This window comes from Phytohabitans maris (genome assembly GCF_031085175.1).
Classification (GTDB): domain Bacteria; phylum Actinomycetota; class Actinomycetes; order Mycobacteriales; family Micromonosporaceae; genus Phytohabitans; species Phytohabitans maris.
The window spans coordinates 230,687-288,357 of sequence record NZ_JAVHUY010000004.1 but is presented as its reverse complement, the minus strand read 5'-3'; the positions used below and the strand labels follow the sequence as shown (position 1 = coordinate 288,357).

Annotated in this window: 44 protein-coding genes (2 of these 44 running past the window's edge); 24 read left to right on the top strand and 20 right to left on the bottom strand. The window is 74.0% G+C overall.

The window, feature by feature from the left end:
- The 4 genes from RB614_RS06180 to ku form a co-directional block, all read right to left on the bottom strand.
- On the bottom strand, positions 1–148 hold the 5' end (the start) of the coding sequence (locus RB614_RS06180; protein WP_308711383.1) for an LPXTG cell wall anchor domain-containing protein. 1,391 nt of this gene lie to the left of the window's left edge; only the first 148 of its 1,539 coding nucleotides appear in the window; the start codon lies at positions 146–148; the stop codon falls past the left edge of the window.
- 116 nt (positions 149–264) lie between these two features.
- Positions 265–666, bottom strand: coding sequence for a PLD nuclease N-terminal domain-containing protein (locus RB614_RS06175; RefSeq protein WP_308711382.1), 402 nt, complete (start codon positions 664–666; stop codon positions 265–267).
- A 225-nt stretch (positions 667–891) separates the two neighbouring features.
- The gene (locus RB614_RS06170) at positions 892–1,269 is read right to left on the bottom strand and encodes an SH3 domain-containing protein (protein ID WP_308711381.1); all 378 of its coding nucleotides are present in this window, start codon (positions 1,267–1,269) and stop codon (positions 892–894) included.
- A 315-nt stretch (positions 1,270–1,584) separates the two neighbouring features.
- The gene (gene ku, locus RB614_RS06165; protein ID WP_308711380.1) at positions 1,585–2,589 is read right to left on the bottom strand and encodes a non-homologous end joining protein Ku; all 1,005 of its coding nucleotides are present in this window, start codon (positions 2,587–2,589) and stop codon (positions 1,585–1,587) included.
- 148 nt (positions 2,590–2,737) lie between these two features.
- On the opposite strand from ku, the gene RB614_RS06160 reads away from it, so the two are divergent.
- The 8 genes from RB614_RS06160 to RB614_RS06125 all read left to right on the top strand — a co-directional run bounded on the left by RB614_RS06160 (position 2,738) and on the right by RB614_RS06125 (position 13,926).
- The gene (locus tag RB614_RS06160) at positions 2,738–3,346 is read left to right on the top strand and encodes a hypothetical protein (RefSeq protein WP_308711379.1); all 609 of its coding nucleotides are present in this window, start codon (positions 2,738–2,740) and stop codon (positions 3,344–3,346) included.
- The gene (locus RB614_RS06155) at positions 3,346–4,542 is read left to right on the top strand and encodes an ABC transporter substrate-binding protein (RefSeq protein ID WP_308711378.1); all 1,197 of its coding nucleotides are present in this window, start codon (positions 3,346–3,348) and stop codon (positions 4,540–4,542) included. The genes RB614_RS06160 and RB614_RS06155 overlap by 1 nt, the downstream gene beginning before the upstream one ends.
- Positions 4,539–5,603, top strand: coding sequence for an ABC transporter ATP-binding protein (locus tag RB614_RS06150; protein WP_308711377.1), 1,065 nt, complete (start codon positions 4,539–4,541; stop codon positions 5,601–5,603). The genes RB614_RS06155 and RB614_RS06150 overlap by 4 nt, the downstream gene beginning before the upstream one ends.
- Positions 5,600–6,469, top strand: coding sequence for an ABC transporter permease (locus tag RB614_RS06145; protein WP_308711376.1), 870 nt, complete (start codon positions 5,600–5,602; stop codon positions 6,467–6,469). Before RB614_RS06150 ends, RB614_RS06145 begins: the two co-directional genes overlap by 4 nt.
- The gene (locus tag RB614_RS06140; RefSeq protein ID WP_308711375.1) at positions 6,466–7,305 is read left to right on the top strand and encodes an ABC transporter permease; all 840 of its coding nucleotides are present in this window, start codon (positions 6,466–6,468) and stop codon (positions 7,303–7,305) included. The genes RB614_RS06145 and RB614_RS06140 overlap by 4 nt, the downstream gene beginning before the upstream one ends.
- Positions 7,306–8,848: 1,543 nt before the next feature.
- On the top strand, positions 8,849–11,386 hold the full coding sequence (locus RB614_RS06135; RefSeq protein ID WP_308711374.1) for an alpha-L-arabinofuranosidase C-terminal domain-containing protein: 2,538 nt from the start codon (positions 8,849–8,851) through the stop codon (positions 11,384–11,386).
- Between the two features lie 11 nt (positions 11,387–11,397).
- Positions 11,398–12,831: a family 43 glycosylhydrolase gene (locus RB614_RS06130; protein WP_308711373.1), complete on the top strand. Its 1,434-nt coding sequence runs from the start codon at positions 11,398–11,400 to the stop codon at positions 12,829–12,831.
- Between the two features lie 108 nt (positions 12,832–12,939).
- Complete coding sequence (locus RB614_RS06125; RefSeq protein WP_308711372.1) at positions 12,940–13,926, top strand: hypothetical protein; 987 nt, start codon at positions 12,940–12,942, stop codon at positions 13,924–13,926.
- 3 nt (positions 13,927–13,929) lie between these two features.
- Here the strand turns inward: RB614_RS06125 and RB614_RS06120 are convergent, their stop codons facing one another.
- Together RB614_RS06120 and RB614_RS06115 are read right to left on the bottom strand one after the other, a co-directional pair.
- Complete coding sequence (locus tag RB614_RS06120; RefSeq protein ID WP_308711371.1) at positions 13,930–15,141, bottom strand: hypothetical protein; 1,212 nt, start codon at positions 15,139–15,141, stop codon at positions 13,930–13,932.
- A 21-nt stretch (positions 15,142–15,162) separates the two neighbouring features.
- On the bottom strand, positions 15,163–15,678 hold the full coding sequence (locus RB614_RS06115; RefSeq protein WP_308711370.1) for a SigE family RNA polymerase sigma factor: 516 nt from the start codon (positions 15,676–15,678) through the stop codon (positions 15,163–15,165).
- Positions 15,679–15,838: 160 nt separating this feature from the next.
- Here RB614_RS06115 and RB614_RS06110 point away from each other — a divergent pair, with 160 nt between their 5' ends.
- Both RB614_RS06110 and RB614_RS06105 read left to right on the top strand, forming a co-directional pair.
- Complete coding sequence (locus RB614_RS06110; protein WP_308711369.1) at positions 15,839–16,402, top strand: dihydrofolate reductase family protein; 564 nt, start codon at positions 15,839–15,841, stop codon at positions 16,400–16,402.
- Positions 16,403–16,436: 34 nt separating this feature from the next.
- Complete coding sequence (locus tag RB614_RS06105) at positions 16,437–17,438, top strand: magnesium transporter CorA family protein (protein WP_308711368.1); 1,002 nt, start codon at positions 16,437–16,439, stop codon at positions 17,436–17,438.
- A 116-nt stretch (positions 17,439–17,554) separates the two neighbouring features.
- On the opposite strand, the gene RB614_RS06100 is transcribed toward RB614_RS06105, so the two are convergent.
- The 6 genes from RB614_RS06100 to RB614_RS06075 form a co-directional block, all read right to left on the bottom strand.
- On the bottom strand, positions 17,555–18,361 hold the full coding sequence (locus RB614_RS06100; protein ID WP_308711367.1) for a bifunctional nuclease domain-containing protein: 807 nt from the start codon (positions 18,359–18,361) through the stop codon (positions 17,555–17,557).
- Between the two features lie 258 nt (positions 18,362–18,619).
- Positions 18,620–19,927 carry a M20/M25/M40 family metallo-hydrolase gene (locus RB614_RS06095; protein WP_308711366.1) on the bottom strand — a complete coding sequence of 436 codons (1,308 nt, stop codon included), beginning with the start codon at positions 19,925–19,927 and terminating at the stop codon, positions 18,620–18,622.
- A gap of 119 nt (positions 19,928–20,046) precedes the next feature.
- A complete protein-coding gene (locus tag RB614_RS06090; RefSeq protein WP_308711365.1) occupies positions 20,047–20,895 on the bottom strand; it encodes an ABC transporter permease in 849 nt (282 codons plus the stop codon).
- Positions 20,892–21,869, bottom strand: a complete 978-nt coding sequence (locus RB614_RS06085; protein ID WP_308711364.1) for an ABC transporter ATP-binding protein — start codon at positions 21,867–21,869, stop codon at positions 20,892–20,894. Before RB614_RS06085 ends, RB614_RS06090 begins: the two co-directional genes overlap by 4 nt.
- Positions 21,866–22,954: a hypothetical protein gene (locus RB614_RS06080; protein WP_308711363.1), complete on the bottom strand. Its 1,089-nt coding sequence runs from the start codon at positions 22,952–22,954 to the stop codon at positions 21,866–21,868. The genes RB614_RS06085 and RB614_RS06080 overlap by 4 nt, the downstream gene beginning before the upstream one ends.
- Positions 22,938–23,582 (bottom strand): sigma-70 family RNA polymerase sigma factor, encoded by a 645-nt coding sequence (locus tag RB614_RS06075; protein WP_308711362.1) that lies wholly within the window; start codon positions 23,580–23,582, stop codon positions 22,938–22,940. Before RB614_RS06075 ends, RB614_RS06080 begins: the two co-directional genes overlap by 17 nt.
- 59 nt (positions 23,583–23,641) lie before the next feature.
- Between RB614_RS06075 and RB614_RS06070 the strand changes: the two genes are divergently transcribed.
- A complete protein-coding gene (locus tag RB614_RS06070) occupies positions 23,642–23,998 on the top strand; it encodes a YciI family protein (protein WP_308711361.1) in 357 nt (118 codons plus the stop codon).
- Between the two features lie 4 nt (positions 23,999–24,002).
- Here RB614_RS06070 and RB614_RS06065 read toward each other — a convergent pair whose 3' ends face one another.
- The 4 genes from RB614_RS06065 to RB614_RS06050 form a co-directional block, all read right to left on the bottom strand.
- On the bottom strand, positions 24,003–25,457 hold the full coding sequence (locus RB614_RS06065) for a glycoside hydrolase family 43 protein (RefSeq protein WP_308711360.1): 1,455 nt from the start codon (positions 25,455–25,457) through the stop codon (positions 24,003–24,005).
- 12 nt (positions 25,458–25,469) lie between these two features.
- Entirely contained in the window at positions 25,470–26,867 is a 1,398-nt protein-coding gene (locus RB614_RS06060; protein ID WP_308711359.1) for a family 43 glycosylhydrolase, read from the bottom strand.
- A 656-nt stretch (positions 26,868–27,523) separates the two neighbouring features.
- Positions 27,524–28,705: a substrate-binding domain-containing protein gene (locus RB614_RS06055; protein ID WP_308711358.1), complete on the bottom strand. Its 1,182-nt coding sequence runs from the start codon at positions 28,703–28,705 to the stop codon at positions 27,524–27,526.
- Positions 28,702–30,630 (bottom strand): heparinase II/III domain-containing protein, encoded by a 1,929-nt coding sequence (locus tag RB614_RS06050; protein ID WP_308711357.1) that lies wholly within the window; start codon positions 30,628–30,630, stop codon positions 28,702–28,704. Before RB614_RS06050 ends, RB614_RS06055 begins: the two co-directional genes overlap by 4 nt.
- Positions 30,631–30,850: 220 nt before the next feature.
- On the opposite strand from RB614_RS06050, the gene RB614_RS06045 reads away from it, so the two are divergent.
- The 13 genes from RB614_RS06045 (at position 30,851) to RB614_RS05985 (ending at position 47,025) form a co-directional block, all read left to right on the top strand.
- The gene (locus tag RB614_RS06045) at positions 30,851–32,827 is read left to right on the top strand and encodes a DUF2264 domain-containing protein (RefSeq protein WP_308711356.1); all 1,977 of its coding nucleotides are present in this window, start codon (positions 30,851–30,853) and stop codon (positions 32,825–32,827) included.
- A gap of 44 nt (positions 32,828–32,871) precedes the next feature.
- The gene (locus RB614_RS06040) at positions 32,872–34,173 is read left to right on the top strand and encodes an ABC transporter substrate-binding protein (RefSeq protein ID WP_308711355.1); all 1,302 of its coding nucleotides are present in this window, start codon (positions 32,872–32,874) and stop codon (positions 34,171–34,173) included.
- 107 nt (positions 34,174–34,280) lie between these two features.
- A complete protein-coding gene (locus tag RB614_RS06035) occupies positions 34,281–35,144 on the top strand; it encodes a carbohydrate ABC transporter permease (RefSeq protein ID WP_308711354.1) in 864 nt (287 codons plus the stop codon).
- The gene (locus tag RB614_RS06030; RefSeq protein ID WP_308711353.1) at positions 35,141–36,043 is read left to right on the top strand and encodes a carbohydrate ABC transporter permease; all 903 of its coding nucleotides are present in this window, start codon (positions 35,141–35,143) and stop codon (positions 36,041–36,043) included. Before RB614_RS06035 ends, RB614_RS06030 begins: the two co-directional genes overlap by 4 nt.
- Positions 36,044–36,046: 3 nt before the next feature.
- Positions 36,047–36,745, top strand: coding sequence for a hypothetical protein (locus RB614_RS06025; RefSeq protein ID WP_308711352.1), 699 nt, complete (start codon positions 36,047–36,049; stop codon positions 36,743–36,745).
- A 58-nt stretch (positions 36,746–36,803) separates the two neighbouring features.
- Entirely contained in the window at positions 36,804–37,982 is a 1,179-nt protein-coding gene (locus RB614_RS06020) for a glycoside hydrolase family 88 protein (RefSeq protein ID WP_308711351.1), read from the top strand.
- Positions 37,979–38,824, top strand: coding sequence for a 5-deoxy-glucuronate isomerase (gene iolB / locus RB614_RS06015; protein WP_308711350.1), 846 nt, complete (start codon positions 37,979–37,981; stop codon positions 38,822–38,824). The genes RB614_RS06020 and iolB overlap by 4 nt, the downstream gene beginning before the upstream one ends.
- A 3-nt stretch (positions 38,825–38,827) precedes the next feature.
- Positions 38,828–39,592: an SDR family oxidoreductase gene (locus tag RB614_RS06010; RefSeq protein WP_308711349.1), complete on the top strand. Its 765-nt coding sequence runs from the start codon at positions 38,828–38,830 to the stop codon at positions 39,590–39,592.
- Between the two features lie 11 nt (positions 39,593–39,603).
- Positions 39,604–40,656 carry a LacI family DNA-binding transcriptional regulator gene (locus RB614_RS06005; RefSeq protein WP_308711348.1) on the top strand — a complete coding sequence of 351 codons (1,053 nt, stop codon included), beginning with the start codon at positions 39,604–39,606 and terminating at the stop codon, positions 40,654–40,656.
- Between the two features lie 414 nt (positions 40,657–41,070).
- Entirely contained in the window at positions 41,071–42,510 is a 1,440-nt protein-coding gene (locus tag RB614_RS06000) for an RICIN domain-containing protein (protein ID WP_308711347.1), read from the top strand.
- Complete coding sequence (locus RB614_RS05995) at positions 42,507–43,373, top strand: family 43 glycosylhydrolase (protein ID WP_308711346.1); 867 nt, start codon at positions 42,507–42,509, stop codon at positions 43,371–43,373. The genes RB614_RS06000 and RB614_RS05995 overlap by 4 nt, the downstream gene beginning before the upstream one ends.
- A 139-nt stretch (positions 43,374–43,512) precedes the next feature.
- A complete protein-coding gene (locus tag RB614_RS05990) occupies positions 43,513–45,741 on the top strand; it encodes a GH92 family glycosyl hydrolase (protein ID WP_308711411.1) in 2,229 nt (742 codons plus the stop codon).
- Positions 45,742–45,750: 9 nt separating this feature from the next.
- Positions 45,751–47,025 carry a glycosyltransferase gene (locus tag RB614_RS05985; protein ID WP_308711345.1) on the top strand — a complete coding sequence of 425 codons (1,275 nt, stop codon included), beginning with the start codon at positions 45,751–45,753 and terminating at the stop codon, positions 47,023–47,025.
- Positions 47,026–47,183: 158 nt separating this feature from the next.
- Here RB614_RS05985 and RB614_RS05980 read toward each other — a convergent pair whose 3' ends face one another.
- The 4 genes from RB614_RS05980 to RB614_RS05965 form a co-directional block, all read right to left on the bottom strand.
- A complete protein-coding gene (locus tag RB614_RS05980; RefSeq protein WP_308711344.1) occupies positions 47,184–48,509 on the bottom strand; it encodes a M1 family metallopeptidase in 1,326 nt (441 codons plus the stop codon).
- Positions 48,506–52,348, bottom strand: a complete 3,843-nt coding sequence (locus tag RB614_RS05975; protein WP_308711343.1) for a Pls/PosA family non-ribosomal peptide synthetase — start codon at positions 52,346–52,348, stop codon at positions 48,506–48,508. The genes RB614_RS05980 and RB614_RS05975 overlap by 4 nt, the downstream gene beginning before the upstream one ends.
- Positions 52,349–52,467: 119 nt before the next feature.
- The gene (locus RB614_RS05970) at positions 52,468–55,233 is read right to left on the bottom strand and encodes an FtsX-like permease family protein (RefSeq protein ID WP_308711342.1); all 2,766 of its coding nucleotides are present in this window, start codon (positions 55,231–55,233) and stop codon (positions 52,468–52,470) included.
- On the bottom strand, positions 55,230–57,671 hold the 3' portion of the coding sequence (locus tag RB614_RS05965) for an FtsX-like permease family protein (protein WP_308711341.1). Its footprint extends 729 nt past the window's final position; 2,442 of the gene's 3,171 nt are visible here — the last part of the coding sequence; the start codon falls outside the window, past its right edge — the gene reads right to left on this strand; the stop codon is at positions 55,230–55,232. Before RB614_RS05965 ends, RB614_RS05970 begins: the two co-directional genes overlap by 4 nt.

Genomic DNA, 57,671 nt, shown 5'->3' with positions numbered 1-57,671 from the left:
CCGGCCCGCCGATCGCGACGGTGGTGTCGGCGACGTAGACGGCGAGTTCGGCGGGGGCCGCCGCGCCGGCCGGTATGGCGGTGGCGGCGACCCAGGCGCCGGCCACACCGAGCCCCGCGAGCCAGCGCAGGGCGTTCTTGACGTGCATGGGGGGTTCCTCCGTGGGATGGGGTGAAGCTGGCGGATCTTAAGGTCCGCGCAGCCGGTACCGCCACCCCGTTCGGCGATTGGTCCGGCTTGCCGGACCGGGAAGCGCCGGAGCGGTCAGGACGGGGCGTCCTCGCCGTCGCGGCGGCGCAGCTCCGCTTCCCGGCGGCGCAGGTCCGCCTCCCACTTGCGCAGCAGCTCCTCGTCCTCCCGGCGCTCGCGGGTCTTGCTACGCAGGAACTCCGGGTCGTCGTCCGGGGCGAGCGGGCGGGGGCGCTCGTACTCGGGGAAGCCACTGCCCGGCCGCCACGCGCCGGCCCGGCCGACCCGCCGGCTCTGCGGCCGGCCGGCGACGAACCAGACGATCGGCCCGATCGGCGGGAACAGCAGGATGATGAAGACCCAGGCCACCTTCGGCAGGTTGCGTACCGCGAACTCCTCGCTGGAGAGGCAGTCGATCAGCGCGATGACGACCAGCACGAGGTCGACCAGGAACAACAGACCATAGAGACGGATCACGGCGGACATCATGCCGTGCCGACGGCGAACCGTGTGCCCCGTCCAGCCTGTGCCAGGGGGGTGGCCGCGGCGACCGGGCTCACCAGGGCGGCATCCGGCAGATCGAGCGGGCCCGGCCGGCCGCGATCCTGCTCGGCGAGGGGCGCGCGCCGGTCGAGGTGGTCGACCGGCTCGGGTACTAGCGGTTCGCCGGACGGCGGCCTCGGCCGCCGTCCGGCGTCCACATCAGACGTCGCGGAAGCAGGCCTGGACCGCGAAACCGTAGTACTCGACCGGATTCCCGAACGGGATCACGAGCCATCCGTTGCCGTTGCTGACCCCGCACGCCGTGTAACGATCCCCCAGCGCGTAGCCGATGCAGTTGTACTGGCCGCCACTGCGCCCCTGGGTCAGGACCGGCGCGTCGACCCGCGGGGCGACGCGGATGTTCACCGACGTGGCGGTCACCGCCACGCGGCCGGTGTCGCAGTAGGAGATGAGCGGCGACGCCGCCCCGCCGGCCGGCGCGGCTCGGGCGGGCGTGGCCACCAAGCCGGCACCGGCCACCGAAACGCCCACTGCCGCGACGACGGCCAACGACCAGCGTTTGACAGAACTGATCACGTGATCCTCCCCATTTGATCCGCGAACGGCGGTCTGCCTCCATCGTCGGCCCGCTGGACTCTCGGGACGGATGTCATTCGGCCGGCGCCGAATGACCCAGGTCGGCGGCGAGTCAGCTGCGCGCGCCGGTGGCCTCCCCACCGTCTCGCGGGCAGGTCGGGTGCCCCGTTCGTGCGTGCAGCTCCAGAGCTCCGCGCACGCGCGTCTCGGTCCGGGCGGCGGCGCGCGGAAACCCGCGCGGAGCCGGCAGCGGGGCCCCCGGCGCGAACGGTCCGCCACTGATGCGGGCCGGGGCAAATCAGATTGGAATACCGCTCAGGCGGCCTTCTTCGCCGCGCCAGCCTTCTTCGCCGCGCCAGCCTTCTTCGCCGTGCCAGCCTTCTTCGCCGTGCCAGCCTTCTTCGCCGGACCAGCCTTCTTGGCCGCACCAGCCGCACCGGCTTTCTTGGCCGGAGCCACCTTCTTCTTGGCCGGAGCGGAGGCCGCCTTCTTCGCTGCGGCGGCCTTCTCGCGGCCGCCCTTACGGGCCTCGCCCCGCGAGCTCTTCGCCGCGTCGACGCTGCGGCGCAGGACGTCCATCAGGTCGGTCACGTTCGTGGCCTCGGGGGCCCGCTCGGCCAGCGTGACCTCGGCGCCCTGCTTCTTCGCCTCGATCAGCTCCCCGACCCGGTCGGTGTACGTGTCGCGGTAGTCGGCCGGCTGCCACGCGGTGCTCATCGAGTCGATCAGCTGGCCGGCCATGCGCAGCTCCTGCGGGCTCAGCTTGACCTTGCCGGGCAGCGAGTCGAGCTGGTCGTGGGGGTCGCGGACCTCGTCGGCGAAGTGCATCGTCTGGAGCACCAGCAGGCCGTCCTGCGGGCGGATCGCGGCCAGGTACTCCTTGCTCCGCATGACCAGCGTGCCGATCGCGGCCCGGTTGGCCTCGGCCATCGCGTCGCGGAGCAGGGCGTAGGTCTTGGCGGTCTCGTCGCCGCCCGGCGCCAGGTAGTACGTGCGCTGGTAGTAGACCGGGTCGATGTCGTCCAGGGCGACGAACGCGTGTACCTCCAGCGACCGCGAACGCCCGGGCGCTACCGCGTCGAGGTCGTCCGGGTCGAGCATCACGTACTCGCCGCCGCCCACGTCGGCGCCCTTGACGATGTCGGCGAACTCGACCTCGTCGCCGGTGCGCTCGTTCACCCGGCGGTAGCGGATCCGGTCGCTGGTCCCCTTCTCGAACTGGTGGAAGGACACCTCGTGCTCCTGTGTGGCCGAGTACAGCCGCACCGGCACGGACACCAGCCCGAAGCTGATCACACCACTCCAGATCGGCCGCGCCACGCCGTCTCCTCTCCCTCTCCTGACGGGACAACTACCCACCGCCGCCGGAGACAATCCCGCGCGGCAGATGATCGAGAGCCTTGACTGTCCGGCGGGCGGCAGGCTAGCTTCGGAGTTCTTCCGGAAGAATTCCGAAAGCGAGCGCGACATGCGTAGCTCGACCCCCACGATCCTGCTGATCGCCGCCCTCGTGACGACCTCCGCCCCACTGCCCGCCGCCGCCCGGGGCTTCGTCGAGGCGAACGGGTACGTCTCGATCGAGGCGGACCACTACAGCGGGGCGGTCGGCGGCTGGCGGGTGATCCCCCACATCGGACGGACCGGCAACGGGGTCACGCCGGTGCCGGTCGCCGCGCCGAGCCAGGTCCCGGGCGGCGGCAGCCCGCGCCTGGAGTACACGATGACGCTCACCACCAGCGGCCCGGTCACGGTCACCGCGTACCTCTCGCCGCGCAACAACGTCCTGCCGACCGAGGGCCTGCGGTACGCGGTCTCGATCGACGGCGAAGCGCCCCAGGTCGTCAACGTCACGGCGGCCACCGGCGCGAACGACACCACCATGAACCGCCAGTGGGAACGCAACACCTCCGACAACGTCAACCGGACCACGACCACGCACACGGTCGACCGCCCCGGCGTACACACGCTGAAGCTGTGGATGGTCGACCCGACCGTGGTCGTACAGAAGCTGGTGGTGGCCACCGCGCCGCTGCCGTACAGCTACTTCGGTCCGCCCGAGAGTGTGAGGGTCCGATGATGCGCCGCCACCTCGCCGCGTTCGCGGCCGTTGCCCTGCTCGCCGCGTGCGGCGCGCCCGACTCCAGTGGCTCGGCCACCCAGACCGGCGGCGCCGTGCCGCAGAAGCCCGCCTCGGCGGTCAACCTCAACATCCTCGACGTCGCCGGCAACCTGCAGCTGACCCAGGGAATGATCGACGAGTTCGTGGAGCGGAACAAGGACGTCGTCGCGAAGGTGACCTACTCCAAGGCGCCCTCGCCGGAGCTCGTCGGCAAGATCAAGGCGCAGCAGGGCGCCAACCGGGTCGACATCGACCTGGTGCTGACCGGCGTCGACGGGCTGGCCTCCGGCATCGACCAGGGGCTCTGGATCGACCTGCTGCCCACGTACGCCGACCGGGTGCCCGGCATGACCGGCTACTCCGAGGGCGCGGCGGCGATGCAGAAGCTGGCCGGCAACGCGGGCGTCACCATCACCTACTACCCGTCCGGCCCGCTGATCGAGTACCTGCCGAAGAACGTGCCGAACCCGCCCACCACCGCCCAGGCGCTGCTCGACTACGCCAAGGCCAACCCGGGCGCCGTGCAGTACGCCCGCCCCTCCAACTCCGGACCGGGGCGCACGTTCCTGATGGGGCTCCCCTACCTGCTCGGCGACACCGACCCGAAGGACCCGGTGAACGGCTGGGCCAAGACCTGGGCGTACCTGAAGGAGCTGGACAAGTACGTCACGCTCTACCCCTCCGGCACCGGCGAGACGATGAAGAACCTCGCCAACGGCTCCGCGAAGATCATCGTCTCGACCACCGGCTGGGACATCAACCCGCGGGTGCTCGGCACCGTACCCAAGGAGGCGAAGATCGGTACGCTCCAGGGCTTCCACTGGGTCACCGACGCGCACTACGCGGTCGTGCCGAAGGGCGTCTCCACCGACAAGCAGGCCGCCGTGCTCACCCTGCTGGCCTGGATGCTCACCGCCGAGCAGCAGGCCAAGGCGTACGACAAGGGCTACTTCTACCCCGGCCCGGCGGTCAAGGACGTACCGCTGTCGATGGCGCCGCAGGAGAGCCGGGCGGCCATCGAGGAGTTCGGCCGCCCCGAGTACGAGAGCCTCATCGCCGGCAACCCGCTCGAGGTCCCGCTGGACGCCAAGGCGCTCGTCGAGGCGTTCGGCAAGTGGGACCGCGAGATCGGCGGCGGCAAGGTGGCGAAATGACCGAAGGCTTCGCGGAGCTGCGGCTCGACGGGGTGAGCCGCAGCTTCGGTGGGCACGAAGCCCTCGCCGACCTGACCCTCACCATCCGGCGCGGCGAGTTCATCGCTCTGCTCGGCCCCTCCGGCTGCGGCAAGTCGACCGCGCTCAACTGCCTCGCCGGCCTGCTCCCGCTCACCCGCGGCGGCATCTGGCTGGACGACCGGCGGCTCGACACGCTGCCGCCGGAGCGGCGCGGCTTCGGCATGGTGTTCCAGAACTACGCGCTCTTCCCGCACATGTCCGTCCGGGGCAACGTGGCGTTCGGCCTCCAGATGCGCCACCTGTCCCGCGCCGAGGTGCGGCGCCGCACCGACGAGGCCATCCGCCTGGTACGGCTGGAGGAGCACGCCGCCAAGCTCCCCGGCCAGCTCTCCGGCGGCCAGCAGCAGCGGGTCGCGATCGCCCGCGCGGTCGTGCTGGAGCCCTCCCTGGTGCTGATGGACGAGCCACTGTCCAACCTGGACGCCAAGCTGCGGCTGGAGATGCGGACCGAGATCCGGCGGCTGCACCAGTCGCTCGGCCTCACCACCGTGTACGTGACGCACGACCAGGAGGAGGCCCTCTCCCTCGCCGACCGGCTGGTGCTGCTGCGCGACGGCCGCACCCAGCAGGTCGGTACGCCGGAGGAGCTGCACGGCCGCCCGGCCAACTGGCACGTCGCCGACTTCATGGGCTACCGCAACCTGCTGCGCCTGCGGGCCGCCACGGTCACCGGCGCGGAGGCGGGCGTGGAGGGCGACGGCCTGCGCCTGACGGGTACGCCGGTCGGCGTGATCCAGCCGGGCGACCCGGTCGTCGCCGCCGTGCGCCCCGAGGACGTACGGATCGCCGAGGGCGCCGGCGTGCCCGCCACGGTGGAGGTGGTCGAGTACCACGGCCGCGAGGTGGCGGTCGAGGCCCGCACCGCCGAGGGCGTGCGGCTGTACCTGCGCGACGCGGCCGCCACCCGCCCCGCGCCCGGCGACAAGGTACAGTTCACTGTGGACCCGGCGCGGCTCCTCGTCTTCCCGGCGTCCACATGAGACACTCCACCGCCCTCCGGCACCGCCTCGCCGAGCGCGGCATCGACCGCCAGCTCCTGCTCCTCGTGCCGGCGGCCGCGTTCGTCGTGCTGCTCTTCGTCTACCCGTTCCTCTACGGCGTCGGCCTCTCCTTCCAGCCCGAGCGGGGCGGGCCGTTCTCGGCCTACCGGGAGTTCTTCGCCGACGCGTACCAGCGCGACACGATCCTCACCACGCTCCGCCTCGCGCTCCCCGCCGCGCTGCTCAACGTCGTGGCGTCGGTGCCGATCGCCTACCGGATGCGCGGCAGGTTCCGCGGCAAGCGGCTGCTCACCACCCTGCTCGTCGTACCGGTCACGCTCGGCACCGTGCTCACCGCGCAGGGACTGCTCAACTTCCTCGGCCCGACCGGCTGGTTCAACCGGATCCTGCCCGGCGACCCGGTACGGCTGACGAACAACTACTGGGGCGTGTTCTTCTCGCTCGTCATCACCGGCTTCCCGTTCGCGTTCCTGCTCGTCCTCTCGTACCTGTCCGGCATCGACCCCACCCTCGAACGGGCCGCCGCCACCCTCGGCGCCGGCAGCTGGCAACGCTTCCGCCGGATCACGCTGCCGCTGCTCGCACCCGGGCTGGCGACCACGTTCTGCCTGACGTTCGTGCTGGCGTTCAGCGTCTTCCCGTCGGCCGTGCTGGTCGGCGACCCCGCCGGCTCCACCCGGGTCATCTCGATCGCCGCCTACGAGGAGGCGTACGTGCGCTACGACTACCCGATGGCCGCCACGATCGCGGTCATCATGGGCGCGGTCGAGCTGCTGGTGATCGCCGCCGTACTCGGCTGGCGCTCGCTGCTCTACACCGGCTCGACCGCGGGAGGCAAGGGATGAGGCCACGGCGCTCCATAGTGGCCAGACCGGCCGCCTGGCTGGTGTGGGGGCTCGTCGCGTTCTTCTTCGTCAACCTGGCCGGCGTCATCGGCTCGGTGGTGGTCAGCTCGTTCGGCACCCGCTGGTTCGACACCTGGCTGCCGGAGGGCTGGACCGCCGACTGGTACTCCGCCGCCTGGGACGAGTTCGACCTGCTGCACGTGCTGCTGGTGACTGTCGAGGTCTCCGCGCTCGTGGTCGGCATCTCCGTCCTCATCGGAGTCCCCGCCGCGTACGTGCTGGCCCGCCGCTCCTTCCTCGGCCGCCGCGTGCTCTACCTGCTCTTCCTGCTGCCGATCCTGATGCCCCCGATCACCTACGGCATCCCGCTCGCCACGGTCCTCTACAAGTACGGCTTCGCCGGCCACCTCTCCGGTGTCGTGCTCGCCAACCTGGTCCCCTCGGTGCCGTTCGTCATCCTCACCATGACCCCGTTCATCGAGCAGATCGACCCCGCCATCGAACGCGCCGCCCGCATGTGCGGCGCCCGCACCCGCCACGTGTTCCTGCGCATCCTCGCCCCGCTGCTCGTGCCCGGCATCCTCGCCGCCTCGATCCTGGTGCTGGTCCGCACGGTCGGCATGTTCGAGCTGACGTTCCTCACCGCCGGCCCGGACTCGCAAACCCTCGTCGTCGCCCTCTACTACTCGATGTCCGCCGCCGGCATCCGCGCCCAGCAGTCCGTCGACGCGATGGCGGTCATCTACACGTCGATGATGCTCGTGCTCGTCGTGGTCGCCCTCCGCTTCGTCAACCCCACCCAGCTCGTCGCCCGCGTCAAGGAGGACGTCGACTGAAAGAATCGGGCTACCGCGACGCCCGCCGTGGTCCAGACCGTCGCTCCCGCGGCCTCACCCTCCGCACCCGGTCGCGGCCACCCACTCATCCCCGCCACCCACCACCGCGCCGCCCCAGGCCGACGCGTGCGTGCGGGAGGCTCTCAGGCTCCCCCGCCTACGCATGCGGCGCGACAGCCTCTCGCCCATCGGCGCTGGTCCCACTCACGTGAGTTCGATCAAGGCCGTGAACTGGACACGCCAAGGACCGCTTGGCCGCCACCCGGCCCCCGGACGGCGATCACCGGGCGGTCGTCGAGATCGTGGTACGCAGGTGCCCCCGGGCGGGCGGATCCGTACCACGATCTGCTGGGACGGTCCGCCGTTGAGCCGTGCGTCCCTCGATCAGGCCGATCTCGCAGCGCCGATCAAGGCAAGAATGCGGTCGGCTCGGGCGGGCCGGTGATCGTTCGCCCGCAATCGGCGCCATGCGGTGCGCGAAGCGCCATATCGCGGTCCCGCATGCATGCGACTCCGGGGGGTGCTGCGCCGAGATCGGCGTGCGCGTGTCTGAACTGTCGATCGAGGAGACGCCCGCCCGGCCGTCCATGGTGCGCACCGACGACACCCACCCACCCACCGCGCCGCGCCAGACCGATGCCTGTGCGCGGGAGGCTCTCAAGCTGCCCCGCCTGTGCGTGCGGTGCGACAGCCTTCGCACGCACACGCCACGCATGCCGCACCGGTTCCAACCGCGCGTGCAGCTCCGCGCGGACACGCCAGGCATTTCGCGCAAACCTTCGCCCGTCGGCGCGTGCGGCGCGAGAACCTCCGTCGCACGTGCTGCGCATCCCGGCTCACAAGGCTCACCCCGCCCTGCGCGTGCCGGCCCCAGAGCTCCCGCCCGCTCACACCCACGCATCCCGTGCAGGGGTTGCCCCGTCCGCGCGTGCAGCTCCAGAGCTCCCGCCCACACACACCCACGCCTCCCGTTCACGGGTTGCCCCGTCCACGCGTGCAGTTCGAGAGGTCCGCGCACACATACCCCCGCGCACATACCCCCCGCGGATGCCGCACAGCCCCGTCCGTGCGTGCAGATCGAGAGGTCCGCGCACGGACACCCGGCGGATGCGGTCGCAGGGTCGTGCGTGCCGCACCGACGGGACCCGGCGGGCCCCGAAACCCCGGCAGGCACCGAACTCCAGCGGACACCAAACTCCGGCGGGGCGGGGCGGCGGCGAAGGACCGCGACGTGGCGGTGGAGCGCGGCCGTGGCGGTGTGCGTGTGGAGTGCGGGGCTTGGCGCGCGGACCTGGCAGTGGAGGCCGGGGCAGTCGGCGAGCGCTGCGAGCCGCCGGCCGGAGCGGTGCCCGCGGGAGCGTGCGGTCCGCGGCTGGCGCGGACCGGGGCGAAATCGCTTGGGGAAGGGTCGGGGCGGGGCCGGCGGCTATCGGATTTCGGCCCTTGACCTTTCGTAACGCGCGGGAAATACTGCGGGGGTTGTTAGCGCTCACATTGATCTATGTGCGTGGTGCGATGTTATCGCTCACATAGGGAGGGACGCATGCTTCGACGACGCGGGCTTCTCGGGCTGGCCACCGCCGCGCTGATGGGTGTCTCGGTCGGGTCGGCGGCGCCGACCGTGGCGGCGCCGGCCGCGGTGCCGGAGTACCAGATCAAGGTCGACCCGGCCGGGCGGGGTGTCGAGATCAGCGACCGGATGTACGGCATCTTCATCGAAGACATCAACTTCGCCGCGGACGGCGGCCTCTACGCCGAGCTCGTGCGCAACCGCTCCTTCGAGTTTCTCCCGGCCGACAACCAGTCGTACACCGGGATGACCGCGTGGACGGCCGGCGGTGCGGGTGGCGGTGCCGGCGCCGCGGCGACCGTGGACGACGCCGGCCGGCTCGACGAGCGCAACCGCACGTATCTGCGGCTCGATCTGTCCAATCCGGACGGTGGCCGCTTCGGTGTGACGAACGCCGGCTACAACACCGGGTTCGCTCTCGGCGCCGGCGAACGATACGACTTCTCGGTCTGGGCGCGCACCGACGCGCCCGGCGGCACGCCGGTGACGGTCACGCTGCACGACGCGGACGGCGCGGCCCTCGCGGCGCCGCTCGCGCTGAGCGTGCGCGGCGACGGCTGGGCGAAGTACACGGGCACGCTGCGCGCCACCCGCACCACCGACCGGGGCCGGCTCTCGGTGCGCGCCGCGGGCACCGGCACGCTGCGGCTGGACATGGTCTCGCTCTTCCCCCGCGACACCTACAAGGGGCGGCCGAACGGGCTGCGTCGCGACCTCGCCGAGAAGATCGCCGCGCTCCGGCCCGGCTTCATCCGGCTGCCCGGCGGCTGCCTCGTCAACACCGGCAGCATGTACGGCTACGACGCCGCGTCCGGCTTTCCGCGCGCCCGCTCGTACCAGTGGAAGGATACCGTCGGCGCGGTCGAGACCCGGGCGACCAACGCCAACTTCTGGGGCTACAACCAGTCCTACGGGCTCGGCTACTTCGAGTACTTCCAGTTCGCCGAGGACATCGGGGCGATGCCGCTGCCGGTGGTGCCGGCGCTCGTGACCGGCTGCGGGCAAAACCGCGCCACCGACGACGAAGCCCTGCTGCGGCGCCACATCCAGGACACGCTCGACCTGGTCGAGTTCGCCAACGGGCCGGTCACCTCGACCTGGGGCGGGCTGCGCGCGCGCATGGGCCACCCGAAGCCGTTCGGGCTCACCCACGTCGCGGTCGGCAACGAGGAGAACCTGCCGGACCAGTTCTTCGCGAACTTCCAGCGGTTCCGGTCGGCCATCGAGGCCCGCTACCCGGACATCACCGTGGTCAGCAACTCGGGGCCGGACGACGCGGGCGGCACGTTCGACCGGCTGTGGGAGCTCAACCGGGCCTCCGATGTGGACATGGTCGACGAGCACTATTACAACAGCCCCACCTGGTTCCTGCAGAACAACGCCCGCTACGACGCCTACGACCGCGCGGGACCGCAGGTCTTCCTCGGCGAGTACGCGTCGCAGGACAACAAGCTGCTCAACTCGCTCGCCGAGGCGGCGTACATGACCGGGCTGGAGCGCAACGCCGACATCGTGAAGATGGCGTCGTACGCGCCGCTGCTGGCGAACATCGACCACGTGCAGTGGCGGCCGGACCTCATCTGGTTCGACAACGACGAGTCGTGGGGCTCGACCAGCTACCAGGTGCAGAAGCTCTTCATGAACAACGTCGGCGACCGTACCGTGCCGACGACGATGACCGGGCCGGGCAGCCAGCCGCAGCCGATCACCGGCCGCATTGGACTGTCCACATGGGCCACCTCCGCCACGTACGACGACGTGAAGGTGACCGCACCGGACGGGACGGTGCTGTTCGGCGACGACTTCTCGACCGGGGCGGGCGCGTGGACGCCGGTCGCCAACCGCGGCACCTGGGCGGTGGTCGACGGGGCGTACACCCAGTCGGACACCGCGGCGCAGGACACGATGGTGGCGGCCGCCGACATCACGGCCACCGACTACGACTACAGCGTCAAGGCGACGAAGAACGCCGGCGCCGAGGGCTTTCTCGTCGGCTTCGGCGTCAAGGACTCCGGCAACTTCTACTGGTGGAACCTGGGCGGCTGGAACAACACCCAGGGCGCGGTCGAGAAGGCGACCAACGGCGGCAAGGAGATCATGGTCGCCAAGCCGAACTCGGTGACCACCGGCACCACCTACGACATCCGGATCCAGGTGCGCGGCACGAAGGTCACGCTCTTCCTCGACGGGCAGGAGTGGGGCGGCTTCACCGACGACCGGGTGACCCAGCCGTTCGCCCAGGTCGTCACCCGCGACGACGCCAGCGGCGAGCTGATCGTCAAGGTGGTCAACGCCCAGGAGAAGGCCGCCGTCACCCGCGTCGACCTGGGCCGCCTCCGGGTGCGCGACAAGGCCCGGATGACCGTGATCACCGGCGACCCGGGCGAGCAGAACACCCGTACCGCCGAGCCGATCCAGCCGGTGACGACCACAGTGGACGGTATTCGCTCGGCGTTCACCTGGACGTTCGCGCCGTACTCCGTCACGTTCCTGCGGATCAAGACCAGGTGAGGTGGGACACGATGGCAACCCTCGACCGGCGCGCCCTGCTCAAGGGCGCCGCGGCCACCGGCATCGTGGCCGGGCTCGCCACGTCGACGCTCGCCCGCTCCGCCGTGGCCGGTGACCCGGACCGCTCGGACGCGGAGATCTACGGCGTGCCGACCGCCGACCCGCTGATCGAGCAGCGCGCCGACCCGTTCATCACCCGGCGTACCGGCGGCATGTACTACTTCACCGGCTCGGTGCCGGAGTACGACCGGCTCGTCGTGCGCGGCGCGCCGACCATCGCCGGCCTGGCCGCGGCGGCGGAGACGGTGGTGTGGCGGCGGCCGGCGAGCGGGAAGATGGGCGGCCACATCTGGGCGCCGGAGCTGCACCGGATCGACGGCCGCTGGTACATCTACTTCGCGGCCGGCGACTCCGACGACGTGTTCCGGATCCGGATGTACGTGCTGGAGTCGCCGCTGCCCGACCCGCGCGACCCGGCCGGCTGGACGCTGCGCGGGCAGATCGCCACCGAGTGGGACAGCTTCTCGCTGGACGCCACCACGTTCGCGCACCGGGGGCGGCGGTACCTGGTGTGGGCGCAGAGCGAGCCGGAGATCGCGGTCAACTCCAGCCTCTACATCGCCCGGATGGACACGCCGTGGTCGATCGCCACGAAGCCGGTACGCCTCACCACGCCGACGCGGAGCTGGGAGATCCAGGGGTTTCGGGTCAACGAGGGGCCGGCGGCGATCGTCCGCAATGGACGGGTGTTCCTCACGTTCTCGGCGAGCGCCACCGACGCCCGGTACTGCATGGGTCTGCTCACCGCGGACGCCGGCGCGGACCTGCTCGACCGCGCCTGCTGGGCCAAGACGCCCGACCCGGTCTTCGTGACCGACGAGCGGACCCGGCGGTACGGCCCGGGACACAACACGTTCACGGTCGCGGAGGACGGCGTCACGGACGTGCTCGTCTACCACGCCCGGGACTACCGGGACATCACCGGCGACCCGCTCTACGACCCGAACCGGCACACCCGCGTGCAGAAGCTCTACTGGCACCGCGACGGCACGCCGCTGTTCGGGGTGCCGGTGGGCGAGGGCGGACCGATCGTGCGACTCTCCCCTGTGGACGCGCGCGACGCGTACGTGCGGCACGAGGAGGGCGCGCTGCGGGTCCAGCGTGACGTGCGGGAGCTGGCGAGCAGCCAGTTCCGGTTCGTCGCCGCGGCCGCCGGCGACGGCACCGAGACCATCCAGTCGGTCGACCTCCCCGACCGGTACGTCGCGGTGGTGGGCGGCACGGTCCGGCTCGACCCGGTCGAGACCGCCTTCCACCGGGTACGCGGCGCCGGCGGCGTGGCGCTGCGGCTGGCGGCGGACCCCGAGCGGTACCTGCTGCACGACCAGGGCCGGCTGACCGTGGGATCGCCGGGCGGCGCGCGCGGCCGCTTCCTGCTCAGCTGAGCCGCCGCCGCCCGCCCCACGCCCGTGATCGAAGCTCCCGTCAAGTCGTTCTAGCGACGTGAAGGGAGCTTCGATCACGTGGAGGGGTGCTCTGGCAGAATCGGGCGGGTGTACGAGCCCGTCGTCGAGGCGCTGCTCGCGTCGGCGGAGCCCGCGATCCGGTGGAAGGTCCGGGCGCGGGTCCTGGGCGAGCCGGCCGACTCCCCCGCGATGGCGGCGTTGCGCGAGGAGGTGCGCGGCTCGGCCGTGGTCCGGCGGCTGCTGGCACCGCTCGGCGGGGCGGGGCGGCCCGGGGTCTACGCCAAGTGGCAGGGGGCGCACTGGGCGCTCAGCGCGCTCGCCGACCTCGGCTACCCGCCCGGCGACGAGACCCTGCACCCGTTGCGCGAGCAGGTGCTCGACGAGTGGCTGCACGAGTCGTACCAGCGGGATGTGGAAATCGCGACCAAGTCGGCGGCCTACGGGCGGGCTGGCGTGCCGGTCGTGCGGGGCCGGCACCGCGCGCACGCCTCGCAGCAGGGGAACGCGCTCTGGTCTCTGACCAGGCTCGGCCTGGCCGATGGGCGCTGCGACCGGCTGGCCGGGCTGCTGCTGCACTGGCAGTGGCCCGACGGCGGCTGGAACTGCGACCGCGACCCCGCGGCCGACACCTCGTCGTTCTTTGAGACGCTGCTGCCGATGCGCGGGCTGTGGGCGCACGGGACGCCGGAGGCCCGGAGCGCCGCGCGGGCGGCGGCCGAGGTGTTCCTGGTGCGGCGGCTGGCGTACCGGGTGAGCAGCGGGGCGCTCATCCGGGCCGAGTTCGCCAAGCTGCACTACCCGCTGTACTGGCACTACGACATCCTCGGCGGGCTCAAGGCGATGGCCGAGCTCGGCCTGCTCGGCGACCCGCGCTGCGCCGACGCGCTGGACCTGCTGGAGTCGACGCGGCTGGCGGACGGCTGGCCGGCCCAGGCGCGCTTCTACCGGACCTCCGGCGACATCGCACCGCACAACGACTGCGTCGACTGGGGCGGGACCAGCGCGCGGCGGGCCAACCCGTGGGTGACCGCCGACGCGCTGGCCGTGCTGCGGGCCGCGGGCCGCCTCGACTGACCGCTACCGGCAGCGCCAGACCACCGCCTGGATGGTGCCGGACGCGTCGTCGGACTGGCCACCGATCGTACGGCCGTCGTCGCTGAGCGTGCTGGCGATGGTGGAGAGGCCGTCCGGTGCGCGGTCCGCCAGGTCGGGCAGGACCACCGTGCGGTCGCCGGCGACCAGCACCGCGCGGCCCTGACCGTCCGCGCCGACCTGCCAGCCGTGTGCGTTCGTCGCGTCCACGTGCTCGAGGCCGTCGAGGACGCGGACCTCGCCGGTACGGACGTTCCAGCGCACGGCGGCGGTCTTGACGCCCTTGGCGCCGTCGCCCTTGCGGCCGATGCCGTTGGTGGCCATGCCGGTCGCCCAGCCGTCGCGGACGCTGTCGACGGTGGCGGTCGCGGCCGGCTCGCCGTCGATGGCCGGCATCGGAAGCTGGCGGTGGGTGCCGTCGGGCAGCCAGACGTACGCCCGCTCGTAGTCGAGCGTGCCGACGACCGTGCCGTCCTCGTCGATGTCGCTGGCCCGCGCCTCGGACGTGCCGGCGGGCACCGGCAGCCGGGTCGGCGGCGCCGTCGCCGACCGCCAGAGCAGCGCGTGGCCGCTCTCGTCGGCACCGGCGATCGCGCCGGCGTCGTTCACGGCGTACGCGGAGCCGCGGGCCACGCCGGGCAGCTTCGACACCGTGCCGTCGCGGTAGACGTACGGGACCGGTCCGGCGTCGCCCTCGCCGCCGGTGTAGCTCCAGCCGACCGCGGTGCCGGCCGAGTTGACGTCGGTCAGCGACTCCTCCAGGTCGCCGGGGAGCAGCACCTTCGTGGCCGTGCCGCCGTGCCAGACCACCGCCTGGTACTGGCCGGGCCGCGGGTACGAGCGTCCCACGAGGTACCGGCCGGTCGGGTCGGCGCCGGTGACCAGGGCCATCGGCGCGCCGTCCGGGGCGGGCAGCCGTTCGAGGGCGCAGCTTGCCGGCGGGGCCGCCGCCGGGGTGGTGGCGGTCGGCGGCCCGGCGATCGCCCCGGCCCGCGGTGCGGTGTCGCGGACCAGCCCGGCCGCCACGACCGACGCGCCGGCGACGGCGAGGACGGTCACCGCGGCGGCCCCCGTGTACCCGACCGCGCGGCGGGCCCGGCGCCGGCGCCCGTCGGCGACCGCCCGCCGGACGTCCACGGTGGACGGTGTGCGCGGCTCGTCGTCCAGCGACCGCAGCAGCTCGATCTCGGTTGGCATCTATCGGCTCCTCAGTGTGGTTCAGTTCGCGGTGGAGTGGCCGGCCAGCTCCCGGTCCCCGAGCAGGCGCCGCAGGGTGGCCAGGCCCCGGGCGGTCTGGCTCTTGACGGTTCCGGTCGAGCAGCCCAGCGCGGCGGCCACCTCCTCGACCGGCAGGTCGTAGAAGAAGCGCAGGATCAGTACGGCCTGCTGGCGGCGGGGTACCTGGCGCAGCGCCGCCCGGAGGACCTGGCGGTCCTCGACCCCGTCGTTCTGGTACGCCGGGGGTGGCTCCGGCGTCTCGCGAAACAGCCGGACCCTGGCCCACCCCAGCCGCCGCTCGTCCACGTACGTGCGGACCAGCATCGTCCGGACGTACCCGTCGAGGTTGTCGGCGGCCCGCGCGTGCCGCCACTTCACGTACAGCCGGGTGATGGTCTGCTGGACCAGGTCGTCGGCCCGGTGCTCGTCGCCGGCCAGGAGGAACGCCAGCCGCCGCAGCGCGGGGATCCGCGCCGTGACGTAGTCGACGTACTCCTGTTCCGAACCGTCCCGCATCGTCCCGCCCTTCCGCCGCCCATGTCATCCCTGAGACGGGCGCGGCTGATCACCCGGTTGTCACGGAGCGCAAAAAACCGGCCCGAAAGCGTGTCGAGAAAGCCCACCCCGCTCCGACCCAGCTCTGAAAGGCAACCGGAACGAGCCGAAGGAGCGGGTCATGCGAAAGATCATCTACTGGGTGCACACGTCGGTGGACGGGTACGTCGACGGGCCGAACGGGGAGTTCGACTGGCCGATGATGGGGCCGGAGCTGTCGGCGTACTCGGACGGTCTGGATCGCCGGGTCGACACGCTGCTGTTCGGGCGGCCGGTGTGGGAGATGATGGTGAACTTCTGGCCGCGGGCCGAGTCGCTCTCCGACGATCCGCACGTGGCGTCCTTCGCCCCGTTCTGGCGGGCCACCCCGAAGATCGTCTTCTCCCGCGCGTACCCCGGCGACGACTGGACCAGCCGCGTCATCGGCGGCGACCTGGCCGGCGAGGTCGCCGCGCTCAAGGCGGGGCCGGGCCGCGACCTGCTCCTGACCGGCGGCGCCGCGCTCGCCGCGACGCTGAGCGGGCTGGGGCTGATCGACGAGTACCACGTCGCCGTCCACCCGGTCGCCCTCGGCGGCGGCCGCCGGCTCTTCGCGGAGTCCGGGCACCGGCAGGGCCTGCGCCTCGTCGACTCGCGCACCCTCGACGGCCGGGTGGTCGTGGCGCACTACCAGCCGACCCCCTGAAACACCCGCCGGTGGGCAAGAGCATGGTTATGGGGTGAACCCACCGTCCTGCCCCACCCAGACCCGCCTCTACGAGGACGGCACGGTGATCGCCGAGGGCTTCCCCGCCGGCCAGGCCGCGCGGAAGCTGGCGGCGCATCCCCGCGCCGTCCTCTGGCTGGACCTCGACGACCCGGAGATGGCCGACCTGGCGGCGATCGCCGAGCCGTTCCACCTGCACCCGCTCGCGATCGAGGACGCGGCGCAGGACCACGAGGCGCCCAAGCTGCAGCGGTACCCGGGGCATCTGTTCCTCAACGTCTACGCCCTCGACATCGCCGCGGACGGTGACCGGTTGCGGCTGACCAAGCACGAGATCAGCGCGTTCGTCACCGACCGGGCGCTGATCACCGTGCGCAAGTCGTCCATCGACACCGCGCCCCTGGTCCAGCGCTGGGACGCGGACGCCGCCCTCACCGCCGCCGGCGGCGTCTCCTTCCTGCTGTACGGGCTGCTCGCGGTCGTCGTGGAGGGCCAGTTCGCGGCCGCGCTGCGCCTGGACTCGGCGATGGACGCGGTCGAGGACGCGCTGCTGGAGGAGGGCGCGGCGCCCCGGCCGGTGCGGATGCGCGGCGTCGCGCTGCGCAAGCTGGTGGCCGCCGTCCGCCGGCCGGTCGCGCCGATGCCCGACCTGGTCAGCCAGGCGATGCGCACCGACGAGGGGCACCTCATCGACGAACGCCTCCAGCCGTACTACCGCGACGTCGAGGAGCACGCCCGGCACACCGTCGACGAGGTGGAGCACCTGCGCGACCGGATCGAGGGCGTGCTGCAGGCCGACCTCGCCGAGCAGGGCAACGTCCTCAACGACACCACCCGCAAGCTCGCCGCCTGGGCCGCGGTCATCGCGGTGCCGACCGCGCTGACCGGCTTCTTCGGCCAGAACCTCCCCTACCCCGGCTACATGACCGCCTGGGGCTTCGTCCTGAGCACGGCGGTGATCGCGGCCTCCGCCGCCGGCCTCTACGTCTACCTCAGAAAACGCGGCTGGCTTTAGAAGATTCGAGCTACCGCGACGTCCGCGGTGGTCCGGACCGTTGCGCGGGGCCCCCGGGGAAACGTGGAGCGCAGCGGAGCGTTTCTTGGGCCCGCCGGCCCGCCCGGGCGGGCCGGTCAGCCGGCGGCGAAGGTCAGCAGGTACCGGCCGATGCGGATCTCGTCGCCGGCCGCCAGCGCGGCGGTCTTGACCCGCTCGCCGTTGACGTACGTGCCGTTGAGGCTGTCGAGGTCGGCGACCGTGTACCCCGCGCCCTGGCGGTGGAAGTCGGCGTGCTTGCGGGACACCGTGGCGCCGTCGAGCGCGATCTCGTTGTTGCCGTCGCGGCCGCAGCTGACCACGTCGCCGTCGAGCACGAAGACCGCGCCGGCCCCCGGACCCTGGCGGATCTGCAGGATCGCGCCGCCGGCCGGCGGGTGGGCCACCGGGGCGTCCCGGCCACCGGCGTCACGCGGCTGGATGATCTCCATCTGGGTCGTGGCGTCGAGGTCGAGCACCCGGTACGCGGATGTCGGTGCCGGGTCGGCGACGTTCCACCGCAGGCCGGCGGTGTCCGCCTCCCCGGCGGCCACGCCGTCGGCGGCGAGCACGGCGTCGGTGCAGCGGATCGGCACCCCCGCCTCCTGCGCGAGCGCGACGGCCTCCAGCGGCGCCGCCTGCACCCGTACCCCGTCGCCCAGGACCAGGACGGCGCGGTCGGTGGCCGCGCCGATCTCCACGTGGCGGGCCGGTGCCCCCACGGCCGCCAGCAGGTCCCGGACCAGGCTCGGGCTCACGCCGGCGGCCGCCCGGGAGCGGGCCGAGGCGGGCTTGGCGCTGGCGGTGATCGGCAGGTAGCGGTCGGCCACCGGATCCCTCAGCAGCACCATCGCCGGCTCGCGCCAGGACTCCGCCCGCACGCCCACCACGATCAGCTCCGGCATGTGTGTCCTCCAAACCCCAGGTCTCGTCCGGACATGACGAGGGTAGGGCCGGGCCCGCGCGGACGCACAACCGCCCTCGATCGGTGCTGGTCACGGGTGTGCCCGCGCGTTCGGAACGCGGAGGGTGACGTGGCGGGAACGCACCCCAGGAAAACGCTCCGCCGCGCTCCACGTTCCCCGGGGGCCCCGCGCAACGGTCCGGACCACCGCGGACGTCGCGGTAGCCCAAATTCTCGTCCTTGAAAGCGGTCCCGGGGGTCAGCTCGTGCGCAGCAGGCGGTCCAGGACGCGGGTGCCGAAGCGCAGGGCGTCCACCGGGACGCGCTCGTCGACGCCGTGGAAGAGGGCGGTGAAGTCGAGGTCGGGCGGGAGCCGCAGCGGGGCGAAGCCGAAGTGTCGGATGCGCAGGCGGGCGAAGGACTTGGCGTCGGTGGCGCCGGAGAGCATGTACGGCAGGAGCGGCGCGCCCGGGTCCTCGGCGGCGATCGCCGCGGCCATCGCGTCGACCAGGGCGCCGTCGAACGTCGTGGCGACCGGCGGCAGGGTGTCCCACTCGCGCTCGACCTCGGGGCCGAGCACCTCGGCGAGCTCCGCCTCGAACGCGGCCTCCCGGCCGGGCAGCATCCGGCCGTCCACAGTGGCCCGCGCGACCGACGGGACCACGTTGGCCTTGTAGCCGGCCTCGAACCTCGTCACGTTCGCGGTGTCGCGGAGGGTGGCGCCGATCATCCGGGACAGGTGCCCGAGCCGGGCCACCGCCGCCTCCGGGTCGTCGGGGTCGAAGGGTACGCCGGTGATCTCGGCGACGCCGGCGAGGAAGTCGCGTACCGGGTCGGTGAGCACCACCGGGAAGCGGTGCGCCTGGAGCCGGGCGACGGCGGCGGCGAGGGTGGCGATCGCGTTGTCGTCGTTGACCATCGAGCCGTGGCCGGCGGTCCCGCTGACCTTCAGCCGCAGCCACATCGCACCCTTCTCGGCGGTCTCCACCAGGTACGCGCGGACGCCGCCGGCGAGCGTGACCGAGAAGCCGCCCACCTCGCCGATCGCCTCGGTGGCCCCCTCGAAGAGGTCGGGGCGGTGGTCGACCAGCCAGCGGGCGCCGGCGAAGCCGCCCGCCTCCTCGTCCGCCACGAACGCGAAGACGAGGTCGCGCGGCGGCACCACACCGTCCATCTTGAACCGCCGGGCGGTGGCCAGCGCCATCGCGACCATGCCCTTCATGTCGACGGCGCCGCGCCCCCACACGTACCCGTCGCGCACCTCGCCGGAGAACGGGTGCACCGACCACTGCGCCGGGTCGGCGGGCACCACGTCGAGGTGGCCGTGGACGAGCAGCGCGCCGCGCCCCGGGTCGGCGCCTTCGAGCCGGGCCACCACGTTTCCCTTGCCGGGCGCGCCGGACTCCACATAGGTCGGTGCGTACCCGGCGTCGGCGAGCTTGGCCGCCACGTACTCGGCGGCCACCCGCTCGCGGCCGGGGGCGGCGGTGTCGGCGCCGTTGGTCGTGTCGAGGGCGATCAGCTCGCTGGTCAGCTCGACGGCCTCGTCGGCCGGGTCGGCAGGCACAGCCGAACCGTACCCGCGGGCGCGCGGCCCTGCCGCCCTTCCGTGATCGAAGCTCCCGTCAAGTCGCTAGAACGGCTTGACGGGAGCTTCGATCACGGGCGGGGAGCGGCTCGTGCGGCTCACAGGTCGCGGCGCTGGAAGGCCAGCGCGGCCAGGCCGAAGACGAGGGCGACCCAGAGCGCGGCCCAGCCGACGTAGGCGGGCGTGAGCCCGGTCTCGCTCAGGAACGGGTGCCCCTCGAACGCGACCCCGAACTGGGCCAGCACGCTCGGATCCTGGAACGCGTTCATGGCGCCGCGCCACAGCCCGTCGGTCGGCAGCAGCATCCGGGAGACCGTGCCGACCCGGGCGACGCCGCTGTTGCCCAGGGCGTCGCCGACCGCGCCGACCACACCCGCGATCCAGGTGGCGCCGAAGAGGCCGACCGGGACCACGCCCGACGCCATCGGCGAGACGACGGTGGACAGCAGCAGGCCGAGCGTGAGCAGCACGGCGGTCTGCGCGGCGAGCAACGCCAGGCCGGTCACCGGCCGCGGCGGCCAGTAACCCATGGTGACCCGGACGATGAGGAGCTGGGCGAGGCCGGCCAGCACGACGTAGCCGCTGCCGAACGTCACCAGCCCCAGCCACTTGCCCAGCAGCACCGCCGAGCGGCGTACCGGGCGGGCCAGCATCGCCAGCGCGATCCCGGACTCGGTCTCACCGGCCAGGGTGGGTCCGGCCAGGAACGCCGTACCGAGCGCGGCGATCAGGCTCAGGCCGAACATCACCAGGTTGAGGACCGCGGAGGCGGCCAGCCGGGCCTCGCCGCTGGTGAGGCCCCCGAACTCGGCGTCCAGCCGGGTGAACCCCCAGGCGCTCAGGCCGAGCAGCGCGAACGTGAGCAGGGCGAGGGAACGCAGCACCTTCCGGCGGGCGGCCTCCTGGAGGGTGAGCGCGGCGATCGTGAGTACGGTGCGGGCGGTCATGAGCGCTCCTCGCTCGGGCCGGTGCGGAGGATGTCGAGCAGCCGCTCCTCGAGGCTGATCCGCCCCGGCTCCACGGCGTGTACCCGCACCCCGAGCCCGACCAGGTCGGCCACGAGGTCCGGTACGGCGGCGTCGTCGAGCTCGGCGGGGAGCGTCACCGTGTACGCGTCGCCGCCGCGGGTCAGCCGACCGGCCGCCGCCAGCCGGGCCCGCGCCTCCGGGCCCACCCGGTCGAGCCGCAGCCGCAGCTCCCGCTGGCCGAGCAGCTCGGGCAGCGTACCGGCGGCGGCGACCCGGCCCTTGTCGAGGATGACCACCCGGTCGCAGACCCGCTCCACCTCGCCGATCAGGTGCGAGTTGAGCAGTACCGCGACGCCGCGGGCCTTGAGCGAGAGCAGCAGGTCCCGTACGTCGGCGCGGCCGAGCGGGTCCAGGGCGCTGGTCGGCTCGTCGAGGATGACCAGCTCCGGGCGGGCCACCAGCGCGACGGCCAGCCCGAGGCGCTGCTGCATGCCCTTGGAGAAGCCGCCCACCCGGTCGCCGGCGCGGTCGCCGAGCCCCACGGCGGCGAGGCCCTCCTGCCGCTCCCCGGCCGGTACGGCGACGCCGGCGAGCCGCACGTGCAGCGCCAGCACCTCGGCCGCGGTGAGCCACGGCTGGTACCGGAAGAGCTCGGGCAGGTAGCCGACGCGGGCCCGGGCGTACGGGTCCCGCGCCGGGCGCCCCAGCAGCAGCACCTCGCCGGCGTCCGGCCGGACCAGGCCGAGCAGCATCTTGATGACGCTGGTCTTGCCGGCGCCGTTCGGGCCGAGCAGCCCCATCACCTCGCCCCGCTCGACGGTGAACGACACGCCGTCGACCGCGGTCCGCCGCCGGTACCGCTTGTGCAGCCCCGAGCACCACACCGCGGCCGAGGGCGGCAGGCCGGCGAGCGCCCGCTGCGCGGCCTCCTGCCGCGTCGCCTGGCCGGTCACCGGTCCCACCGCAGCCCGCGCGCCACCGACAGGACCTCGTCCGCGCTCAGCGAGCCGGCCACCGCGGTGACCACGCCGGCGTCCACCCAGACCACGGCCGCCAGCGTGCCGTCCCGCGAGGTGAGCACCGTGGCCGGCCGCCCGCCGACGTCCGCGGCCGAGCTGGTCATGTTCTCCACCGACATGAACAGCGGCAGCGTCGTCCCGTCGGCGGTAAAGCCGCGCAGCTGGGCCGCGACGTTCTCCGGCAGGATCGGCAGGGAGAGCAGGTAGTCGCGGGCGGTCTCGAAGGGCACGCCGGCGGAGTACGCGGCCGGCGCGTTCGCCCGGGCCACCAGCATCGCCGGCACCGGACGCCCCTGCGACCAGACCGCGGCGAGCCCGGGGCCGGCGGTCAGCCGGAACTGGCTGCCGTCCAGCCCCGGCGGCGGGGGCGGCAGCGTCTGCCCGGCCGCCGCCGCGAACCGCCCGGCCTTCTCCGCCGAGAACGTGAACGTCGCGCCCACCCGCCCGAGCACGTGGTACGCGGGCTCGCCGGTGACGCCGCGGGGCAGCTCGCCCACCCGCGGGGCGGACAGGCCGCTGGCCTCCTCCGCCGCGGCCGCGCCGGCGACCTGGCGGATCCTGATCTCCTCGGTCACCGTGATCTCGCCGAAGTCGTCGAGCTCGGGAAGCTTGATCAGGTCGGCCCGCGGGGCGGTGACCGGGGCGATCCGCTCGGCGTGGAAGATCGGCAGCCAGTTCGCGGCGGCCGCGGCGCTCGCCCCGAGCAGCAGCGTGACGGCGCCGACCACGGCGACCACCGGGCTGCGCAGCGCCGCCCGCCACCGGCCGGCGCGAGCGGCCGTGGCCGTACCCCGGCGCCCCTCGACCGCGGCGGCCCGGGACAGCCGGTCCCACGCCGCGTCCACGTCGGCGGCGACCTCGACCTCCAGCGCCGCGCCGGCGACCGCCGCGTCGTCGCGGGCGGCGGCCAGCCCGGCCAGGCACACCGGGCACCGCGCCACGTGCGCGCGATCGGCGTCGGCGACGCCGGCCGGCTCGTCCACGAGCCGGCGCAGGGTGCCGTCAGTCGGATGACGCATGACGGTTCAACTCCTCGCGTAGGGCTGACTCGGCGCGGCGCACGGTGGTGCCCACGCTGCCGGGAGAGAGATCGAGAGCGGCCGCCACCTCGGCGTAACTGAGGCCGCTGTGCCGCAGGACCAGCGCGAGGGCCTGCTTGCGGGGCAGCCGGGCCAGCGCCGCGCGGACCCGGCGGCGCTCGTCGAGGGTCACCACCGCGTCGGCGACATCCGGGTACACCCGGTCGCTCCCGCCGGCCGCCTCCTCCCGGGACGCGCGGCGCCGGCCGGAGCGGAGGTGGTTGAGGGCGGTGTGCGCCGCGGCGACGCAGAGCCAGCCGACCGCCTCCCCGGACGGCACCGCGGAGCGCCCGAACGTCAGGAACACCTCCTGGGCCACGTCCTCGGCCTCGTTTCGGGAGCCGAGCACGCGGGCGGCGACCGCGACGACGCGCGGGTACGCCGTGCGGAAGACCTGTTCGAGGTCGGGACGGACGGCCGCTCGTCCCGGAGGCTTCGACACGGCCACGGCGTCCCTCCGCTCGGCTCGCCTCGCCGCCGGGCCGCGGCCGCCACGGGACAGCAGCGCCGGCACGGCGGCGGCCGGTGCGGTGTCACCGTGCCCCGCGAGCTCTACATCTTCCTCCACATCTTGAAAGCACCGCCGGCTGCGCGGATGTGACACACGCCGGTACTACGCTTCGCGGGATGAGGTTCGACCGGCACACGCTCGTCCTGCTGGTACGGCCGCCGGACGCCCCGGAGCTGAGCCCGGCGGAGGCCGACGCGCTGCAGGACGCCCACCTGGCCTTCCGCGCCGACCTGCGCGACCGGGGATACCTGCTGGCCGGCGGGCCGCTCGCCGACCAGGACGACGAGCGGCTGCGCGGGATCTCGGTGATGTCGGTCGACCCGGCCACCGCCCGCGAGCTGTGCGCGGCCGACCCGGCGGTCCGGGCCGGCCGGCTGGAGGTGCGGGTGATGACCTGGATGGTGCCCGCCGGCAACATCCACTTCGCGGACGTGCCCGCCCCGCGCTCGCTGCGCGAGGTGGCCGAAGACTGAACGGTCAGCTCGTCAGCCGGAACGTCGCGTCGGCGCGGGCCTGGGCGTCGCCGACCGGGTCGAGCCGCAGCGCGTAGTCGTAGTGCCGGATGTACCGGTCCGGGTAGTTGTACGACTGGAACGACGCCCACGAGGCGCTGGCCAGCCCGGCCACCTGCCGGAAGGTGGCGTCGCCGGCGAACGTGCCGCTGCCGTCGTTGGCCGCGAGCTGGAAGTCGAAGCCGTAGTGGCGCAGGTAGTACCCGGGGAAGTTGACCGCCTCGAACGAGACGGTGCCGGACGCGCCGGCGAGGCCCGGCCGGATCCGGAACTGGGCGTCCTGGGCCGGGCTCACGTTGGCGTCGATCCGCACGTCGAAGTCGGCGTGGCGCACGTACCGGTCCTGGAAGTTGTACGACTGGATCCGGTTGACCGGCAGGGTGCTCCCCCACTTGCCGAGCACCCGGCTCTGCTCGGCCGCAGTGATGTTGAGGATGGAGCCGTGCCGCTTGCGTCTGCCGCCCATCGAGTAGTCGGTGCGGGTCCGGAAGTTCTGCGTGCTGCCGAGGTTGGTGGAGGTGATCGGCAGGTAGCCGCGGCCGGTCGCGTACTGGTCGAGCCAGAGCGCCCACTCGTCGCGCCCGTTGAACCGTGCCCACATCGGACCCTCGACCACGTTGCCGCCGCCGGTGCCGTTGGAGATGCCCATGTGCGACAGGTTGCCGAGGGTGGTCCAGGAGCCGAGCACGGAGTTGCCGGCCTCGATGGTGATGTGCCCGTCCGCGGAGGCCCGGTAGTAGCGGTAGCCGCCGACGCTGCCCGGCACCTCGATGATCTGGGTGTCGATGATGCCCTGGCCGCTGCCCCGGTTGATGTACAGCTGCGGGGCGGTGAACGTGCGGAAGTCGCTGGTCCGCACGTACCAGATGCGGTGCTTGGTGACGCCGTCGCGTGCGGAGTTGGTGGCCCAGTAGACCACGTAGTCGTTGGTGGCCGGGTTCCAGATCGCCTCGGGCGCCCAGGCGTTGCCCGCGCCGGAGATGCCGCCGGCGACGTTGACCAGGCGGGGCGCCGACCAGTTGACCAGGTCGGTGGACTCCCACACGACCAGCGAGGTGCTGCCCCGGTTGGCCGCGTCGCTCCACGAGGTGCCGCTGGCGATCCGCAGGTCGGTCGCGACGATCCAGTACCGGTCGCCGCTGGGTGACCGGACCAGCGCGGGGTCGCGGACGCCGCGGGTGCCGACCGTCGAGACGAGGACCGGGCTGCCGTTGTTGAGGTCTGTCCACCGTAGACCGTCGGTGCTGTGCGCGAGGTAGATCTGCTCGCCGGTCGCCGATTCGCCGGTGAAGTGCGCCATCAGGTATCCGGTGAACGGGTCCAACGCGGCCGCCCTCCCCGGCGTGACCGCCGTCCACGACGCGAAGAGCAGGCAGGCGGCCGCGAGCACGGCCCCGAACCGGTGAAGCGCTCTGGACATGGTGGGTCTCCTTTAGAGCGTGGGGACGACCGGGCGGATGGTGCCGTCGGCGTCGAACTCCATCCGGTCGATGGTGGTTTCCCGGTTGGTGCCGTTGCCGGCCGGCACCGCGAACCGGTGGTAGGCCACGTACCAGGTGTCGGTGCCGGGTGCCCGCACGACGGAGTGGTGGCCGGTGCCCTTGACGCCGGCGTTGAGGCGCTTCCGCAGCATGACGCCGCGGTTGGTCCACGGGCCGAGCGGCGAGGAGCCGGTGGCGTACGCGACCCGGTAGTCCTCGCTGCGCGTGTCGTTCTCCGACCACATGAGGTAGTAGAGCCCGCCGCGCTTGAAGACGAACGGCGCCTCGTTGTAGCCGGCCGGCGTGACGACCCGCACCTGGGCGGCGTCGAAGGAGACCAGGTCGGCGTTCAGCCGTACGGCCCGGGCGACGCCCTGCCCCCAGTACAGGTAGGACTGTCCATTGTCGTCGGTGAAGACCATCGGGTCGATCGCCTGGCCGCCGGCGAACTGGCCGCCCCGCACCAGCGGCCGGCCGAGCGCGTCGCGAAACGGGCCGGTCGGCGAGTCGGACACCGCCACGCCGAGCTGCTTGGTCGTGTCGCCGCTGGCCGCGCCGCCGCTGAAGTAGAGGTAGTACCGCCCGTTCGCGGTCGCCACCGCCGGTGCCCAGGCCGAGTTGTCCGCCCAGGAGACGTCCGGGCCGTGGTCGAGGATCACGCCGTGGTCGGTCCAGTTGACCAGGTCGGTGGAGGAGAACGCCTTGTAGTAGGTGCCGCTCCAGCCCGCGTACCCGTCGGTGGTCGGGTAGAGGTAGTAGCGCCCGCCGAACGTGGTGAGGTGCGGGTCGACGAAGAGGCCCGGGATCACCGGCCCCTTGGCGGTCTTCGGCGCCCAGGGCGCGGCGAGGCGAAACGAGCTGTCCGCCCGGAACGCCGCCGTGTCCTGGACGGTGTCGAGCCAGAGCGCGAAGTCGCGGTGCCGGATCCGCCGCCCCGGGTAGTTGTACGAGGCGAGGGCCACCGACCCGGCCTCCGCACCGTCCACGGCGCAGAACGTGGCGTCGGCCCGGAACGTGGCGTCGCCGGTGTTGGCGTCGACCCGCAGCCGGAAGTCGCGGTGCCGCAGGAAGAGCCCGTCCCTGGTCTGGAACGAGTAGCAGCCCGGCGCGGCCAGGCCGTTGACGACCGTGACCGTCGCGTCCCGCTTGACCTGCGCGGCGCTGCCCGAGCTCACGGCTTCGAGCTGGGCGAGCCCGCCCGCGTGCCGCACGAAGCGCCCGGAGTGGTTGACCGACTCCAGCGATCGCGCCCCGGTCGGCAGGGCGGCGGCCGAGGCCGCCCCGCCGGGCAGCACGACGGCGAGGCCGGTGACCAATGTGGACAGGGCGAGGACCGGGAGGATGCGCATGGCGGGCTCCAACGTTTCGGTCGTGTTGCGCACGAGTGTTAGCGATAACATGTATCGCTGTCAACCCCTGCCCCGACGCCGGTGCCCGGGTCCCATGGCTCCGGTGCGCGGCGTCGCGGCTAGGCGCGTCCGTCCACAGTGGCGCCACGACGGCCGAGGGTCCCGTGAAGCGCGCGCCGCGCCGAGTCCTGCGGCTCGCGCCTCCGCCGTCGAGACATCCAGTCGCGGCTTGGGCCCCGGGCCGCCGTCGCCCCGCGCGGGCCACAGCCACCTCGACCGCTCGACCCTTCGACGAACCCTCCAGATCAGCCCACGGTCTCCCGCGAGCCAGCGGACGTCGGGCTCAGGGTGATCGTGGTAATCCGGTGCCCCGCTGGGGGCACCCAGGTACCACGATCTCGACGAACGCCCCTTGATCCGTTCAGCAACCAGCTACACGGCCGTGGATCTGGTCGTCGTGCGCGCGGACCTCGTCCGCGGCAGCGGACCGTTGGGGTCCGCCGCGACGTGCGTCGCGGGAGCGACGCGGGCTGACATCGCGGGACCGCGGAGGGTGAGGCCGCGGGAGCAACGGTCCGGACCACGACGGGCGTCGCGGTAGCTCGGGTGATCGAAGCTCCCCTCAAGCCGCTCTAACGACATGAAGGGAGCTTCGATCACGGGAGGCGGGGTGGGGCGGTGGACTCGCGGATGCGCAGCGACGGGCTGATGACGACGCGGTGGGTGGGGCGGTCCGGGTCGGCGAGGCGGTCGGCGACCAGGCGGACGGCGGCCCGGCCGATCGAGCGGCGCGGCGGCCGGACCGCGGTCAGCGGCGGGCTGAAGAGGGCGGCGACCTCGTCGTCGTAGGCCACGATGGACAGGTCGCCGGGCACCGAGAGGTGGCGCTCCTCGCAGTGCTGCACCAGCGCGATCGCCTCCGCGTCGGCGTGCACCAGCAGCGCCGTCGTGGCGGTGGCGCGGCACCGGTCGAGCACGTCGTCGAGCAGGCCGTCGCGCTCCGGCGACCGGGCGTCGGGCACCACGGCCTCGACCGTGGCCGCCGGGTCGAGGCCGCACTCGGCCACGGCCTCCAGCCATCCGCGGCGGACGTGCGGGCGGGTCGGGCTGTTGGCGTCGAGCACGACGCCGACCTTGCGGTGGCCGAGCGAGACCAGGTGGCGCACGGCCATCGCGGCGCCGAGCGCGTGGTCGGTGACCACCGACTCCAGCACCGCGTGGTGCGCGCCCACCGTGGCGGTGCGCTCCAGCAGCACCACGGGTACGCAGGTGTGGGCGAGCCAGTCGACGGTCCGCCCGGCGGTCGGCGCGTCCATCCGCGGCGCGATGACCAGGCCGTCGACGCCGAGCCGGTCGACCAGGCGTTCCAGCTGGGGTTTGTCGTCGTCGGCGTCGTACGAGGAGCCGCGCAGCACGAACCGCATGTCGAGCTCCAGGGCGGCCTCCTCCGCGCCCCGGGCCACGTCCGGCCAGTAATAGTCCAGCGACGGCACGAGCATGCCCAGCGCGCGCCCACTGAGGGGCGTGTCGAGCGCGGAGGCGTCGTCGGCTGGCTCGCCGGGCGCGATCAGGGCGACCCCGCCGTGCACCCGCCGGACGAGGCCCTCGGCGGCGAGCTGGGCGATGTCGCGCCGGATCGTGACCGGGGCGGCGCCGAGCGCCTGCGAAAGGTCGGAGATGCGCATCGCGCCGTCGCGTTGCAGCGCTTCCAGAAGCTGCTGGCGGCGGGCGACCTGCAGCGGCCCCCGCGGCTGGCTCAGCGCGGAGCGGTCGGCCTGTGGCGAGCCGGCGGCCAGGTCCGGCGCGAACCAGCCGGCCGGGTCCCGGGGCTCTGTCATCGGGTACCTCCGAGGTGCGGGTCGTGCGGGTGGGACTGCTCGACCGTCAGCGTGAGCCGGCCGGTCGCGCCGAGCGCGGTGACGTCGATCGCCAGCCGGGTGAGCCGCTCTCCCCACACTCCGGCGAGCATAGGATCGTCGAGCACGCGGGTGGTCGCGGCGCACGGGGCCGCCGGCTGCCAGCGCAGCGTGGCGTGGCCGGCGCCGTCGAGGGCGGTGACGTCGGCGCGGCCGGGTCCGGTGTGGACGTCGCCGGCGACGAGCCAGTGGACGTGCGTCGGCGCGGCCGCCGGGTCGGGGTCGAGCTCCCAGGCGTCGGTGACCACGATCCGTCCACTGTGGCGCTCCAGCCGGGCGGTGCGGCGCCAGCTCCGTACGTCGGAGCGGGGGTACGCGCCGGCGAGGTCGAGGCTCAGCTCGCCGTCGCCGGGGGTGACCCGCCGGGCCGCGTACGCCGGGCCGGGCGCCTGGGCGGTGCCGCGGATGTGCGGGACGTTGTGCCAGTCGCTGTGCATGGTCCAGATGTCGTAGCGCTCCGGCCCGAACGTCCGCGCCGTGTACGTCGGGCGGCCGGCGTCGACCAGCACCGGTACCCCGTCGAGGGCGACGACGACCGAGCCGACGTCGTTGTGGTTGTGGTGCTCGCCGTTGTGCCCGCCCTTGACGGCGAGGGTCAGCCCGGCCGGGCTGCCGGCCGTGGGGCGGGCGAGCAGCACCTGGGTGGAGGGGAGCCACACCTCCCGCGGCAGCGGCGGTGCCGCCGGCCCGGTGGAAAGCCACACCGGGTCGGTCAGGGCGCGCAGCAGCCGCCCGAGCCCTTCACCCTCGTCGGCCACGGGGGCGTCGGGGCGGCGGTGGGCGGCGGCGTGCGCCTCCGCGTCCCGGTCGCCGACCCGGCGGGCGGCCCGGTGCAGGGCGTGCCACGGCGGGGTGCCGGGCGGCCGGGCGGAGCCGTCGGCGTGGTTGAGGTGCCACTCGCCGCCCAGATGGGTGCGGTGCGGGAAGGCGACCGTGTGCCGCAGCGCCCCGCCCGGGACCTCGCCGAGCGCGCCGCCGGTGGCGTGGGCGAGCAGGTCGAGCGCCTCGTGCGCCCGGCAGGCGCCGTTCCACCAGTAGGCGTAGCCCTCGTCGACCGCGCCGTCGGCGGGGAGGGCGGCCACGTACCGGTCGAGCCCTTCGAGCACCAGGTCGACCAGCGCCGCCCGCCGGAACGGGTCGTCGTCGACCAGGCGCAGGGCGGCGACCAGGACGTTGCCGTGGATCCACGGGCTCCAGTTGTGCACGTCGCCGTCGAGGCCGAGCCAGTGCCAGTCGCGGCGGCCGGCGAACGGGCGCAGCACCCGCCGGTCGACCTCGTGCCGGACCCGGGCGCGCAGGCCGGGCGCGTACCCGTCGAGCGGGCCGCCGAGCAGCTGGTCGACCCAGGCCAGCTGGGCGGCGACCTCGCCGGCGCCGAGGTCGAGGTAGGGGTCGGTCACGGTCGGCAGCACCGCGCCGTGCACCGCGTGGGTGTCGTCGTGCGCCGGCCAGCACCAGCCGCTCTGCTCGCAGAGCAGCGTCACGCCGTCGACCACCTCGTCGAGCCAGGTGGTGTCGAGGGTGACCGCGGCGAGGACGGCCGCCCGGGTGAGCCGCCGCTGCCGGGCGAAGACCTCCCGCTCGTACGCCGCGCGGTCGCCGTCGCGGATATACCGCGCGTACTGGCTGGCCAGCGGCACCGGCCAGGGGGTGCCGAGGTCGCGCTCGGCGGGCGCCCGCAGGTGTCGCAGCGTGGCGGCGTCCGCCCGGGACCACACGGCGCGCTCGGTCGCCGGCGGCACCGGCAGCGCCGCGTCCGGTGGCGCGAGGACCCGCGCGAGCAGGTCCGCGCCGGCATCCGGCCACGCCGCGGCGAGAGGGCCGGCGAAACGGGTCGTGGGGGGCATGGCACCTCGGAGAACAGCTGAGCAGATCCGATCGCTCGTGATCGTATCAGATCATGAACGATCGAATCTGCTCGGCTTAGTGTGAACAAGTTATTGACATGTTCAGTTGTGAGCGTTTTACTTCGGAAACCCAGCCGTTGCCTCCCCGACACAGCCGGCCGGCAACGCCCTCCGCTCGCCCCTTCGATGGAGACGGACCGATGCGACAGGACCGCGGACGATGACCGGAGCGACGCGCCACGCCGTCCCCACGGCCGCCGGCACCTGGGGGCGGGACGACTGGCTGGCCCTCGCCGACCGGATGCTCGCCGCCGTCCGGCCGTACGCGTCGCCCGGCCACGCGCGGATCGCCCTCCCCGGCCCGCCGGGCGGGTTCGGGCGGGCGGTCGACGGCCTCGAAGGGTTCGCCCGCACGTTCCTGCTGGCCGGCTTCCGCGTCGCCGGCGCGCGCGGGGCTGGGCTGGACGACCTCGCCGACTGGTACGCGAAGGGGATCGCCACCGGCACCGACCCGGACGCGCCCGACCGGTGGGTCCGGCTCGACGAGCACCCGCAGGCGAAGGTGGAGGCGGCTTCCCTCGCGCTGGTCCTCGACCTGACCCGGCCGTGGATCTGGGACCGGCTCTCCCCCGCCGTGCGCGAGCGGGTGGTGGACTACCTGGCGCCCGCGGTCGGCGACGACACGTACCCGCGGATCAACTGGGTCTGGTTCCGGCTCGTGGTGCAGACGTTCCTGCGCTCGGTGGGCGGGCCGCACTCGCTCGCCGAGATGGCCGACGACCTCGCCACCCACGACACGTTCGCCCGGCCGGACGGGTGGCTGTCCGACGGCGCCGAGCGGTCGTACGACCACTACGTCGGCTGGGCCCTCCACCTGTACCCGACGCTCTGGGCCCGGATGGCCGGGGCGGGCGACCTGGCCGCGGAGCGCCGCGACCGCGACCTGGCCGGCCTCGACCGGTTCCTGCGCGACGCGGTCGCGCTCGTCGGCGCGGACGGTTCGCCGCTGATCCAGGGGCGGAGCCTGGTCTACCGGTTCGCGGCGGCCGCGCCGTTCTGGGTCGGCGCCCTGGCCGGGGTCCCGTCGGTCGGCCCCGGGCGGCTGCGCCGGGCCGCCACCGGCATCGTGCGGCACTTCGTGGAGCGGGGCGCCTTCGACGAGCGCGGCCTGCTCACCCTCGGCTGGCACCGGCCGTGGCCGAGGCTGGCCCAGGCGTACTCCGGCACCGGCTCGCCGTACTGGGCCAGCAAGGGGCTGCTCGGCATCGCGCTGCCCGCCGACCATCCGGTGTGGACGGAGCCGGAGGAGCCGCTGCCGGTCGAGGAGCGGGACGAGGTACGGGCCGTGCGCGCGCCGGGCTGGCTGGTCTCCGGCACCCGCGCCGACGGCATCGTCCGCGTGGTCAACCACGGCACCGACCACGCCGGGGAGGGGAGCACCGGCGGCGACTCCCCGCTCTACGCCCGCCTGGGCTACTCGACCGCGACCAGCCCGGTGCTCGACGAGGGCGGCTGGGTCGACCCGCTCGACCAGTCGGTCACCCTGGTCGACGCCGCCGGCCGGGCCACGCACCGGTCCGGCATGCGCCCGCTGACCGTTCACGTTAACAGCGACGGTGTCGGCGTCGCCGGCTCGCGCGGCCCGGTCCGCTGGGTCGACCCGGACCCCGGCCACCGCGACCACGGCGGCGGCCGCCCGGGCCGGCACCGCCCGGCCGGGGTCCTCACCGTGTGCTCGCTGGTCCGCGGCCCCTGGGAGCTGCGCCTGGCCCGCGTCGACGGGCTGGCCGAGGGCCTCGACCCGGCCGCCCTCCGGCTGCGGGTCGGCGGCTGGCCGGTGGCCGGCGGCGCGACGGCGGCCTTCGGCGGCGGCGTGGCGAGCGTGACCGGGGCCGGCCTGACCAGCTGGCTCGAAAGTGTCCACGGTGGAGGGACAGCCGGCGCCACCGCGGTGCCGGACGGCGGCCCGCTGGACGGCGACGTGGTGGTGCCGTGGCTGGACCATCCGGTCCGGCCGGGTGCCTGGGTCGCCGTCCTCACCGAACTCTCCCGGGAGCCCGCCGTCCCGGCCCGGCAGGCGTGCCGCGCCGCGCTCGTCGAGGGCGCGGGCGCCCTGCGGGCGGCGGTCGACTGGCCCGACGGGGCGAGCACAACGACCCGACTCGACCTGCCAGGGGACGCCGCGGCGACCTGGTAGCAGCGTGGGCCCGGCACCGGGCCCCTGAACCCGAAGGAGAAAGGATGAAGCGCGCGATACCTGCCGTAGTCGGCGCCGCCACGGCGCTGGCGCTCGTCCTCGCCGGTTGCGGCGGCGAGGACGAGCCAGCCGACCCCAACGCTCCGGTGACGATCACCCTCGCCGGCTGGAGCCTGTCGACGACGCCCGAGTTCAAGACGCTCGCCGACGGCTTCCACGCCGCCCACCCGAACGTGACGGTCGAGCTCAAAGAGTACGATGCCACCAACTACGACACGCAGATGACCGCCGACCTCGCCGCCGGCACCGCGCCCGACGTGTACGTGCTGAAGAACCTCAAGAACTTCTACACGTACCAGAGCGGGGGCCAACTGCTCGACGTCTCGGACACCGCCGGCGGCCTCGCCTCGGTCCCGTCGCTCGGCGCCTACCAGGTCGACGGCAAGACCTACGCGGTCCCGTACCGGCAGGACTCGTGGGTGCTCTACTACAACAAGGAGCTGTTCGCCAAGGCGAAGGTCGCCCCGCCGGACGGGAGCTGGACCTGGGACGACTACGCGGCCGCCGCCAAGGCGCTGACCACCGGCATCAAGGCGGCCGGCGGCAAGGCGACCGGCGCGTACCAGCACGTCTTCCAGTCGACCGTGCAGGGCTTCGCGCTCGCCCAGACCCCCGGCGCGGACCTGCTCTCCGGCGACTTCTCCTACCTCAAGCCCTACTACCAGCGGTCGCTGGACCTGCAGGCGGCCGGCGCGCAGCCGACGTTCGGCACCGCGAACACCAACAAGCTCACCTACCAGGCGCAGTTCGGCAAGCAGCAGTCGGCGATGCTGCTGATGGGGAGCTGGTACATCGCGACCCTGCTCAAGCAGCGGGTCAGCGGCGACGCCGACACGTTCGACTGGGGCATCGCCCCGGCGCCCCAGTTCGACAAGTCGACCACCGGCACCTCGGCCACCCCGGTCACGTTCGGCGACCCGACCGGGCTGGGCATCAACCCCAAGGCCGGCAAGGCCGAGCAGGCCGCCGCGAAGGCGTTCCTCGGGTACGTCGCCGGGGAGGAGGCCGGCAAGGCGCTGGCCGGCATCGGCATCACCCCGGCCCTGGTCACCGACGCGGTCAGCCAGACGCTGTTCGGGCTGGACGGGGTGCCGCAGGACGATCTGTCGAAGTTCGCGTACGCCAAGCACGACACCAAGGTGGAGAACCCGGTCTCGAAGCACACCGCCGGCCTCCAGAACCTCCTCAACGAGACCCACTCGGCGATCCTGTCCGGCAGCACGGGCCTCGACCCGGCCATCGACGAGGCGCAGAACCGCGCCAAGAACGAGGTCCTCAACCAGTGAGGTGACGGCGGGTCCGGCCGGGCGCCGGACCCGCCTCCCGACCGCCGAACGTTCCCCTGGAGAGTCCTATGGCAACGCTGTCGCGACCTCGGCCCAGACGGAGCCTGGTGTGGCGCAACACGGTCGCCGGATGGTCGTTCATCCTGCCCAACTTCGCCGGCTTCGCCGCGCTCACGCTGGTACCCGTCGTCGCGCTGTTCTACCTGGCCTTCACCAACTGGAACGTCTTCGGCGTGGCGGAGTGGACCGGCACCGCGAACTTCCGTCGCATGTGGAACGACGCGAGCTTCTGGACCGCGCTGAAGAACACCGTCTACTACACGGTCTTCCACATCCCGCTGACCATGGCGGCGGCGCTGGGGCTGGCGCTGCTGCTCAACCGGAAGCTGCGCGGCGTGGCGTTCTTCCGCACGGTCGCGTTCTTCCCGTACATCACGTCGATCGTGGCGATCGCGGTCGTCTGGAACCAGCTCTTCAGCCCCGAGTACGGGCCGGTGAACGCGTTCCTGCGCTGGGTCGGGATCGACAACCCGCCGGGCTGGACGACGTCGGCGGACTGGTCGATGCCGGCCGTCATCCTCGTCGGCACCTGGCGGTACATGGGGTACTACATGCTGCTCTTCCTCGCCGGGCTGCAGACCATCCCGGCCCAGCTCTACGAGGCCGCGCAGATCGACGGCGCGACCCCGTGGCAACGGTTCGTCAACGTGACCCTGCCGGGGCTGCGGCACACGACGTTCTTCGTCACCGTGATGCTCACCATCGAGAGCTTCAAGGTCTTCGACCTCATCCTGGTGATGACCCAGGGCGGCCCGGGACAGTCCACATTGGTCCTGTCCCAGTACGTCTACCAGAAGGGCTTCGTGGAGAACCAGTTCGGCTACGCCTCGGCCGTCTCCATCGTGCTGTTCGCCATCTGCTTCGGCGTCACGCTCGTCCAGTTCCTGGTCAACCGGAGGGTGGAGCGATGACGAACCACTCGGCGACCGCCACCGACGTGCGCCCACCGGCGGGCCTCACCCTGCCCGGCCGCCCCACCGCGCGGCGCCGCCCCACCCGGGCGTGGCGGGTGGCCGGCTACGCCGCGCTCGTGCTGGCGGCGGCCGCGCTGCTGCTGCCGTTCTACTGGATGGTGGTCTCGTCGTTGAAGACGAACAACGACGTCTTCACGATCCCCATCAAGTGGCTGCCCGACCCGGTGGTGTGGCGCAACTACGCCGACATCTGGCAGCGCTCGGACATGACCACCTGGCTGGGCAACACGCTGCTGCTGTCGGTCGCCGTCACCACCCTTCAGGTGCTCACCGGCAGCTTCGCCGCGTACGGCTTCGCCCGGGTCCGCTTTCCCGGCCGTGACGTGCTCTTCCTGGCGTACGTCGGCACGATCGCGGTGCCCTGGCAGTCGTACATGATCCCGCAGTTCGTGCTCATGTCGAAGCTGCACCTGTCGAACACGCTCTGGTCGATCGTCGCGATCCAGGCGTTCGGCGCGTTCGGCGTGTTCCTGATGAAGCAGTTCTACGAGACGATCCCCGAGGAGCTGAGCGAGTCGGCGCGGGTGGACGGGCTCACCGAGTTCGGCATCTACCGGCGGATCATGCTGCCGCTGTCCCGGCCGGCGCTGGCCAGCCTGGCGCTCATCACGTTCGTCACCACCTGGAACGACTACCTCGGCCCGCTGATCTACCTGCGCAGCCCCGAGCTGCGCACCATCCAGCTCGGACTGAACACGTTCGTCTCGCAGTACAACGCCGAGTACGCGCTCATCATGACCGGCTCGGTCCTGTCCGTACTGCCGGTGGCGGTCATCTTCCTGCTCGGGCAGCGGTACTTCGTCGAGGGCATCGCCACGACCGGACTGAAGGGCTGACCCATGCGACTACGTCACGACACCCTCGCCGCGGTCTTCGACGGCGTACACGTCGCGCTGGTGAGCAACCTGCTGCTGGTGCTCGGCGGGCTGCCGCTGGTGCTGCTCGCGTTCACCACCGACCCGGCCCGCTCCTGGCCGCTCTGGGCGCTGGCCGCCCCGCTCTGCGCGCCGGGCGTCTGCGGCGTCTTCGCGGTCATGTCCGGCTACTCGGCCGGCCGGAGCGGCGGCGCGGTGCGCACGTTCGCCCGTACCTGGCGGGCGACCGCGCGGCCGGCGATGCTCTGGACCGCCGCGGCCACCGCCGCGCTGGTCGTGCTCGGCGTGGACGCCGCCGCCGCGTGGGGGCACCGGATCGGCGCGCTCGCCCTGCCGGTGCTGGCCGTGCTCGCGCTCCTCACCGCCGCCACCGCGCTGCTCGGGCTGGTGGCGATCGCCGAGCGCCCCGCCGCCCGGCTGCGCGACGTGGCCCGCGCCTGCCTCTACCTGGGCGTGCGCCGCTGGTACCTGACCGGGGTCTCGCTGCTGGTCCTGTCGCTGCTGGCCCAGTTCACGGCGGCCCGCCCCGCGCTCGGCCTCGGCCTGGCCGCGGCCCCGCTGCTCTACGCGGTCTGGGCGAACACCCGCTACACCCTGCGCCCCGCGCTGGAGCCCTTTCGGGGGCGGGGCCCGGCGGGTCCCGCACCGGTCCCCGGCCGGTGACCCGGAAGGCCCCCCGACGCCCTGACCGGGCGTTCGCACACACGAGAGGACAGCGTCCATGACGGGGATCGAGGTTCGGCCCGGTACCGACGCCGGGGCGATCGCCGGCGCGGTGACCGCCGCGCTGCGCACGATCGACGCGAACATCGACACCTACGGCGACCGGTACCCCGCGGACACCACCGCCGGCGACCGGTACCCGCTGCGGCCGCCGGACGCGGGACAGCCGCTCGGCGGCAACGTCGGCTGGACCACGAGCTTCTGGCCGGGGATGCTCTGGCTGGCGCACGACCTGACCGGCGACGACCGCTACCGCCGGGCGGCTCTGTCGCATGTGGACAGCTTCGCCGACAGGGTGCGGGACGGCGTCGACCTGGGCACGCACGACCTCGGGTTCCTGTACACCCTCTCCTGCGTCACCGCGGCGACCCGGGCCGGCGACCGGCGGGCCCGGGACGCGGCGCTGGCCGCCGCCGGGCACCTGACCACCCGCGTGCTCGCGGCGGCCGGCATCATCCAGGCCTGGGGCGACCTCGGCGACCCCCGCCAGCGCGGCCGCACCATCATCGACAGCCTGATGAACACCCCGCTGCTCTACTGGGCCGGCCACGTCAGCGGCGACGAGCGGTACCCGGCCATCGCGCTGCGGCACACCGTCCAGCTGCGCGAGCACATCCTGCGCCCGGACGGCACCACGTTCCACACGTTCTACTGGGACCCGGAGACCGGCGCCCCGCTGCGCGGCGAGACCGAGCAGGGGCACGCCGACGACTCCTGCTGGGCCCGGGGCCAGGCCTGGGCGGTCTACGGCTTCACCCTCAACCACCGGTACACCGGTGACCCCTCGTTCCTCGCGGCGGCGCGGACCTGCGCCGACTACCTCCTGGCCCACCTGCCGGCCGACCACGTCCCGTACTGGGACCTGGTCTTCACCGACGGCAGCGGGCAGGAGCGGGACAGCTCGGCGGCGGCGATCGCCGCGTGCGGGCTGGCCGAGCTGGCCGGCAGCGTCGCGGACCCGGCGCTGGCCGAGACGTACCGGGAGGCCGCGGCCCGGATCCTGCGCTCGCTCGTGGCGGGCTACGCCACCGGCGGGCACCCGGGCGCGCTGATCCGGCACGGCGTCTACGACAAGCCGAAGGGCATCGGCGTCGACGAGGGCACCCTGTGGGGCGACTACTTCTACCTGGAGGCGCTGACCCGCGCCGCGGTCCCCGACTGGACCGGTCCCTGGTGACTACTGAAAGGGCCACGATGGAATACCGGTACCACTGCGACATCCCGGCGCGGGACGGCCTCAACGCGTTGCCGTTCAACCCGTGCCGGCTGCTCGACCTGACCCTGCTGAGGCTGCCGGCCGGCGAGTCCTGGACCGGCGACTGCGGCGACCGGGAGACGCTCGCGGTCGTGCTCGGCGGCACGGCGTCGTTCACTGTGGACGGTCACCGGTTCGCCGATGTGGGCGGGCGCGCCGACGTCTTCGCCGGCAAGCCCCACTCGGTGTACGTCCCGGCCGGCGCCCGGGTCACCGTCGAGGCGCTCACGGCGGTGGAGGTCGCGCTCCCCAGCGCCCCCAGCGACCTGGTCACCGCGCCGTACGTGATCGGTCCCGAGCGGGTGGCGAGCGGGCGGTGGGGCGCGGCCAACTTCGGCCGGAAGTACCACCAGATCCTCACCGAGATCGCCCAGCCGGACCTGCCCGCCGCCCGGCTCATCGTCGGCGAGACCTACACGCCGTCCGGCAACTGGAGCACCTATCCCCCGCACCGCCACAAGGTCGACGACCTGCCCGCCGAGGCCGCGCACGAGGAGATGTACTACTTCCGGGTCGACCGGCCCGGCGGGTTCGGCATCTCCCGGGTCTACACCGACGAGGGCTACGAGGAGAACGTCACCGTCCGCGACCACGGCGTCCAGATGATGCCCGAGGGGTACCACACGGTGGTCAGCGCGCCCGGCTACACCACGTACTACCTATGGTTCCTGGCCGGCACCCAGCGCACCCAGGCCGCCCGCGAGGACGCCGACCTGGCCTGGGTCGGGCAGACCGTGCCCACCCTGCGCAGCGTGGGGCTGTAGCCGATGGTCCTGGACAGCTTCCGCCTCGACGGCCGCGTCGCCCTGGTCACCGGCGGCGGCCGGGGCATCGGGCAGGCGCTCGCCACCGCCCTCGCCGAGGCCGGCGCGGACGTCGCGCTGCTGGGCCGCACCCGTCCCACCGCCACCGCCGCCCGGATCGAGGCGCTCGGCCGCCGGGTGCTGGTGGTGCCCGGCGACCTCGCCACCGCCGGGCCGGACGCGCTCGCCGACGCCGTCGAGGCGGTGGTCACCGGGCTCGGCCGCCTCGACGTGCTGGTCAACAACGCCGGCCTCATCCGCCGTTCGGCCGCCGTGGCGCACCCGCCGGAGGACTGGGCGCAGGTGCTCCGGGTCGACCTGGACGCGGTGTTCCACCTGTGCCAGGCGGCCGGGCGGGTCATGCTCGGCCAGCGCCACGGCAGGATCGTCAACGTGGCGTCGATGCTCTCGTACCAGGGCGGCGTGCGGGTGCCGTCGTACACCGCGGCCAAGCACGCCGTCGTCGGCCTCACCCGGGCCCTGGCCAACGAGTGGGCCGCCGAGGGCGTCAACGTCAACGCGATCGCCCCCGGCTACATCGCCACCGACCAGACCATGGTCCTGCGCGACGACCCGGACCGGGAACGCGCGATCCGCGAACGGATCCCGGCCGGCCGCTGGGGCACACCCGAAGACCTCATGGGTGCGGTGGTCTTCCTCGCCTCCGACGCCGCCCGGTACGTGCACGGCTCCGTCCTCGCCGTGGACGGAGGCTGGCTCGCCCGCTAGGAGTGCCCGTCGTGACGACTGAGCGACTGTTCGGGACGCAGCGGCAGGAACGGCTGCTCGCCGAGCTGCGCGGGCACGGCGCGGTACGCGTCCGCGACCTCGCCCGCGAGCTCGGCGTCAGCGAGCTGACCATCCGCCGGGACATCGCCGCCCTCGCCGAGCGTGGCCTCGTGTCCAAAGTGCACGGTGGCGCCACCCTGCCGGCGCACCGCCCGGCGGTCGGCCAGCCCCGCCGGGTCTCGATCCGGTTCACCATCGGCATGGTGGTCCCGTCGCTCGACTTCTACTGGCCGCCGGTCGTGGCCGGGGCCCGGGCCGCGGCGGCCGCGCTGGGTGTCACCATCCAGCTGCGCGGCTCCAGCTACGACCCGGACGAGGACCGCCGCCAGGTCGGCCGGCTGGTCGACGCCGGCGAGGTACACGGGCTGCTGCTCGCGCCCGGACTCGACGCGGACGCCGCGCTGCCCGACTGGCTGGACCGGCTGGCGCTGCCGGCGATCCTCCTGGAGCGGGAGCCGCGCGGGTGCACGGCGGCCGAATGGGTGCGCACCGACCACGCGCACGGCCTGGACCTCGCGGTGCGGCACCTGTGCCAGCAGGGGCACCGCCGCGTCGGGCTGCTCCTGGCCGAGCGGAGCCCCACCTCGGCACACCTGATGCGGGCCTGGCGGGCGGCGCGCGCCGACCCCGACCTGGCGCCCGTCCTGGCCCCGCACGAGTACCTCACGCCGGACCGCGTCGCCGGGATCCTGCGGGAGTGCCGGCGGGCGGGGGTCACCGCGCTGGTCGTCCACAGTGACCCGGAGGCCGTGGCGGTCGCCCAGTGGTGCGCGGAACGGGGCGTCGAGATCCCCGGCGACCTCGCGATCGTCGCCTACGACGACGAGACCGCCCACCTGGCCGAGCCCGCGCTCACCGCGGTCCGGCCGCCCAAGAGCCACCTCGGGCGGCTCGCCGTGGAGCTCATGGTCGCCCGCCTGCTCGGCGGCGAGCGCCGCCCCGCGCACCGGGTGCTGCTCGCGCCCGACCTGGTCGTGCGCGCCTCCTCGCTGACCCGCCCGTAGCCGGCCGCCCGACCGCGCGCGGCCTGTCTGGAGAGGTTTCGGACCCGGGGCGGCTTCGGCCTTGAGCGGATCCAACCCCGAAAGAGATCTGGGCTACCGCGACGTCCGCGGTGGTCCGGACCGTTGCGCGGGGTCCCCGGGGAAACGTGGAGCGCAGCGGAGCGTTTTCTTGGGGTGCATTCCCGCGGCCTCACCCTCCGCGCCCGGTCGCCCACCATTCCTCAGCCGATCTAGAACGTTTAGGGCTCCATATCCGCCCTAAGCGTTCTAGATTCACAACCGTCGAGAGCAGGCCGCGATCGCGCTGTTCGAGTGTGAACGTTATCGATCGACTCGCTTCGGACCCTGGCCCCCGGGTTACGAAGGTGTTACCAATGTGATGACCATCAATGTCTTGGGTGGGAGGGGCACGACGTGAGAAGGAACAGACGGCTGCTGGCGGCCGGGGCGGCACTCGTCCTGGCCACCGGCGCGGCGGCGGTCGTGGTGGCCGCTCCGGCGCAGGCGGCACCGGTCACCGTCACCAACGGCACGCAGTTTCGGGACACCGCCGGCAACGTGCTGCACGCCCACGGCGGCGGCGTCCTCAAGGTCGGTGACTACTACTACTGGTTCGGCGAGAACCGCAACGCCGACAACACCTTCCGCGCGGTCTCCGTGTACCGCTCCACGAACCTGCGCGACTGGGAGTTTCGCAACAACGTGCTGACCCAGTCGTCGGCCGCCGAGCTCCAGGTCGCCAACATCGAGCGGCCGAAGGTCGTCTACAACGCGAGCACCGGCCGGTACGTGATGTGGATGCACAAGGAGAACGGCTCGAACTACAGCGAGGCCCGCGCCGCCGTCGCCTCGTCGGCCACTGTGGACGGTGCCTACACGTACCACGGCAGCTTCCGCCCGCTCGGGCAGCACATGTCCCGCGACATCACGCTCTACAACGACGGCGGCACCGCGTACATGATCTCGGCCGCCGACGAGAACTACGACCTGCACATCTACCGCCTCACCGCCGACTACCTCAACGTGGCCAGCCTGGTCGGCAACTTCTGGAACGACGCCCACCGCGAGGCGCCGGCCATGTTCAAGCGGGGCAGCACGTACTTCCTGCTGACCTCGGCGGCGACCGGCTGGAACCCCAACCAGGCGCAGTACGCCACCGCGCCCGCCGTCTCCGGCCCGTGGACCGGCTGGACCAACGTGGGCAACGGCACCACGTTCAGCTCGCAGCCGACGTACGTGCTGCCGATCCAGGGCAGCTCGACGACGAGCTACCTCTACCTGGGCGACCGCTGGGCCGGCGCCTGGGGCGGGCCGGTCAACGACTCGCAGTACGTCTGGCTGCCGATCGCCTTCCCGTCCAGCACGAGCATGAGCCTGAGCTGGTACCCGTCGATCACCATCGACACGGCCACCGGGACCGTCACCGGCAGCTCCCCCACGTACTACCGCGTCACCGCCCGGCACAGCGGCCGGGTGATGGACGTGGTCAGCAACTCCACGGCCAACAACGCCGAGGTGAAGCAGTACTCCTGGAACGGCGGCGGCAACCAGAAGTGGGAGTTCCAGGACGCCGGCGGCGGCTACGTGCGGCTGGTCAACCAGAACTCCGGCAAGTGCCTGGACGTCGCGTCGTCGTCCACAGCGGACGGTGCGAACGTCATCCAGTACACCTGCGGCGGCGGCACCAACCAGCAGTGGCAGTGGGTGGCGACCGGCAGCTACTTCCAGCTCCGCGCCCGGCACTCGGACAAGTGCCTCGACGTGGTCAGCGCGAACACCGCCGACGGCGCGGACATCCAGCAGTACGCCTGCGGCTCCGGCACCAACCAGCAGTGGACGAGGACGGCATCATGACCAGACACCGCCTGACCGCGACCCTGGCCGCCCTGCTCGCCCTGGTGGCGGGCGCCGCCGTGGCACCCCGGCCCGCCGCGGCCGCGACCACGCTGGTCTACACGACCTTCAAGGGCGACGCGGTCGCCGACGAGGAGCTGTGGGTCTACCGCTCCACGGACGGCGGAACGAACTACAGCGTGCTCGCCGACACCAACTACCGCGGCCCGAGCGGCGTGCTGCGCGACCCGAGCATCCTCAAGTACAACGGCCGGTACTACATCGCGTACACGGTCCAGTCGTGGACCACCAACTCGACGTACTTCAACATCGCCACCAGCACCAACCTCACCTCGTGGACGCACGTGGCCAGCGTCCCGTCGGGCATCGCGAACACCCGCTTCACCTGGGCGCCGGAGTTCTACGTCGAGGGGAGCACGGTCCGGGTCATCGCCAGCGTCGCCGCGACGACCTGCTCCAACTGCTTCCGCCCGTACGTCTACACCGCGCAGAACTCCGCCCTCACCTCGTGGAGCGGCCCGTCGCAGATGTGGGGGCTCGGCACCAACCACATCGACACGTTCGTGGTGAAGTCGGGCGGCACCTGGCACGCGTTCACGAAGGACGAGACCGGCAAGTACATCGAGCACTGGACCACCACCAAGAACCTCCTGGAGGGCTGGGTCAACCGCGGCCGCCTGTGGAGCTCCGGCTACGAGGGCCCGTCCCTGGTCCGGCTGGACGACGGCCGCTGGCGGATCTACGTCGACAAGTACACCAACGGGGGTGTCTGGACCGCGACGAGCGGCGACCTGAACAGCTGGACCGGCCTGAGCGCGGTCGGCTGCTCCGGCTGCCGGCACGGCACCGCCACCCCGATGTAGCCCGCCCGGCCTGTGATCGAAGCTCCCTTCACGTCGTTCTAGCGGCGTGAGGGGAGCTTCGATCACGGTCAGCGCCCCGGGCGCCGGGAATTCACCTGGACGAAACCCAAGAAGATCAGGCCGCGGGTAGCGTCCCAACATTCTCGACGACATCGACCCGTTCATCGGCACCGCCGCGACCGACCTGCCCCGCGCCGGCGGTCTCGCCGCCACGTGGTGGTGGCCCAAGCCCCAGGTGGGAAACACCCACCCCGGCGCCACGTCGCCGCTGGGGATGGTCTCCGCGTGCGCCTACTCCGGTGCCTACCCGACCGGCTACGGGCGGTACACGAAGAACACCGAGGGCCTGCCGGAGGAGATGTTCGACGGGCTGCAGGCATCCGGCTTCACCCACTTCCAGCAGTCCGGCACCGGCGCGATCCGCAAGTACTACAACTACGTCCGGGTCACGCCGATGGTGGAGCCGCTCGACGCGCTCGGGCAGGCGTGGCCGCTGGGTGACGAGGTCGCGCAGGCGGGCTACTACGCGGCGACGCTCGACACCGGCGTGCGCTGCGAGCTGACCGTCGGCACCAAGGTGGCCGTCCACCGGTACACGTTCCCGGAGCACCGCAGCGCCCGGATCGTGGTCGACCTCTCCTGCGGCGGGCTGGACGTCGAGCTCGGCCGCACGGTGCCGCTGCGCGCCCAGGTGGAGAGCATGGGGCACGGCCGGGCGCAGGGCACGGTGGTGATGGAGGGCGTGCCGCTCTCGGTCTACCTGGAGGTGGACAGCCCGGGCTGGCGGCAGATGCTCTGGTACGACCGGCGCCTCATCGACGGCGGCACCCGGCTCGACTTCGACAGCATCCGGCACACCACGCTGCGCCCGTTCGGCATGCTCTTCATGGGGCCGGCCACGGCCGGGCAGACCATCGAGGTACGGCTCGGGTTCTCGCTGCGCGGCTGCGAGCAGGCCCGGCAAAACCTGGAGCGGGAGTGCTGGCCGGCGCAGCCGGCGTTCGACCAGGTGCGCCTCGCCGCCCGGACCCGCTGGGCCGACCACGTCGACCGCGTCCGGGTCGACGGCGGCACCCCGGCCCGCCGCTCGGTGATGGCGACGGCGCTGTACCACTCGCTGATCAAGCCCTGCTTCGCCGACGACGAGAGCCCGTTCTGGCCGACCTCCGGGCCGTACGCGTTCGACATCTGCACGATGTGGGACATCTACAAGACGCAGCTGCCGCTGCTGTCGGCGATCGCCCCCGACCGCTTCGCCGACCTGCTGGAGTCGCTGGTCCGGGTCTGCGAGGAGGAGGGCAACTTCCCCAACGGGTACCGGATGGCGCGCGGCGCCGACCGCTTCTTCCGCCAGGCGAGCGCGCTCGCGCACACCGCGCTGGCCGACGCCCACGCGCTCGGCCGGGCCGGCGTCGACTGGAGCTGGGCGCTGGTGCACATGGTCGACGACCTGCGCCGGCTGTACGGCGAGGACTTCTTCGAGCACGGCCTGGTGCACCCGATCAGCCACACGCTCGACCTCGCCTACGCCCACCACTGCACCGCCCAGGTGGCCCGCGCCCTCAACGACCGGCGCCTCGCCGACGACCTGGAGCGGCGCAGCCGGCAGTGGTCCAACGCCTTCGACCCGGCGACCGGGCTGCTGCGCGACTCCGACTTCTACGAGGGCGGCAAGTGGAACTACTCGTTCCGGCTGCTGCACGACATGGCCGCGCGGATCGACCTGGCCGGCGGCGACGCGGCCTTCGTCGGCATGCTCGACCAGTTCTTCGGCTTCGGCGCTGACCCGGTCAAGCAGCCCGGCCGGCGCCCGTCGCCGTTCGAGATGGCCGCCGGGTTCGCGCTCAACCGCTTCGAGGGCTTGAACAACGAGCCGGACATGGAGGTGCCCTGGGCCTACCACTACGCCGGCCGCCCGGACCGCACCGCGCGGGTCGTGCGGGCGGCGCTCACCTGGCAGTTCGGCACCGGGCCGGGCGGGCTGCCCGGCAACGACGACTCCGGCGCGCTCAGCTCCTGGTACGTGTGGGCGTCGCTGGGGTTGTTTCCGGTCGCCGGGCAGAGCCTGTTTCTGGTCAACGCGCCCGCGTTCGAGCGGGCCGTGATCCGGGTGCCCGACGGCGAGTTCGTCATCGAGACCAGCGGGCACCGCGAGACACCGATCGGCGTCGAGGGTATCGACTGCGACCCACCGGCACAGTACGTTCAGTCGGCCACCCTCAACGGCGAACCCTTGCACACCACCCACCTGAGCGCCGCCGACGTGCACCGCGGCGGCCGGCTGCACCTGCGGCTGGGCTCCCAGCCGTCGTCCTGGGGATGCGAGACCCGACCACCCTCCCACTCCGCGCCCAGCGCCATCCCCTGAGGAAACCGCATGACCCAGCCCTCCCGCCGCCTCGTCATCGTGGTCAGAGCCGACCCGGTCATCTGCGGCCACTCCGGCGAGGCCCGCAACCTGGCCGAGGTCGCCCTGACCCGCGGGTACGACGACGTGCGCCTGCTCACCTGGCCGATCCCCACCCTGCAGGCGGCCGGGCTGCCGCTCAAGCCGCTGGACCGGCTGCTGCCGTACAGCCCGGGCATCACCGTGGAACGGCCGGAGGCGGTCGGCGACTACCGGGTGCCGGACGGGCGGCACATCGCCGGCCTCACCGGCCGCCTCGTCGAGCTGCTCGCCGAGCGGGTGCCGACCATCTGCCTGTCCATGTACCTCGTGCCGCACACCACCGTGGTCACCGACGCGGTCACGTCCGCCCGCGCCGCCGGGTTCGCGCCGGACGTACGCACGGTCGCCAAGGCGGTCGGCTCCGACGTCACCAACGTGATCCGGTCGTGCCTGCGGGAGGGGCGGTTCGGCGCGGCGACCGTGCTGTTCACCACGTTCCTGGCGAACGACGAGGTGGTGGCCGTCTCCGCGTACACCCGGGACGAGATCGTCGCCTCCGCCGAGGAGGTCGACGCGCACTGCGGCACCCGGTTCGCCGACGAGTGCCGGCGCCGGGTGGCGGTCAGCTACCCGCCGATCGACGCGTCCGCGTTCCTCGACCCGGACCCGGCCGCGGTCGACGCCGCGCTCGCCCGGCGGGGCCTGGAGCGCGGCGGCTACCTGCTCTTCCTGTCTCGGGTGGCCCGGGCCAAAGGCATCTACGACCTGGTCATCGCGTACGGCCAGATGCGCTGCCGGGACAGCGTACGGCTGATCGTCGCGGGCACCGGGCCGGCCCTGGAGCACGTGCGGGCGATGTCCAAGGAGGACGACCGGATCACGTTCCTGACCGATGTGGACGATCGGGAGAAGCCGCTGCTCATGGCGGGCTGCGCGGCGTACGTGCTGCCCACCAAGCCGGAGCCGGACTTCGTCGAGACGTTCGGCATCGCCCTCGCCGAGAAGATGCTCGCCGGCGGCGGACCGATCGTGACCACCCTGACCGGCGGCACCGGCGAGGCGGTCGGCGACACGGCGGTCTTCGTCGAGCCGGGCGACATCGCCGCCCTGGCCGGGACGGTCGACCGGGTGGTGCTGGAGATGGCGCCGGCCGAAAAGCTCGACCTGGAAAGGCGGGCCCGGGCCCGCGCGCTGCTCTTCGAGCGGGGCGCCGTCTTCGACAGCCTCTTCCCGGCCCGGGAGCCGCTGGCCGCGATCGGCTGACGCCCGCCCCGCGCCGCCGTGACGCCCGCCCCGCGCCGCCGTGACGCCCGCCCCGCGCCGCCGTGACGCGCGCCGCTCGCGAGGCGCCGCCGCCGTGATCGAAGCTCCCTTCATGTCGCTAGAACGGCATGAGGGGAGCTTCGATCACGCGAGCGCCCTCAGCGGGGTGGCAGGGCGGGCAGCGGGGCGGCGTAGAGCCAGGCGCCGAAGAGGTCGGCCAGCGGCCGGCCCGCGTGCCGCTCCGCCAGCGCGGTGAACTCCGGCGTCGTCACCGTGCCGTGGCGGTGCTCGGCGACCCACGCCCGCAGCAGCCGGAAGAACCCCTCGTCGCCGACCTCGCGGCGCAGCGCGTGCAGCGTCAGCGCGCCCCGCTTGTAGAGCCGCTCGTCGAACATCCGGGCCACGCCCGGGTCGGCGATCCGCAGGTCGGCCGGGCGGGCCCGGAGCCGCGCGTGCCACATCCTCGCCAGCGCCTCCACCGGCGGGCCGCCGGACGCCCCCGACCACAGCCACTCCGCGTACGTCGCGAAGCCCTCGTTGAGCCAGATGTGCCGCCAGTCGGCCACCGTCAGGCTGTTGCCGAACCACTGGTGGGCCAGCTCGTGCGCGACGAGCCGCTCGTGGGTGCGCCGCCCGTCCACGTGGTTGGCGCCGAAGACCGACATCGCCTGCGCCTCGACCGGGTCGTCCAGGTCGTCGTCGGTGACCACGACGGCGTACTCGGCGAACGGGTACGGGCCGAAGAACCGCTGGAACGCGTGCATCATCTCGCCCTGCCGGCCGAAGTCGTGCGCGAACCGCTGCCGCAGCCGGGTCGGCACCGCGGCCCGCTGCGCCGGCTCTCCACTGTAGAGGTTGACCCGCTCGTACCGTCCGATCTGGACGCTCACCAGGTACGAGGAGGTCGGCTCGGGCAGCTCGTAGAGCCAGGTCGTGGTGCTCGCGCCGCGCCGCCGATCGGTCAGCTTCCCGGTGGCCACCACCGTGTACGGCGTCGCCGCCGTCACCGCGATCCGGTAGCTCGCCTTGTCCGCCGGATGGTCGTCGCAGGGAAACCAGGACGGCGCGCCGACCGGCTGGCTGGCCACGAGCACGCCGTCGGCCAGCTCGTCCCAGCCGATGTCGCCCCACCGCCCGGCGACCGGCCGGGGCCGCCCCGCGTAGCGGACCTCGACCCGGAACTCCGCGCCGGCCGGCACCTCGCGGGCCGGCCGGACGTGCAGCTTCTGGCGTACGTGGGTGAACCTCGCGGCCGCCCCGTCGACGAGCACCTGGGCGACCCGGAGCCCGGCCAGGTCGAGGCTGAGCCGGGACAGCCCGTGCGTGGCGACCGCCGTGACCGTCGCCTTGCCGGTGAGCCGGTTGGTGGCGATCCGGTAGTCCAGCTCCAGGTCGTAGTGGCGGGTCCGGTAGCCGCCGTTGCCGTGCTCGGGCAGGTACGGGTCGCCGGAGCGGTCCGCACCGGGCCGGGCCGCCTCCTTCATCCCCGCTGCTGGGCGGGCCAGGCGGCGATCGGGTTGCCGAGCCAGCGGGAGTCGGCCGGTACCGTGTCGCCGCGGGTCACCAGCGAGCCGGGGCCGACCGTCGTCCGGGCGCCGATCGTCGCGCCGGGCAGCACGATGCCGTGCGGGCCGAGCGTGGCGCCCGGCTCCAGGGTCACCTGATCCATGCTCATGATTCGATCATGGAACAGGTGGGTCTGCACGACGCACCCCCGGTTGACCGTCGCCCCGTCGCCGAGCCGGACCAGGTCGAACTCGGGCAGCCAGTACGTCTCCAGCCACACGCCGCGGCCGATCTTCGCGCCCATCGTCCGGAGCCAGCCGGCGAGCAGCGGGGTGCCGCTGGCCGCGCCGAGCAGCCACGGTACGGCGAGCACCTCCACGAACGTGTCGGCCAGCTCGTTGCGCCACACGAACGAGTCCCACAGTGGACGGTCGCCGGCCCGGAACTCCCCGACCAGCAGCCACTTCGCCGCGGTGGCGTTGGCCGCCGCCAGTACCCCGGCGGCGAGCAGCACCACCCCGGACAGCGCTCCCGCGGCGACCGGCCCGAGCGCGTGCCACACCGCCGCCAGCGCGGCCAGGACGAGCACCGCGAGGGCCGCGCCGCACACCACCGGTACCAGGCGGAAGAGCTCGACCAGCGCGCGGGCCGCCTTCAGCCGGGCCGGCGGGGCGTACGTGCGGCTGCTGTCCGCGGCCTCCGGCGACCGGCGCAGCGGCATCGGCGGCATGCCCAGCCACGACGAGCCCTTCTTCGCCTTGCGCGGCGCGGACGACAGGACGCCGACCAGCCCCCGCTTCGGCACCGAGTGGCCGGGGGCGGCCATCCCGGAGTTGCCGAGGAACGCCTGCTTGCCGATCCGGGTGGGCGCCACGTGCAGCCACCCCTGCCGCAGCTCGTAGGTGGCCACCATCGTGTCGTCGGCCAGGAACGCCCCGTCCGCGACGGTGGTCATCTTCGGCAGCGCGAGCACCGTGGAGGCTTCCACGCCCCGGCCCACCTTCGCGCCGAGCAGCCGCAGCCACGCCGGCGTCAGCACGCTGGCGTACAGCGGGAAGAGCCCGACCCGGGCCATGCCCATCAAGCGCTCGGTCGCCCACACCTGCCACGCGACCCGGCTGTGCACCGGGTGGTAGCCGGCCCGCAGCCCCACGCTGAGCGCGCGGACCGCGACCAGCACCAGCAGCGCGTACCCGGCGACGTACGCCAGCGCGGCCGGCGGCGTGGCGACCAGCGCGGCGGTCACCGCCTCGCCGAGCGTGGCCGAGCCCGCGGTCGCCCGGGCCAGGACCGCGATCCCGGGCAGCGCGGCGACGGCCGGCAGCAGCCCGAGCAGGAACGAGGTGACCCCGTACGCGGCGACCCAGCGCCGCGACCGGGCGGGACGGCGGGCCGGCCAGGTGTGCGCGCTCTTGCCGGCCGGTGCGGCCGGGGCACCGACCCAGCGCTGGCCGGCCGGTACCGTCCCGCGCACCGTCGAGCCGGGACCGATCTCGGCGCCCTTGCCGATCCGTACGCCCGGCAGCAGCGTGCTGCGCGCGCCGACCCGGGCGCCGGCGCCGACCCAGGTGTATCCGATGTGGACCAGGTCGCCGTCGACCCAGTACCCGGAGAGGTCGACCTCCGGCTCGACGGCCGCGCCCCGGCCCAGCTTCAGCAGGCCGGTGACCGGTGGCGCGGAGTGCAGGTCGACGTCCCGGCCGATCTCGGCGCCGAGCGCCCGCGCGTACCGGATCATCCAGGACGCGCCGGCCACGCTGGTGGCGCCGCTGAGGTCGGCGAGCCGTTCGGCGGCCCACAGTCGCAGGTGGACGGAGCCGCCCCGGGGGTAGCTGCCCGGCCGCACGCCGGACAGCAGCAGCCGCGCCCCGCCGGCCGAGACGGCGATCCGGCCGACCGGGCTGAACAGCACGAACCAGCCCAGCGCCACCCACCACCAGGAGACCGCCGGCGCCCACGGCGTACCCAGCAGCTTGGCGGCAGCGGCCAGCACGGTCAGCCAGCGCAGCCCGACGACGGTCAGCAGCGGCACCGTCAGCAGGGTCTGTACGGCGCCGGCCCGCCCCGGCGTGGGGGCGACCTCCCGGGCGGTCGTGGCGCCGGCGTCCAGCGCGTCCAGCACGGCCGCCAGGTCGCCCAGCTTCGGGTGCTGGTAGAGGTCGCCGACGGAGGCCCGCGGGTGGCGCCGGCGGATCCAGGCGACCAGCTGGGCCGCGGCGAGGCTGCCGCCGCCGTTGCGGAAGAAGTCGGCGCCGGCGTCGGTGACCCGCACGCCGAGGATCTCCGCCCAGCCCTCGGCGAGCCACGCCTCGGTGCCGGTGAGCGCCGCCGGCCCGCCGTCCACAGTCGGCAGTGGCCAGGGCAGGGCGGCCCGGTCCACCTTTCCGGAGGTACGCGTCGGCAGCGCGTCGACGGCCGCGAGCAGCGGGACCAGCGCGGCAGGCAACGTCTCGCGCAGCCGGGCGGAGGCCGCCTCCGGGTCGAAGGCCGCGCCGTCGAGCACGGTCACGTAGCCGACCAGGACCTGGTTGCCGGCGTTGGTACGGCGCACCGCCGCGGCCGCGCCGGCCACGCCGGGCAGCGCCTGGAGCGCGGCGTCGACCTCGCCCAGCTCGATCCGGCGGCCGCCGAGCTTCACCTGCTCGTCGTCGCGGCCGACGAAGAGCAGCCCTTCCGGCTCGGCGCGGACGATGTCGCCGCTGCGGTAGGCGCGGTCCCAGCCGAGCGAGGGCAGCGGCGCGAACCGTTCGGCGTCCTTGGCGGCGTCGAGGTAGCGGGCCAGCCCCACGCCGCCGATCACCAGCTCGCCGGTGTCGCCCATCCCCACCGGGTCGCCGGAGCGGTCGACCACCGCGAGCCGCCAGCCGGGCAGCGGCAACCCGATCCGCACCGGCCCGTCGCCGGTGAGCCGGGCGGCGCAGGCCACGACGGTCGCCTCGGTCGGCCCGTAGGTGTTCCACACCTCGCGGCCGGGCACGGCGAGACGCTCGGCGAGCTCGGGCGGGCAGGCCTCGCCGCCGAAGATCAGCAGCCGTACGCCGTCCAGCGCCTCGGCCGGCCAGAGCGCGGCGAGCGTGGGCACCGTCGACACCACCGTGATGCCCCGCTCGGCGAGCCAGGGGCCGAGGTCGGCGCCGGCGCGGACCAGCGACCGCGCGGCCGGTACCAGGCAGGCGCCGTGCCGCCAGGCCAGCCACATCTCCTCGCACGAGGCGTCGAACGCCACGGAGAGCCCGGCCAGCACCCGGTCGCCCGGCCCGATCGGCGCCGCGGCCAGGAAGAGCGCCGCCTCGGCGTCCACGAAGGCCGCCGCGGACGCGTGGCTGACCGCGACGCCCTTGGGCCGGCCGGTCGAGCCGGAGGTGAAGATGATCCAGGCGTCGTCGTCCGGGCGCGGCTCGTCGCCCGCCGCGCGGATCGAGATCGCCCCGCGGTCGCCGAGCACCGCGCAGACGCCGGCCTCCGCGAAGACCAGCTCCGCCCGCTCGTCCGGGTCGTCGGCGTCCACCGGCACGTACGCCGCGCCGGCCGCGAGCACGCCGAGGATCGCGACGTAGAGCTCGGCGGTACCGGAGGAGATCCTGATCCCGACCCGGTCGCCGGTGCCGATGCCCACCGCGGCGAGCTTCTCGGACACGGCCGCCACCTCGGCCGCTAGCCGCCGGTAGTCGTACACCCCGGTGCCGTCGTCGAGGGCGGGCGCGTCCGGGTGCCGGGCGACCGTGTCGGCGAAGACGTCCAGCAGCGTACGGGGTGCCGGGGCGCGATCCGAGCCGAAGACGGCGGGGGCGGCGGGCAGTACGGGGGTCAGGGTCATCGCGCACCTTCCTGGACGTACGCCAAGGGGGCGCGCGGCCAGCCGTCTACCCTACGGCAGTTGAACGGCGCGTAACGGACGTATGTCCCGTTCGTGTCGGCCGCCACACGCGGCGGGCACTATCCGGCGCCGGCGCGGAGTACCTCGCCGAGCCGGCGCCGGCGGCGCACGGCCGCCTCGACCGGGACCACCACGGCGACTGCCGCGAGGAAGGCGGCTGCGAGCGGGGCGATCCCCCACCACGGCACCGCCACCGGCGGGTCGCCCTCCGCGCCGACGACCACCCGCAGCGCGAGCGGGCCAGCCGTCAGGTACGCGAGCAGGACGCCGAGCAGCGGCCCGCCGATCGCCGCGACCGCCACCGGGGGCAGCAACTCGCCGGCGGCGACCCACCGGGCCTCGCGCAGCCGCAGGCCGAGCGTGCGCAGCCGGCTGAGGGTCTGCCAGCGTTCCGGGGCGCCCTCGGCCGCGCCCAGCGCGAGCCCGAGCAGGCCCAGGGCGAGCAGGACGGCGGCCGAGGTCCAGGCGAGGCGGAGCAGCCCGGCGGTCAGCGGCGCGCCGCGGCGCTCGTGGAGGACGCCGGCGCGCAGCACCGTGTCCACGCCGTCGGTCCCGGCGGCGACGGCCCGCGCGGTGCCGGGTCCGGTGACCCAGACGGTGTTCGGGACCACGGGTACGCCGGCGGCGGTGAGGGCGGCGGCGTCCACGACGACCACGTCGCCGGTACCGCCGACGGCCGGTGCCGTGCCGACCGCGGTGAGCGGCACGGCCTCCGCGTCGCCGTCGCGGGGCAGCCGCAGCCGCATGCCGGGGCGCAGGCTGCCGTCGCCGGACCGCACCAGCGCCGGTACGCCACCCGGACCGGCCGGCCCGAGCCGGGCGAGGTCGGGCGCGTCCGGCAGCGGCGTGGTGGCCAGCAGCCGCCGGAACGCCGCCGCGTCCACGACGACCAGGCGCGGGGTGACCAGCGCCGACTCGGTGGTGACCCGGGCGCCGTCGACGACCTGGGCGGCGACGGCCTGCCGTACCCCCGGCGACGCGGCGACGCGCCCGGCGAGCGCGCGCATGTCGACGCCGGCCGCCGGGTTGGCGTCGAGGCGGGCGTCGGCGCCGACCGTGCGCCACGCCCCGTCGGCCAGGCCGCGGTCCGCGGTGGCGCCGAGCGTGAGCGCGAACGCGGCCAGCGCGGCGGCGGCGACCATCGCCAGCGGCGGCAGCGCGTGGCTGGCCGTGGCGGCGGCGCGGGCGGCCCCGAACGCGGCGAGCGGGCGGCGCGAGCGCAGCGCCCACCGCAGCGCGGCGCGGGTACCGGCGGGCAGCAGCCGCAGCAGTGCGAGCGCGCCGGCGACGGCGCCGAGGGCGGGTGCGCTCGACGGCAGCGCGGCCTCACCGTCCGATGTGGACCACGGGCCGGCGGCGCCGCCGGCCGGGGCGGGCAGGATGCCGCGCTGGTGCAGGGCGACGAGCGCGGCGGCCGCGGCGACCAGGACCGCGACCTCCACGGCGGCGCCGCGCAGCTGCCGGGTCTGGGCCAGCCAGCGGCGGGCGGCCCGGTTGGCCGGGGCGCGGCGGTCCCGGGTGGCCCGGGCGGCGTGGAGCGTGCCGAACCCCGGGCCGGCGGCGGCCGCGGCGAGGGCCACCGGGACCGCCCACCACCACGAGACGCCCGGCGCGACCAGGCGGGCCAGCGCCAGCCCGACCCCGGCGGCCACCAGCGCGACCGCGGCGGACTCGACCAGCAGCTCGGCGGCGAGGTCGGGCAGTCCCGTACCGCGCTGCCGGGCGGCGGCCAGCGGCTGGGTGCGGCGGCGGGCCAGCAGATCCGCGGCGAGCAGCAGGACCAGCACCGCACCGGTCAGGACGGCGGCGAGCAGGACGGAGGCCTGCGCGGAGGCGGCGTTCACCCGGGTCTGTACCTCGCGCAGCACCAGGTCGAGCTGGGTCTCCCACTTCAGCGACGTGTCCTGGACGCTGGACGCGCCGGAGGTCGCCTTGAGCGTGACGAGGGTACCGGTGACCGCCTCGGCCGTGCCCGAGTCGAGCGCGCCGGGTTCGGGGCTGAAGCGTACGGCGCGGTCGAGCTCGTCCTGGTCGAAGGCGAGCCGGGCGTCGGGAAGCGAGCCGGGCGAGAGCAGGCCGCCGAGCCGGGTGGTGCCCACGCCGTCGGCGCCGGCGACCGGCCGCAGCAGCCAGGGCGCGAGCCGCCAGGTCGGGTCGCCGCTGTCCTCGGCCCGGAAGACGCCGCTGACCTGGACGTCCTTCGCCCGCCGGAACTCGTCGACGAGCGGGATCCGGTCACCCGGGCGCACGCCCAGCTCGGCGGCGTCCACCTCGGACAGTCCGATCTGGACCGGCCAGGGCGGTCCGCCGTACGGGACCGTGAGGCTCTCCCGCTCCGGCGGCACCGAGGGCGCTGGCGGGCTCCCGGCCACCCAGGTCACCCGCGTCTGGCTGTGCGGCCCGCGCCCGTCCACGAGGTACGCGAGCCGGAACGTGCGCGGCGCGGTGCCCTCGGTGACCTTGAGGGTGGGGCTGGTGACGACCGCGACCGGCGGGCGGAGCACGGCGCGCAGCCCCGGATCGAGCGCCTCCGTGGCCCGCTCGCGGAAGTCGTCGACGTCCTCGGCGAGGCGGGGCGCGCGGATCCGGCCGCCGTCCGGCGCGTCGTCGTACTCCCAGCGGGCGTGGGCCAGCACGTCGCCGTCCCGGCCGGCGGTACGGGCCGCGTCCCGGACCGCGTCGTCGGCGGTCGCGCGCAGCAGCGGTGGCGCCGCGCCGGCGAGCAGCGTGACGACCGCGACGACGGCGGCGACCAGCAGCAGCGGCCCGGCGTCGGCGCGGGCCCGGCCCCGGACGCTGGGCCGGTGGAGGGCCGGCCGGATCACGACGCCACCCGCAGGTGGGCCGCGTCCGCCCGCCGGGCCTGGGCCACGACCGCGGCGGCCACGGCGAGGAGGGCGCCGGCCAGCAGCAGCGCGAGCAGGACGGCCTCGGCCGCCCACGGCCAGACCGGCAGGACCGCCGGAACGGGTACGGCACCGGTATCGGAGCGGACCATCAGCGGCGCGACGGCGTACGTGGCGAGCGCGCCGACCGCCGCCCCGGCCACCACCAGCGGCAGGAGTACCCCGGCGTGCTGGCCGAGCAGGACGGCGCGGATCTCCCGCCGGTACATGCCCAGGCCGCGCAGCCGGGCCACCTCGACCGCCCGGGCCCGCAGGTCGAACGTCACGTGCAGGACCACGCCGGCGAGCAGCAGCAGGGCCGCGGCGGGTACGAGCAGCCGGAGCGCGGCGGGCAGGCCGGCGCGGGGCGGGCTGCCGGCGAGCCGGGCGGCCTCCTCGGCTCGGGTGGTGACGGTGCCGAGGTGCAGGCCGGTGGCGCGGGCCGCCGCGTCCGGGTACGCCGGGTCGCCGACCCACCAGGCGTCCATCGGGAAGTCCAGGTTGCCGGCCGCGACGAGCGCGCGGGAGAGGGTGTCCAGGTCGGCCAGGATCGCGGCGGCGCCCGGCGCGGACGGGACGCTGGGCAGCACCTCGGCGACGTTCAACGCGACCGGTGTGGTGCCGATGGCGACGCTGAGCGGGGCTCCCTTGTGGACGTTCAGCTCCCGCGCGAACCGGCCGGAGATGGCGACCGGTACCGGACCGGGGTCGGGGAAGGCGGTGGCGACCAGCGTGCGGGCGGCGTTCTCCGGGCCACCCAGCGACGCGGTCGCGGTCATCCTCAGCTCGGCCCCGGCGGGCGTACCGGTCGCGGCGGCGGCCGGCGCGACGAGCCGCTCGGGCGCGGGCGGCGCGGAGGTGGCGGTCCACGGCGCCGGCCCGGGCGCCGTGCCCGGCACGGTGAGGGTGACGGCGACGGCGCTGCTGCCGGGGTCGACGGGCCCGGCCGGCAGGATCGGCAGGGCGACCGCGACCAGCCGCAGGCCGTCGACCGGGGCGCAGTCCGGCAGCCGGTGGGTCGTGCCGTCGAGCGGGAGCGGCTCGCCGTCGCAGGCGGTCCGCAGGCCGGTGGCGTCCTGCATCAGCAGCCGGGGCGTGACCGCGACCGGTGCCGCGCCGGTCGCCGTACCGGAGATCGTGAGCACGGCACCGGCCGGTACGGCGAGGCCGCCGGCCGGGGTCGGCGGCGCGAGGGCGGCCCCCACCCCCGCCCAGCCGCGGTCGCCGTCCAGCCGGCCGCGGAGCAGGGACCCGGCCCGGGCGGTGTCGACGGCGACCAGCCGGGGCGGGTCGCCCGCGCTGCCGATCCACTGCCCGACCGCGATCCCCCGGTCGGCGGCCGGGCTCACCGTGCCCCCGGTGGCCGCGCCGACCGCCGCGCCGTCGCCGGTACGGGGTGCGGCGGCCAGGGTGAGGGCGAGGTCGGTGCCGACGGAGAGGTCGGCCTGGTCGCGCTGCGAGCGATCCCAGGTCGCGTCGAGCCCGATCCCGAACGTGCCGGCCGCGCAGGCCAGGCCGACCAGCAGGCCGGCGGCCATCGCGTGGGAGCGGCGGGCAGCCTCGGTCGCGGCGAGCGGAAACGCCAGCCCGCGGGCCCTGCGGGCCAGCCGGTCGGCGGCGCGCAGCGCGGGCGGGGCGACCCGCAGCGCCAGCGCGGCACCGGCGGCGAGCACCAGCGCCGGCGCGACCACGCGGACCGCGTCGGCGCGGGCGCCGGAGCCGGTCGGCTGGGCCGCCAGCTGCCACCAGCCGGCGGCGGCGAACGCGACGAGCAGCAGGTCGGCCCCGGAACGGGCGAGCAGGTCGCGCCGGTGGCGGCGGTCGGCGGGCGGGGCGGCGCGCCGGACCGCGAGGACGACGAGCACCGCCGCGAGCCCGAACGCGCCGGCGGCGACCGCGAGCACCTGCGCGGCCCCGACGCCCGGACCGGTGGCGAGCCCGGCGCCGGAGAGCGGGGCCAGGTGGGTCAGGCCGGCGTGCAGCGCGGACGACGCGGGTACCGCCAGCGCGGCGGCGAGCAGCGCGAGCGCGCCGCCCTCGACGGTCGCGGCGGCGGCGAACTGGCCGGGGCCGACCCCGAGTGCGGAGAGCAGGGCGTGCTCCCCGGTACGCAGGCCGGCGGTGAGGCGGCCGGCCAGGGCGAGGGCGGTCGCGGTGAGCAGGCAGCCCAGGACGGCGAGGGCGAGTACCGCCGCGGCGGTCACCCGCTGCTGCTCGCGGGCCCGCCCGATCGTGTCCGGCAGCGGCGACTCGACGCGCTCGATCCGTACCCGGTCGCCGAGGGCGCCGGCCAGCCGCCGGTCGGCGCCGGAGATGTTGCCGGTGACGGTGTCCAGGTCGCGGCGGGTGGCGCGGGACAGGTCCGGCCGGGCGGTGAC

Excerpts from the sequence above, each read along its gene's own strand:
- RB614_RS06130 (WP_308711373.1), top strand. The coding sequence starts at position 11,398 with ATGGCAACCCTCGACCGGCGCGCCCTGCTCAAGGGCGCCGCGGCCACC.
- RB614_RS06150 (WP_308711377.1), top strand. The coding sequence starts at position 4,539 with ATGACCGAAGGCTTCGCGGAGCTGCGGCTCGACGGGGTGAGCCGCAGC.
- RB614_RS06160 (WP_308711379.1), top strand. The coding sequence starts at position 2,738 with ATGCGTAGCTCGACCCCCACGATCCTGCTGATCGCCGCCCTCGTGACG.
- RB614_RS05995 (WP_308711346.1), top strand. The coding sequence starts at position 42,507 with ATGACCAGACACCGCCTGACCGCGACCCTGGCCGCCCTGCTCGCCCTG.
- RB614_RS06145 (WP_308711376.1), top strand. The coding sequence starts at position 5,600 with ATGAGACACTCCACCGCCCTCCGGCACCGCCTCGCCGAGCGCGGCATC.
- RB614_RS06050 (WP_308711357.1), bottom strand. The coding sequence starts at position 30,630 with ATGCCCCCCACGACCCGTTTCGCCGGCCCTCTCGCCGCGGCGTGGCCG.
- RB614_RS06010 (WP_308711349.1), top strand. The coding sequence starts at position 38,828 with ATGGTCCTGGACAGCTTCCGCCTCGACGGCCGCGTCGCCCTGGTCACC.
- RB614_RS06115 (WP_308711370.1), bottom strand. The coding sequence starts at position 15,678 with ATGCGGGACGGTTCGGAACAGGAGTACGTCGACTACGTCACGGCGCGG.
- RB614_RS06055 (WP_308711358.1), bottom strand. The coding sequence starts at position 28,705 with ATGACAGAGCCCCGGGACCCGGCCGGCTGGTTCGCGCCGGACCTGGCC.
- RB614_RS05980 (WP_308711344.1), bottom strand. The coding sequence starts at position 48,509 with ATGAAGGAGGCGGCCCGGCCCGGTGCGGACCGCTCCGGCGACCCGTAC.
- RB614_RS06155 (WP_308711378.1), top strand. The coding sequence starts at position 3,346 with ATGCGCCGCCACCTCGCCGCGTTCGCGGCCGTTGCCCTGCTCGCCGCG.
- RB614_RS06080 (WP_308711363.1), bottom strand. The coding sequence starts at position 22,954 with ATGCGTCATCCGACTGACGGCACCCTGCGCCGGCTCGTGGACGAGCCG.
- RB614_RS06030 (WP_308711353.1), top strand. The coding sequence starts at position 35,141 with ATGACGAACCACTCGGCGACCGCCACCGACGTGCGCCCACCGGCGGGC.
- RB614_RS06090 (WP_308711365.1), bottom strand. The coding sequence starts at position 20,895 with ATGACCGCCCGCACCGTACTCACGATCGCCGCGCTCACCCTCCAGGAG.
- RB614_RS05975 (WP_308711343.1), bottom strand. The coding sequence starts at position 52,348 with ATGACCCTGACCCCCGTACTGCCCGCCGCCCCCGCCGTCTTCGGCTCG.
- RB614_RS06020 (WP_308711351.1), top strand. The coding sequence starts at position 36,804 with ATGACGGGGATCGAGGTTCGGCCCGGTACCGACGCCGGGGCGATCGCC.
- RB614_RS06140 (WP_308711375.1), top strand. The coding sequence starts at position 6,466 with ATGAGGCCACGGCGCTCCATAGTGGCCAGACCGGCCGCCTGGCTGGTG.
- RB614_RS06070 (WP_308711361.1), top strand. The coding sequence starts at position 23,642 with ATGAGGTTCGACCGGCACACGCTCGTCCTGCTGGTACGGCCGCCGGAC.
- RB614_RS05985 (WP_308711345.1), top strand. The coding sequence starts at position 45,751 with ATGACCCAGCCCTCCCGCCGCCTCGTCATCGTGGTCAGAGCCGACCCG.
- RB614_RS06100 (WP_308711367.1), bottom strand. The coding sequence starts at position 18,361 with ATGCCGGAGCTGATCGTGGTGGGCGTGCGGGCGGAGTCCTGGCGCGAG.
- RB614_RS06065 (WP_308711360.1), bottom strand. The coding sequence starts at position 25,457 with ATGTCCAGAGCGCTTCACCGGTTCGGGGCCGTGCTCGCGGCCGCCTGC.
- RB614_RS06025 (WP_308711352.1), top strand. The coding sequence starts at position 36,047 with ATGCGACTACGTCACGACACCCTCGCCGCGGTCTTCGACGGCGTACAC.
- RB614_RS06120 (WP_308711371.1), bottom strand. The coding sequence starts at position 15,141 with ATGCCAACCGAGATCGAGCTGCTGCGGTCGCTGGACGACGAGCCGCGC.
- RB614_RS06135 (WP_308711374.1), top strand. The coding sequence starts at position 8,849 with ATGCTTCGACGACGCGGGCTTCTCGGGCTGGCCACCGCCGCGCTGATG.
- RB614_RS06060 (WP_308711359.1), bottom strand. The coding sequence starts at position 26,867 with ATGCGCATCCTCCCGGTCCTCGCCCTGTCCACATTGGTCACCGGCCTC.
- RB614_RS06045 (WP_308711356.1), top strand. The coding sequence starts at position 30,851 with ATGACCGGAGCGACGCGCCACGCCGTCCCCACGGCCGCCGGCACCTGG.
- RB614_RS06110 (WP_308711369.1), top strand. The coding sequence starts at position 15,839 with ATGCGAAAGATCATCTACTGGGTGCACACGTCGGTGGACGGGTACGTC.
- RB614_RS06040 (WP_308711355.1), top strand. The coding sequence starts at position 32,872 with ATGAAGCGCGCGATACCTGCCGTAGTCGGCGCCGCCACGGCGCTGGCG.